At 52.3% G+C, this 57,671-nt stretch carries 57 protein-coding genes; 34 read left to right on the top strand and 23 right to left on the bottom strand.

Annotated elements, in window-relative coordinates; genetic code table 11:
* The 11 genes from B2R48_RS02745 to B2R48_RS02795 form a co-directional block, all read right to left on the bottom strand.
* A partial coding sequence (locus B2R48_RS02745) for a branched-chain amino acid ABC transporter permease (RefSeq protein ID WP_296997531.1) occupies positions 1-797 on the bottom strand: 797 nt, incomplete at its 3' end.
* Positions 797-1,714: a branched-chain amino acid ABC transporter permease gene (locus B2R48_RS02750; protein ID WP_062958055.1), complete on the bottom strand. Its 918-nt coding sequence runs from the start codon at positions 1,712-1,714 to the stop codon at positions 797-799. The genes B2R48_RS02750 and B2R48_RS02745, both read right to left, overlap by 1 nt.
* Positions 1,715-2,055: 341 nt before the next feature.
* Positions 2,056-3,195, bottom strand: a complete 1,140-nt coding sequence (locus B2R48_RS02755) for an ABC transporter substrate-binding protein (protein ID WP_213475611.1) — start codon at positions 3,193-3,195, stop codon at positions 2,056-2,058.
* Positions 3,196-3,332: 137 nt separating this feature from the next.
* Positions 3,333-4,178 (bottom strand): tryptophan 2,3-dioxygenase, encoded by an 846-nt coding sequence (kynA, locus tag B2R48_RS02760; RefSeq protein WP_213475610.1) that lies wholly within the window; start codon positions 4,176-4,178, stop codon positions 3,333-3,335.
* Positions 4,179-4,180: 2 nt separating this feature from the next.
* Positions 4,181-5,374, bottom strand: coding sequence for a kynureninase (kynU, locus tag B2R48_RS02765; RefSeq protein ID WP_296997542.1), 1,194 nt, complete (start codon positions 5,372-5,374; stop codon positions 4,181-4,183).
* On the bottom strand, positions 5,371-6,996 hold the full coding sequence (locus B2R48_RS02770; protein WP_213475608.1) for an AMP-binding protein: 1,626 nt from the start codon (positions 6,994-6,996) through the stop codon (positions 5,371-5,373). The genes kynU and B2R48_RS02770 overlap by 4 nt, the downstream gene beginning before the upstream one ends.
* Positions 6,997-7,021: 25 nt before the next feature.
* Positions 7,022-8,173 (bottom strand): acyl-CoA dehydrogenase family protein, encoded by a 1,152-nt coding sequence (locus tag B2R48_RS02775; RefSeq protein ID WP_296997550.1) that lies wholly within the window; start codon positions 8,171-8,173, stop codon positions 7,022-7,024.
* Entirely contained in the window at positions 8,173-8,985 is an 813-nt protein-coding gene (locus tag B2R48_RS02780; RefSeq protein WP_296997553.1) for an enoyl-CoA hydratase family protein, read from the bottom strand. Before B2R48_RS02780 ends, B2R48_RS02775 begins: the two co-directional genes overlap by 1 nt.
* Complete coding sequence (locus tag B2R48_RS02785; RefSeq protein ID WP_232310760.1) at positions 8,978-9,472, bottom strand: MarR family winged helix-turn-helix transcriptional regulator; 495 nt, start codon at positions 9,470-9,472, stop codon at positions 8,978-8,980. Before B2R48_RS02785 ends, B2R48_RS02780 begins: the two co-directional genes overlap by 8 nt.
* Before the next feature lie 2 nt (positions 9,473-9,474).
* The gene (locus B2R48_RS02790) at positions 9,475-10,233 is read right to left on the bottom strand and encodes an SDR family NAD(P)-dependent oxidoreductase (RefSeq protein ID WP_296997557.1); all 759 of its coding nucleotides are present in this window, start codon (positions 10,231-10,233) and stop codon (positions 9,475-9,477) included.
* 6 nt (positions 10,234-10,239) lie between these two features.
* Positions 10,240-12,534 (bottom strand): bifunctional salicylyl-CoA 5-hydroxylase/oxidoreductase, encoded by a 2,295-nt coding sequence (locus B2R48_RS02795; protein ID WP_296997560.1) that lies wholly within the window; start codon positions 12,532-12,534, stop codon positions 10,240-10,242.
* Between the two features lie 192 nt (positions 12,535-12,726).
* Here B2R48_RS02795 and B2R48_RS02800 point away from each other — a divergent pair, with 192 nt between their 5' ends.
* The 11 genes from B2R48_RS02800 to B2R48_RS02850 all read left to right on the top strand — a co-directional run bounded on the left by B2R48_RS02800 (position 12,727) and on the right by B2R48_RS02850 (position 22,548).
* Complete coding sequence (locus B2R48_RS02800) at positions 12,727-13,563, top strand: alpha/beta hydrolase (RefSeq protein ID WP_296997564.1); 837 nt, start codon at positions 12,727-12,729, stop codon at positions 13,561-13,563.
* A 1-nt stretch (position 13,564) separates the two neighbouring features.
* On the top strand, positions 13,565-15,526 hold the full coding sequence (locus tag B2R48_RS02805) for a 3-hydroxyacyl-CoA dehydrogenase NAD-binding domain-containing protein (protein ID WP_296997565.1): 1,962 nt from the start codon (positions 13,565-13,567) through the stop codon (positions 15,524-15,526).
* Between the two features lie 332 nt (positions 15,527-15,858).
* Positions 15,859-16,224 carry a hypothetical protein gene (locus B2R48_RS02810; protein WP_143588750.1) on the top strand — a complete coding sequence of 122 codons (366 nt, stop codon included), beginning with the start codon at positions 15,859-15,861 and terminating at the stop codon, positions 16,222-16,224.
* Between the two features lie 212 nt (positions 16,225-16,436).
* Complete coding sequence (locus B2R48_RS02815) at positions 16,437-17,150, top strand: hypothetical protein (RefSeq protein ID WP_063089295.1); 714 nt, start codon at positions 16,437-16,439, stop codon at positions 17,148-17,150.
* Entirely contained in the window at positions 17,134-17,367 is a 234-nt protein-coding gene (locus tag B2R48_RS02820) for a helix-turn-helix domain-containing protein (protein ID WP_063089296.1), read from the top strand. The genes B2R48_RS02815 and B2R48_RS02820 overlap by 17 nt, the downstream gene beginning before the upstream one ends.
* The gene (locus tag B2R48_RS02825; RefSeq protein WP_063089297.1) at positions 17,354-18,097 is read left to right on the top strand and encodes a conjugal transfer protein TraL; all 744 of its coding nucleotides are present in this window, start codon (positions 17,354-17,356) and stop codon (positions 18,095-18,097) included. The genes B2R48_RS02820 and B2R48_RS02825 overlap by 14 nt, the downstream gene beginning before the upstream one ends.
* Positions 18,097-18,534 (top strand): hypothetical protein, encoded by a 438-nt coding sequence (locus tag B2R48_RS02830; protein ID WP_063089298.1) that lies wholly within the window; start codon positions 18,097-18,099, stop codon positions 18,532-18,534. Before B2R48_RS02825 ends, B2R48_RS02830 begins: the two co-directional genes overlap by 1 nt.
* Positions 18,535-18,562: 28 nt before the next feature.
* Positions 18,563-18,901 carry a hypothetical protein gene (locus B2R48_RS02835; RefSeq protein ID WP_063089299.1) on the top strand — a complete coding sequence of 113 codons (339 nt, stop codon included), beginning with the start codon at positions 18,563-18,565 and terminating at the stop codon, positions 18,899-18,901.
* Positions 18,902-18,914: 13 nt separating this feature from the next.
* Positions 18,915-19,220 (top strand): hypothetical protein, encoded by a 306-nt coding sequence (locus B2R48_RS02840; RefSeq protein ID WP_063089300.1) that lies wholly within the window; start codon positions 18,915-18,917, stop codon positions 19,218-19,220.
* Complete coding sequence (locus tag B2R48_RS02845; protein WP_083952854.1) at positions 19,217-21,631, top strand: VirB4 family type IV secretion system protein; 2,415 nt, start codon at positions 19,217-19,219, stop codon at positions 21,629-21,631. Before B2R48_RS02840 ends, B2R48_RS02845 begins: the two co-directional genes overlap by 4 nt.
* Positions 21,613-22,548, top strand: a complete 936-nt coding sequence (locus tag B2R48_RS02850; protein WP_143588749.1) for a hypothetical protein — start codon at positions 21,613-21,615, stop codon at positions 22,546-22,548. Before B2R48_RS02845 ends, B2R48_RS02850 begins: the two co-directional genes overlap by 19 nt.
* A 17-nt stretch (positions 22,549-22,565) precedes the next feature.
* Here B2R48_RS02850 and B2R48_RS02855 read toward each other — a convergent pair whose 3' ends face one another.
* Positions 22,566-23,405 carry a hypothetical protein gene (locus tag B2R48_RS02855; RefSeq protein ID WP_063089303.1) on the bottom strand — a complete coding sequence of 280 codons (840 nt, stop codon included), beginning with the start codon at positions 23,403-23,405 and terminating at the stop codon, positions 22,566-22,568.
* Here B2R48_RS02855 and B2R48_RS02860 point away from each other — a divergent pair.
* Genes B2R48_RS02860 through B2R48_RS02890 form a run of 7 tightly spaced genes read left to right on the top strand, consistent with a single transcriptional unit; the run spans position 23,404 to position 28,070 of the window.
* Complete coding sequence (locus B2R48_RS02860; RefSeq protein WP_063089304.1) at positions 23,404-24,582, top strand: hypothetical protein; 1,179 nt, start codon at positions 23,404-23,406, stop codon at positions 24,580-24,582. The genes B2R48_RS02855 and B2R48_RS02860 overlap by 2 nt on opposite strands.
* A 19-nt stretch (positions 24,583-24,601) precedes the next feature.
* A complete protein-coding gene (locus B2R48_RS02865; protein WP_063089305.1) occupies positions 24,602-24,913 on the top strand; it encodes a hypothetical protein in 312 nt (103 codons plus the stop codon).
* The gene (locus B2R48_RS02870; RefSeq protein ID WP_063089306.1) at positions 24,910-25,620 is read left to right on the top strand and encodes a hypothetical protein; all 711 of its coding nucleotides are present in this window, start codon (positions 24,910-24,912) and stop codon (positions 25,618-25,620) included. Before B2R48_RS02865 ends, B2R48_RS02870 begins: the two co-directional genes overlap by 4 nt.
* Positions 25,617-26,009 (top strand): hypothetical protein, encoded by a 393-nt coding sequence (locus B2R48_RS02875; RefSeq protein WP_063089307.1) that lies wholly within the window; start codon positions 25,617-25,619, stop codon positions 26,007-26,009. Before B2R48_RS02870 ends, B2R48_RS02875 begins: the two co-directional genes overlap by 4 nt.
* On the top strand, positions 26,006-26,179 hold the full coding sequence (locus B2R48_RS02880; protein ID WP_168173425.1) for a hypothetical protein: 174 nt from the start codon (positions 26,006-26,008) through the stop codon (positions 26,177-26,179). The genes B2R48_RS02875 and B2R48_RS02880 overlap by 4 nt, the downstream gene beginning before the upstream one ends.
* A complete protein-coding gene (locus B2R48_RS02885; RefSeq protein WP_063089308.1) occupies positions 26,167-26,961 on the top strand; it encodes a type IV secretion system protein in 795 nt (264 codons plus the stop codon). The genes B2R48_RS02880 and B2R48_RS02885 overlap by 13 nt, the downstream gene beginning before the upstream one ends.
* A complete protein-coding gene (locus B2R48_RS02890; protein ID WP_232308418.1) occupies positions 26,958-28,070 on the top strand; it encodes a TrbG/VirB9 family P-type conjugative transfer protein in 1,113 nt (370 codons plus the stop codon). The genes B2R48_RS02885 and B2R48_RS02890 overlap by 4 nt, the downstream gene beginning before the upstream one ends.
* A gap of 83 nt (positions 28,071-28,153) precedes the next feature.
* Here the strand turns inward: B2R48_RS02890 and B2R48_RS02895 are convergent, their stop codons facing one another.
* Positions 28,154-28,354: a hypothetical protein gene (locus B2R48_RS02895; RefSeq protein WP_232308419.1), complete on the bottom strand. Its 201-nt coding sequence runs from the start codon at positions 28,352-28,354 to the stop codon at positions 28,154-28,156.
* Between B2R48_RS02895 and B2R48_RS02900 the strand changes: the two genes are divergently transcribed.
* The 8 genes from B2R48_RS02900 (at position 28,353) to traI (ending at position 40,986) form a co-directional block, all read left to right on the top strand.
* On the top strand, positions 28,353-29,210 hold the full coding sequence (locus tag B2R48_RS02900) for a TrbI/VirB10 family protein (RefSeq protein WP_232308420.1): 858 nt from the start codon (positions 28,353-28,355) through the stop codon (positions 29,208-29,210). The two genes, B2R48_RS02895 and B2R48_RS02900, sit on opposite strands and share 2 nt — an antisense overlap.
* A gap of 3 nt (positions 29,211-29,213) precedes the next feature.
* Positions 29,214-31,448, top strand: coding sequence for a hypothetical protein (locus B2R48_RS02905; protein ID WP_063089310.1), 2,235 nt, complete (start codon positions 29,214-29,216; stop codon positions 31,446-31,448).
* Positions 31,448-32,467 carry an ATPase, T2SS/T4P/T4SS family gene (locus B2R48_RS02910; protein WP_063089311.1) on the top strand — a complete coding sequence of 340 codons (1,020 nt, stop codon included), beginning with the start codon at positions 31,448-31,450 and terminating at the stop codon, positions 32,465-32,467. The genes B2R48_RS02905 and B2R48_RS02910 overlap by 1 nt, the downstream gene beginning before the upstream one ends.
* Positions 32,467-34,356, top strand: coding sequence for a type IV secretory system conjugative DNA transfer family protein (locus B2R48_RS02915; RefSeq protein ID WP_083952850.1), 1,890 nt, complete (start codon positions 32,467-32,469; stop codon positions 34,354-34,356). Before B2R48_RS02910 ends, B2R48_RS02915 begins: the two co-directional genes overlap by 1 nt.
* Positions 34,343-34,582, top strand: coding sequence for a hypothetical protein (locus tag B2R48_RS02920; RefSeq protein WP_063089312.1), 240 nt, complete (start codon positions 34,343-34,345; stop codon positions 34,580-34,582). Before B2R48_RS02915 ends, B2R48_RS02920 begins: the two co-directional genes overlap by 14 nt.
* Positions 34,575-37,400: a zincin-like metallopeptidase domain-containing protein gene (locus B2R48_RS02925; protein ID WP_168173424.1), complete on the top strand. Its 2,826-nt coding sequence runs from the start codon at positions 34,575-34,577 to the stop codon at positions 37,398-37,400. Before B2R48_RS02920 ends, B2R48_RS02925 begins: the two co-directional genes overlap by 8 nt.
* 68 nt (positions 37,401-37,468) lie before the next feature.
* The gene (locus tag B2R48_RS02930; RefSeq protein ID WP_063089314.1) at positions 37,469-37,828 is read left to right on the top strand and encodes a hypothetical protein; all 360 of its coding nucleotides are present in this window, start codon (positions 37,469-37,471) and stop codon (positions 37,826-37,828) included.
* Positions 37,825-40,986, top strand: a complete 3,162-nt coding sequence (gene traI / locus B2R48_RS02935) for a TraI/MobA(P) family conjugative relaxase (RefSeq protein WP_063089315.1) — start codon at positions 37,825-37,827, stop codon at positions 40,984-40,986. The genes B2R48_RS02930 and traI overlap by 4 nt, the downstream gene beginning before the upstream one ends.
* Before the next feature lie 23 nt (positions 40,987-41,009).
* Here the strand turns inward: traI and B2R48_RS02940 are convergent, their stop codons facing one another.
* The 3 genes from B2R48_RS02940 to B2R48_RS02950 all read right to left on the bottom strand — a co-directional run bounded on the left by B2R48_RS02940 (position 41,010) and on the right by B2R48_RS02950 (position 44,014).
* Positions 41,010-41,564 (bottom strand): hypothetical protein, encoded by a 555-nt coding sequence (locus tag B2R48_RS02940; protein WP_063089316.1) that lies wholly within the window; start codon positions 41,562-41,564, stop codon positions 41,010-41,012.
* 166 nt (positions 41,565-41,730) lie between these two features.
* The gene (locus B2R48_RS02945; RefSeq protein ID WP_063089317.1) at positions 41,731-42,816 is read right to left on the bottom strand and encodes a phosphoribosyltransferase; all 1,086 of its coding nucleotides are present in this window, start codon (positions 42,814-42,816) and stop codon (positions 41,731-41,733) included.
* 40 nt (positions 42,817-42,856) lie between these two features.
* Positions 42,857-44,014 carry a hypothetical protein gene (locus B2R48_RS02950; RefSeq protein ID WP_063089318.1) on the bottom strand — a complete coding sequence of 386 codons (1,158 nt, stop codon included), beginning with the start codon at positions 44,012-44,014 and terminating at the stop codon, positions 42,857-42,859.
* A gap of 350 nt (positions 44,015-44,364) precedes the next feature.
* On the opposite strand from B2R48_RS02950, the gene B2R48_RS02955 reads away from it, so the two are divergent.
* Positions 44,365-45,987, top strand: coding sequence for a recombinase family protein (locus B2R48_RS02955; RefSeq protein ID WP_063089319.1), 1,623 nt, complete (start codon positions 44,365-44,367; stop codon positions 45,985-45,987).
* Positions 45,988-46,017: 30 nt separating this feature from the next.
* Here B2R48_RS02955 and B2R48_RS02960 read toward each other — a convergent pair whose 3' ends face one another.
* The gene (locus tag B2R48_RS02960) at positions 46,018-46,254 is read right to left on the bottom strand and encodes a hypothetical protein (RefSeq protein WP_063089320.1); all 237 of its coding nucleotides are present in this window, start codon (positions 46,252-46,254) and stop codon (positions 46,018-46,020) included.
* Between the two features lie 32 nt (positions 46,255-46,286).
* A complete protein-coding gene (locus B2R48_RS02965; protein ID WP_063089321.1) occupies positions 46,287-46,880 on the bottom strand; it encodes a hypothetical protein in 594 nt (197 codons plus the stop codon).
* 841 nt (positions 46,881-47,721) lie between these two features.
* Here B2R48_RS02965 and B2R48_RS02970 point away from each other — a divergent pair.
* From B2R48_RS02970 to B2R48_RS02995, 6 genes are all read left to right on the top strand, one after another.
* Positions 47,722-48,141 carry a LexA family protein gene (locus B2R48_RS02970; RefSeq protein WP_063089322.1) on the top strand — a complete coding sequence of 140 codons (420 nt, stop codon included), beginning with the start codon at positions 47,722-47,724 and terminating at the stop codon, positions 48,139-48,141.
* A complete protein-coding gene (locus B2R48_RS02975; protein WP_083952847.1) occupies positions 48,138-48,245 on the top strand; it encodes a hypothetical protein in 108 nt (35 codons plus the stop codon). Before B2R48_RS02970 ends, B2R48_RS02975 begins: the two co-directional genes overlap by 4 nt.
* A gap of 176 nt (positions 48,246-48,421) precedes the next feature.
* Positions 48,422-49,717, top strand: coding sequence for a tyrosine-type recombinase/integrase (locus tag B2R48_RS02980; protein WP_296997598.1), 1,296 nt, complete (start codon positions 48,422-48,424; stop codon positions 49,715-49,717).
* Entirely contained in the window at positions 49,710-51,566 is a 1,857-nt protein-coding gene (locus B2R48_RS02985) for a hypothetical protein (RefSeq protein ID WP_296997601.1), read from the top strand. Before B2R48_RS02980 ends, B2R48_RS02985 begins: the two co-directional genes overlap by 8 nt.
* Before the next feature lie 37 nt (positions 51,567-51,603).
* Positions 51,604-53,469, top strand: coding sequence for a site-specific integrase (locus tag B2R48_RS02990; RefSeq protein WP_147251922.1), 1,866 nt, complete (start codon positions 51,604-51,606; stop codon positions 53,467-53,469).
* Between the two features lie 7 nt (positions 53,470-53,476).
* Positions 53,477-53,860 carry a hypothetical protein gene (locus B2R48_RS02995; protein WP_143588746.1) on the top strand — a complete coding sequence of 128 codons (384 nt, stop codon included), beginning with the start codon at positions 53,477-53,479 and terminating at the stop codon, positions 53,858-53,860.
* Between the two features lie 160 nt (positions 53,861-54,020).
* On the opposite strand, the gene B2R48_RS03000 is transcribed toward B2R48_RS02995, so the two are convergent.
* From B2R48_RS03000 to B2R48_RS03020, 5 genes are read right to left on the bottom strand one after another with little or no spacing between them, the layout of a single operon-like run.
* Positions 54,021-54,692: a cytochrome c biogenesis protein CcdA gene (locus tag B2R48_RS03000; RefSeq protein ID WP_231886908.1), complete on the bottom strand. Its 672-nt coding sequence runs from the start codon at positions 54,690-54,692 to the stop codon at positions 54,021-54,023.
* Positions 54,693-54,724: 32 nt separating this feature from the next.
* The gene (gene merA, locus B2R48_RS03005) at positions 54,725-56,152 is read right to left on the bottom strand and encodes a mercury(II) reductase (protein WP_062959154.1); all 1,428 of its coding nucleotides are present in this window, start codon (positions 56,150-56,152) and stop codon (positions 54,725-54,727) included.
* Positions 56,145-56,420, bottom strand: a complete 276-nt coding sequence (gene merF, locus B2R48_RS03010) for a mercury resistance system transport protein MerF (protein WP_101270210.1) — start codon at positions 56,418-56,420, stop codon at positions 56,145-56,147. Before merF ends, merA begins: the two co-directional genes overlap by 8 nt.
* 3 nt (positions 56,421-56,423) lie before the next feature.
* Entirely contained in the window at positions 56,424-56,753 is a 330-nt protein-coding gene (locus B2R48_RS03015; RefSeq protein WP_062959155.1) for a heavy-metal-associated domain-containing protein, read from the bottom strand.
* A gap of 11 nt (positions 56,754-56,764) precedes the next feature.
* Entirely contained in the window at positions 56,765-57,154 is a 390-nt protein-coding gene (locus B2R48_RS03020) for a mercuric transporter MerT family protein (protein ID WP_062959156.1), read from the bottom strand.
* A 75-nt stretch (positions 57,155-57,229) separates the two neighbouring features.
* Between B2R48_RS03020 and B2R48_RS03025 the strand changes: the two genes are divergently transcribed.
* Positions 57,230-57,646: a MerR family transcriptional regulator gene (locus tag B2R48_RS03025; RefSeq protein ID WP_062959157.1), complete on the top strand. Its 417-nt coding sequence runs from the start codon at positions 57,230-57,232 to the stop codon at positions 57,644-57,646.
* Positions 57,647-57,671 lie beyond the last annotated feature (25 nt).

Below are 57,671 nucleotides of genomic sequence, written 5' to 3' on the forward strand. Positions count from 1 at the left end.
ACAAACACCATGATTTCCCCTGACATATGCCAGGACAGCATTGTCGGGCTGACAAAGCGGTTGAGGTCGGCATAAAGCGCACCGGCAAGGGCGGTGATCATGGCCGAAATCACAAAGGCCACCAGTCGAATGCGAAACGGCGCAATACCAACGGCAGTCATGCGTTGCGGGTTCTGACGCGCCCCCTGGAGGGCAAGGCCGAACCGCGACCGGATCAGAACAGCCGAAAATACCATTGCAATCGCCAGCATCGCGGCACAAAGGGCAAAGAAGCTGATCGGATCAAGGGTGTTAATCCCCGGGAAGCCGTTGCGCACATAAATCGACAACCCGTCTTCACCGCCATAGGCTGGCCATGAAATCGCGAAGTAATAGATCATCTGCGCGAAGGCCAGCGTGATCATGATGAAATAGACACCGCTGGTGCGCAGCGTGATCACCCCGATCACAAGCGCGACCAATGCCGAAAAGATCAGGGCGACAATCCAGATAACAATCATCTGGGTCGTGCCTTCGATCAGAAACGGGCTTTCCATGATCGGTTCATAGTTCAGCGCATGACTTGCAAGAATACCTGCTGCATAACCGCCGATGCCAAAGAACGCCGCATGGCCAAATGACACAAGCCCGCCATAACCAAGCACAAGGTTGAGCCCCACCCCCGCCATGGCAAAAATCGCAACCTTTGTGGCAAGGGTGATGATGAATGGTTCATCCATGCCAAGCGCGATCAACGGTACGGCGACCAGTGCAATGGCAAGAATGGAATTGATAAGAAACTCGCGGTTCATGGCCATCAGGAAGTCGCCCCGAACAGACCGCTTGGCCGCAGGAACAGAACCAGCGCCATCACGATATAAATCAACATGGATGCCAGTGCGGAGCCAATGGCCGTCGCACTTGACGGATCAAGGAAGGTCGCAAAAGCATGCGGCAACAGGAAACGCCCCATCGTATCGGTAAACCCGACCAGCAAAGAGCCAACAAGCGCCCCCTTGATCGAGCCGATGCCGCCAATGACGATCACAACAAAGGCCAAAATCAGAACCGGTTCGCCCATGCCAACCTGTACCGATTGTGTCGTGCCGACAAAGGCACCGGCCAACCCGGCCAGGGCCGCACCAAGGGCAAACACGATGGTGTAAAGACGATCAATATCGACACCAAGGGCTGCGATCATGCCACGATCGGCTTCGCCCGCACGGATACGGATGCCCAGACGGGTTTTGCCGATCAACAGGAACAAACCGACCGCAACAGCAAGCCCGGCAACAATAATAGCCAAACGGAAAAGCGGGTATTGCGAACCGCCCGGCAGGATAACAGTGCCGGTCAGGAAATCAGGCACGCTTAAAAACAGCGGGAAGGATCCGAAAATCCAGCGTGTGCCTTCGGAAAAAATCAAAATAAGCGCAAAAGTCGCCAGAACCTGATCAAGGTGATCACGGTTATAAAGACGGCGAATAATCAACATCTCGACCAGTGCACCGGCAATAGCAGCCGCCATCAGACTGGCCACAAGTCCCAGCCAGAAAGAACCGGTCCATGCAGCCACCGCCGCACAGGCAAATGCACCGACCATATAGAGCGAGCCATGGGCAAGGTTAATCAGCCCCATCACACCGAAAACCAGCGTCAGCCCCGATGCCATCAAGAACAGCATCACCCCGGACTGAAGGCCGTTTAACAGCTGCTCCAGAAAAAGAGAAAACATTATTGGAAACTCCGTCACAAGGTATAGGGCCCAAACTCATTCACATAATCGTCCCGGTCACCCGGATTTGTGCGGATATGCGAAGCGAAATCGCCGGAAGATCTATATCTTTCAAGATTTTGCGACAAAATAGCCCGTGCAAATCCGGGTGATCCGAAGGACAACTGATATGAGAGAAAGCCTCTGCGTCAAATCCCTTGACCGGGGATCATCCCGCTCTGCGGGCTTTCCCTTGCTTTTTCTCTCATATCAGTTGCCGGATCGGTCATGTGAATGAGTTTGGACCCTAGGGGACCGATTACAAAATCGAAACCGGTCCCCGGCCTCTTGTCAGCTCTTTATTACATCGAGCATTCCGACGCATAGGCGTCAGAGTGATCCGTCAGTGCGGTGCCAACGATCTTGTTGGTCAGGATATCGCCTTCTTTGACGACTTCACGAACATACAGATCCTGGATCGGGTGCTGGTTCGGACCGAAAGTGAACTTGCCACGCACGGAATTGAAATCAGCCGCACGCAGGGCTTCACGGAACGCATCCTTGTCGGAAATGCTTGCCTTATCCATTGCCGACAACAGCAGGTTGGCGGTATCGAAGCCGAACGATGCATAAAGCGACGGCAGACGATCATATTCTGCCTTGAAGCTTTCAACGAAGGCCGCATTGGTCGGGTTGTCGATGTCTTTGGACCAGTTCGAGGTGTTTTTCACCCCGAGTGCTGCGTCACCAACGGCACCAAGGATACCCTGATCCATCGAGAAAGCCGGACCAATCAGCGGCTTGTCGACGCCAGACTGGGCGTACTGTTTCATGAACGCGATGCCCATGCCACCCGGCAGGAAGAAGAAGACGTGATCCGCATCCGATGCACGAATTTGCGCGATTTCGGCTGCATAGTCCGTCTGACCAAGCTTGGTGTAAACTTCGTCGGTGATATCGCCAAAGAAGTAACGCTTGAACCCGGTCAGGGAGTCTTTACCGGCCGGATAGTTCGGCGCAAGGATGAACGCCTTTTCATAACCGGCACTTGATGCGTATCCACCGGCTGCTTCGTGCAGGTTGTCGTTCTGATAGGAAACGCTGAAATAGTTCTTGTTGCAGCCACGGCCAGCCAGTTGCGACGGTGCTGCGTTAACCGACATGTAGATCTTGTCCTGAGCCACTGCAGACGGCACCACCGCCATCGCAAGGTTCGACCAGATGATACCGGTCAGGACATCAACCTTTTCCTGCTGGATCATTTTATCAGCAAGCTGAACAGCAACATCGGGTTTGCGCTGGTCATCCTCGATAACAACTTCGAGATCCGGATTGTTTGCCTGTTTGACAGCAAGCATGAAGCCATCACGTGCATCAATCCCAAGCCCGGCACCACCACCAGAAAGCGTGGTGATCATGCCAACCTTGACCGGCTCTGCCTGCGCAGCACCGGCAGCAAGCAATGCTGCAGCTGCTGCAATGGTTGTCTTAATACCCTTCATTAAAGCCTCCGTGTTTATACAATTTTTCATTTAGCAACACGTTGATCCCACGACATTTATGTCTTTGTGCGTCGCGGTTTTTGTGAACCTGATGCCTGCCCCTGATTTTGCAGTATTTGCATCCGGTCCGTCCATCCTCAAAGCGATGTTCTTACCCGCCAGAGTTCCGGAAACAGTTCTATTTCCAACATTTTTTTAAGGTAGCTCACACCACCAGTTCCCCCGGTACCGCGTTTGAAACCAATAACGCGTTCAACCGTGGTCACGTGGTTAAAGCGCCAACGACGGAAATAGTCTTCAAAATCGACCAGCTTTTCAGCCAGCTCATACAACGACCAGTGTTTGGCCGGATCGCTGTAAACCTTGTGCCATGCCTCGATGACTGCGTCATCGGGCGCATAGGGTGCCGAAACATCCCGGTTCAGGACATTGGCGGGCACCTCAATTCCCTCGGCATGTAACAAACGCAATGCTTCGTCATACAGGCTGGGTGTTGCCAGTTCCGCCTTGAGCATTGCGGTAATGTCTTCGCGGTGCGCGTGGGGGCGCAACATGGCGTGATTGCGATTGCCCAGCATGAACTCGATCAAGCGGTACTGAAAGGACTGAAACCCCGATGACGGTCCAAGTGCATCACGAAACGTCGTGTAGTCGCTTGGCGTCATGGTGCGCAGAACGTCCCAGGCATTGTTCAGCTGTTCGAAGATACGCGACACGCGTGCCAGCATCTTGAACGCCGGGCGCAGATCACCACCGTGGATCGCTTGCCGCGCGGCACTGATTTCGCGAATGGCAAGTTTCATCCAGAGTTCGGACGTCTGGTGCTGGATGATAAACAGCATCTCGTCATGGGCATCAGATTTGGGATGCTGCGCGGTCAGGATCGCATCAAGGGACAGATAGTCCCCATAAGACATCTGATCGGAGAAATCGGTGCGCGCGCCCTCGGTGCTTGGATCATACGGTTTGGTGTGTTTTGCCATGATCAGGTCACCGCATTGCGTTTATGAAATTCCGGCTTGTCCCAGGCACGGCTTTCCATGATTTCAGCAAGGATTTTGATCGCACCATCTACATCGCCATTGTCGATATAAAGCGGGGTAAATCCAAAGCGGATGACGTCAGGTGCGCGGAAATCACCAATGACACCGCGCGCGATCAAGGCCTGCATAACCGCATAGCCCTGATCAAACTTGAACGATACCTGTGACCCACGTTCTTCGGGGTTGCGCGGACTTGCCAGCTCCAGCATCGGACAGCTCGCCTCGACCCCGGCGATGAATTGTTCACAAAGTTCGATACTGCGTTTGCGGATATCGGCCATCTCGATGCCATCCCATGCCTTCATGGCTTCTTCCAACACCGTCATCTGAATGACAGGCGGCGTCCCCACGCGCATACGCGATACATCCGCAGCCGGGGTATAATCGGGATCAAAGGCAAAGGGTGCCGCATGACCAAGCCAACCCGAAAGCGCCGGACGGGCGACCTTGGCATGATCAGGCCGGACATAGATAAAGGCCGGCGCACCCGGCCCGCCGTTGAGATACTTATAGGTACAACCCACCGCAAAATCGGCATTGCACCCGGCCAAATCAACCGGCACAGCCCCGGCTGAATGCGCCAGATCCCAAATCACCAGCGCACCGGCGGCATGGGCCAGTTCAGTGATGCGTTTCATGTCATGCATCCGACCCGTGCGGTAATCCACCTGGGTCAACATCAATACAGCCAGATCCTCGTTGATCAGGCTTTCGACATCTTCCGGGTTCGGTGTTTTCAATACATGACCACGATCAAGCGACTTGATCAGGCCATCTGCCATATAAAGATCGGTAGGGAAGTTCCCGTTATCAGAAACAATCACCTTGCGATCCGGGCGCATTTCAAGCGCACTTGCAAGCGCCTGATAGACCTTGATCGACAGGGTATCCCCCATCACCACAGTACCGGGTGCCGCCCCGATCAAACGCGCGACAAGATTGCCGACACGTTCGGGTTGTTCCATCCATTTGGCATCGTTCCAGCCACGGATAAGCATTTCCCCCCATTCCTGTTCGATCATCTCCTTGGCACGGTTTGCAGCCGTTTTCGGCAGCATGCCAAGCGAGTTTCCATCAAGGTAAATCACACCTTCGGGAATATGGAACAGGGATTTGGTGGCGGCGAAGTCGGTCATGCAGACGGTTCCTGTTTCAGTCTGAAGCGCTGGATTTTTCCAGTCGCGGTTTTTGGTAACGCCTCGATAAAGACTACGGAGCGCGGGTATTTAAACGGCGCAATGGTTGCTTTTACATGATCCTGAAGCGCCTTGGCCATCTCTGGTGTCGGATGGAAACCGTCTGCCAGAACGATATGGGCTTGAACGATCGTACCGCGTTCCTCATCGGGTGCGCCAACTACCGCACATTCCGCGACCGAAGCATGTGCTAACAACGCCGCCTCGACCTCTGGCCCGGCAATATTATAGCCCGATGACACGATCATATCGTCGTTGCGTGCGGCAAAGTGATAATAGCCGTCTTCATCCACAAAGAACGCGTCCCCGGTCAGGTTCCAGCCATCGCGCACATAAACGCTTTGCCGCACATCATCTAGATAACGGCAACCTGTGGGTCCCCGCACAGCAAGTCGTCCAACGGTTCCAACCGGAACTTCGTTCATGTCGTTATCAACGATTTTGGCCTCATATCCCTTAACCGGGCGGCCGGTACAGGCCGGATGGCTGTCGCCAAAGCGGTTGGAGATAAAGATATGGAGCATCTCCGTCGCACCAATACCATCAAGCATCGGCTTGCCGGTTTTTTCCATCCACGCTTCATAGACCGGGGCGGGCAGGGTTTCCCCCGCCGAAACGGCCGCACGCAGGGATGAAAGGTCCGCACCATCTTCCATGGCCGACAACATCACGCGATATGCGGTCGGTGCGGTAAAGCAAACAGTCGCCTTATAGGTTTCGATGATTTCGATCATGTTGGGCGGGGACGCCTTTTCAAGCAGCGTCGCCGTCGCCCCGAAACGCAACGGAAAGATCGCAAGCCCACCAAGGCCAAAGGTAAAGGCCAGCGGCGGGGACCCGACGAACACGTCATCGGGCGTGACATTCAGCACTTCCTTGGCATAACCATCAGCAATGATCAGAAGATCCCGGTGGAAATGCATGGTGGCCTTCGGACTGCCCGTGGTGCCCGATGTAAAGCCAAGCAACGCAACATCATCGCGCCCGGTCTTGACCGCCTCGAATTTGACCGATTTGGTCAGGGCAATGCGATCAAGCTCCGCATCATGATTGGCCGTACCATCAAACCCGATGACCTTTTTAAGGAACTTGCTGTCCTTGGCGCACGCCACCAGTTCATCCATCAGGCGGGTATCGCACAGGGCAAACTCGATCTCGGCCTTGTCAACGATCTGGCCCAACTCGCCAGCACGCAGCATCGGCATGGTATTGACCACAACCGCCCCGGCCTTGGTCGCCGCCAGCCAGCAGGCCACCATTGCAGGGTTGTTGGCCGAACGGATCAGGATGCGGTTGCCGGGCTTAACACCGTAATCCTCGGCAAGTGCATGGGCGATCCGGTTCGTCCAGTCTGCCAGTTCCTTATAGGTGCGCTGGCGTCCGTTGCCGATCAGGGCTGTGTTATCGCCAAATCCCTGTTCGACCATTTTGTCGGTCAGTTCGACCCCGGCGTTCAGATATTCGGGATAATCAAACCCATCCAGATTGATTTCCGGCCATTCTGCAAACGGGGGCAATTTATCCCGTGTGAAGCTATCGGTATGTGCGGTTGGTCCGAGCATTGTGAAGTCCCTGATACAGCCATTATTACGCCAGCGTTTGCCGTGCGATGATTATTTTCTGGACGTCGGATGCGCCTTCATAAATGCGAAGAGCGCGGATTTCCCGATAAAGCGATTCAACGATGTGCCCGCTGCGCACACCATCGCCACCATGAATTTGCACCGCCTTATCAATGACGGTTTGTGCATGATCGGTTGAATAAAGTTTGGCCATCGCCGCTTCGCGACTGACGCGTGGGGCACCACTGTCCTTAAGCCAGGCGGCGCGATAAACCAGAAGGGCCGAGGCATCTATATCAAGCGCCATGTCCGCGACATGCCCCTGGACCATCTGCAGATCAAAAAGTGGCGCGCCAAACAGTTCGCGTTCCTGAACGCGGGTGATGGTTTCATCAAGCGCCCGTCTGGCAAAGCCAAGAGCGGCCGCGGCAACGGTTGACCGGAAAACATCCAGAACCGACATCGCGATCTTGAACCCATCCCCACCCTTGCCCATCAGGGCGGAAGCCGGAATACGGCAATCGGTAAATTTCAAACGTGCCAACGGATGCGGCGCGATGGTGTGCAGACGTTCCGCGATTTCAAAGCCGGGCAGGTCCGCCGGAACGATGAAGGCCGAAAGACCCTTGGCACCGGGGGCTTCACCGGTGCGGGCAAAGACACAATAGAAATCAGCGATACCGCCATTGGAAATCCATGTCTTTTCGCCATTCAGGACGAAGTCATCACCATCACGATTGGCTTCAAGCGCAATATTGGCAACATCCGAACCTGATTGCGGTTCGGTCAGAGCAAAGGCGGCAATCGCCTTGCCGGAACGTACTTTTGGCAACCAGTTATCTTTCTGGTCGGTTGTTCCAAACAAGGAGATTGCGCCACTCCCCAACCCTTGCATCGCAAATGAAAAATCCGCAAGCCCGTCATGGCGCGCCAGTGTTTCGCGGATCAGGCAAAGCGACCTGACATCAAGCTTTGACCCCGCATCATCCGGATCAACCGCCGCATGGCGCAACCAATCGCCACTGGCAAGACGTGCCACAAGGTCGCGGCAGGCCGCATCGACATCCTCGTGATCAATGCCCTTGATATTGGCCGCGGCCCACTCATCAAGCTTGGCCGCCAGTTCACGATGGCGATCTTCAAAGAATGGCCAATCAAGATAGGTCTTATCTGCCATCAGTCGCCCTCGAAAACCGGTTTTTCCTTGGCAACGAATGCCTTGTAGGCACGATTGAAATCCTCGGTCTGCATGCAGATTGCCTGCGCCTGTGCTTCGGATTCAATCGCCTGCTCGATGGACATATTCCATTCCTGGGCCAGCATGGTTTTGGTCATCATGTGACCGAAATTCGGCCCCTTGGAAATGCGCGTTGCCAGTTCAATGGCTTCTGCTTCAAGAACATCTGCCTCGACAAGGCGGTTATAGAATCCCCACCGCTCGCCTTCCTCTGCCGACATGGATCGGCCGGTATAAAGAAGCTCTGCCGCGCGGCCCTGTCCAACGATGCGTGGCAGGATGGCACATGCCCCCATGTCACATCCGGCCAGCCCGACCCGGGTAAACAGGAACGCGGTTTTGGATGCTTCGGTCGCCAGTCGCAAATCAGATGCCATGGCAATGATCGCCCCGGCCCCGACACAAACACCATCCACGGCCGCAATCACAGGTTTGCCACAGCCGATGATCGCCTTGACCAGATCACCGGTCATGCGGGTGAATTCCAAAAGGCCCTTCATGTCCTTGTCGATCAGCGGACCGATAATGTCATGCACATCCCCGCCAGAACAGAAATTGCCCCCGTTCGATCCAAACACGACCGCCTTGACGTCATCGGCATAGACCAGATCGCGGAATGTATCGCGAAGCTCGGCATAGCTGTCAAACGTCAACGGGTTCTTGCGATCCGGGCGATCAAGCGAGATGACCGCAACGTCGCCTTCCATGCGCCAGTTGAAATGTTTGGGCGTGATGTTTGCCATCTTAGTCATGGTGGGGCGCCTCGTTATGATGGGAAATGTTGCGCAGAATGCGGATCAGGGCATCGGCATCGCCAGATGACAAATCATCAAACAGCTCGGACACCCAGCCTTCGTGCACCAGCGCGCGCTCTGCGAAATCTTTTTCTCCGGCCGCAGTCAGACGGACAATCGATGCCCGGCGATCATTTTCGACCGGCACGCGGACAATCAGCCCCTCTGCCACCAGACGATCAACAATACCGGTTACATTGCCGTTCGATACCATCAGCGACTTTGAAAGCTCGCTCATGCGCATGCCATCGCGTTCACGATACAGCGCGGCGAGCACGTCAAAGCGCGGCAGGGTCGTGTTGAATTCCGTGCGCATTTTCTCGCGCAATTCACCTTCGATCTTGCGCGAGACTTTCAGGATTTGAAGCCATGCCCGCAGGCGCGCCTTGGAAAGATCGGATGTCTCATTGCCTGTCGTTTCGGAAAGTCGCTCAGACTTGTTCATGTTCATACTTCTCCTCCCGAAACGGAAATCGCCTGTCCCGTTATCGATGCCGCGTTCGGGCTGCAAAGCCACATGACCGTCTCTGCCACCTCTTCGGGCTGAATGAAGCGATTTTGCGGATTGATCTTGGCAAGGCTGGCCCGTGCGGCTTCATCGCTCATACCGGTTTTGGCAACGATGTTTTCCACGGACTTCGCCAGCATCGGTGTTTCCATGAAGCCGGGGCAAACCGCATTGATCGTAACCGGGCTATTGGCCAATTCTGCCGCCATGCCCTTGACCATGCCGACAACGCCATGCTTCGCCGCACAATACGCCGTAACATAGGCATAGCCCTTAAGCCCGGCTGTCGAGGCAATGGAAATCAGTCGACCCGGCTTGGTCTTGTCCATTGCGTTCAATCCTTCGCGGAACGTCAAAAACGTACCGGTCAGATTGACATCCATGGTCCGTTGCCACAGATCGACCGATGTCTTGCCAAGCGGCGCACTTTCAGCCATCCCGGCATTCGCGATCACCAGATCAGGCGTGCCAACCATATCAACCATTGTCGTGAACATGTCTCGAACCGACGTTTCATCGGTCACATCGGCGACAATGGCGGTGATGTTTTCATGTTCGGCGATCTCGGCCAGCACATCTGGTCGCCGCCCGGAAACAGCCACCTTCACACCATTATCGGCCAGCATCCGGGCCATCACGGCCCCGACACCGGAACCACCACCGGTGATCAATGCGTTATGAACGGCAACATCGGCCATCGGTGCTTATACCTTTCCGGTCATGGTTTCGGCCCGCTCGGCAAGCCGGCACATCTGATCGCGCCCGGCATAGTATGGCGCTGGCCAGTTTTCGGTGCGATTGCCAAGGGTTGCTGCCTGATGCAGCGTCCAATACGGATTGGCCAGATGTGGCCGCGCCAGACACACAAGATCGGCACGCCCGGCCATCAGGATCGAATTGACGTGGTCAGGCTCATAGATATTGCCAACCGCCATGGTCGGGATATCGGCCTCGTTGCGGATACGATCAGAGAATGGCGTTTGGAACATACGGCCATAGACCGGCTTGGCATCCGTTGTCGTCTGCCCCGCCGAAACGTCACAGATGTCAACCTCATTGGCCTTGAGCATTCTGGCAATCTCGACCGCTTCTTCGGGCGTAATACCCGCATCACCGACCCAGTCATTGGCTGAAATACGAACCGACATCGGCTTGTTTTCGGGCCATGCGGCACGGACGGCAGTGATGACTTCAAGCGGATAACGCATCCGGTTTTCAAGTGACCCGCCATATTCATCATCGCGGATATTGCTGACCGGACTGATGAAGGATGACAGAAGATAACCATGCGCGGCATGAACCTCGATCATGTCAAAGCCTGCGTGATCGGCCATCTGGGCCGATGCAACAAACTGATCACGAACCATATCCATGTCTTCACGCGTCATGGCCTTGGGCACCGCATTGCGGTCCGACCATGCGATGGCAGATGCTGACATCAGTGGCCAGTTATCATCCTTTAACGGTGCATCCATTTCTTCCCAACCGAGCTGGGTCGAACCCTTGCGCCCGGAATGACCGATCTGCATGCAGACCTTGGCCTCAGACTCGCTATGGATGAAATCAGTAATCCGCGCCCAGGCCCTCTCGTGGCTGGCATCATAGGCACCCGGACAGCCCGGCGTAATGCGCCCCTCTGGCGAGACACAGGTCATTTCGGTATACACCAGTCCTGCCCCGCCCTTTGCGCGTTCGGCATAATGCACCAGATGCCAGTCGGTCGGGCAGCCATCAACCGCCTTGTACTGTGCCATCGGCGAGACAACGATACGGTTCTTAAGCGACATGTCGCGCAACTGATAAGGCACGAACATCGGATGGCGAACCGGTGCACTGTCCGGAAGGCCCGCCTGTGTCTGGAACCATTTTTCCGCACCTTCAAGCCATTTGGCATCGCGCAGGCGCAGGTTTTCGTGACTGATGCGCTGTGATCTGGTCAGAAGAGAATAGGTAAACTGGGTCGGATCAAAATCGAAATAGCGTTCGATTTCCTCGAACCACTCCATCGAGTTACGCGCAGCCGACTGCAGACGCAGAACCTCAAGACGTCGTTCGTCTTCGTATTTGCCAAAGGCGGACTTGAGGTCACCTTCGGAATGCAGATAGTTGGCCAGCGCAATCGCGCTTTCAAGCGCAAGCTTGGTCCCCGACCCGATGGAAAAATGCGCCGTCGCCGCCGCATCGCCCATCAAAACGATGTTCTCATAAGACCAGCTTTTGCAAAGAACTCGCGGGAAGCTCAGCCAGGCCGAACCGCGAATATGGTGTGCATTACTGATCAGATCATGACCGCCCAGATGATCCTTGAAGATGTCCTCGCAGGTTGCAATCGACTCTTCCTTGGACATCTCGCCAAAACCATATGCATCCCAGGTTTCCTGGGTGCATTCGACGATAAAGGTCGCCGTTTCGTCATCAAACTGATAGGCGTGCGCCCAAACCCAACCCTTGTCGGTTTCCTCAAAGATAAAGGTAAAGGCGTCATCAAATTTCTGATGCGTTCCCAGCCAGACAAACTTGCATTTGCGGGTATCGATGTCAGGCTGGAAATGCTCGGCAAATTCGGTGCGGGTCTTGGAATTCAGGCCATCACTGGCAACAACCAGATCGAATTCCCTGGCATAATAGGCAGCACTTTCGGCTTCGGTTTCAAAGCGCAGCTCAACACCCAGTTCACGCGCACGTTCTTGCAACAGGATCAAAAGCTTTTTGCGGCCGATGCCGCAGAACCCGTGGCCGGTGGAGATCGTCTTTTCGCCGCGATACTGAACCGCGACATCATCCCAATAGGAAAAGTTGGCGCGAATGGCCTCGGCACTTTTGCCATCATTCTCGGCCAGATTGTCCAGCGTCTCGTCAGACAGCACCACGCCCCAGCCAAATGTGTCATCTGGCTTGTTGCGCTCAATCACAACAACCTCGTGCGCGGGGTCGCGCAATTTCATCGAGATTCCAAAGTAAAGCCCCGCAGGACCTCCACCCAGACAAGCTACTCTCACCAGCTTTTCCCTTCCTGATTTGTTTGGTTGTTTCGGGAAACTGACAAAACGGTACGCCTCGAATTCATTTATTTCAAGCACAAATATTTTAGGTTTGAAATATTTTCAGATTTGCCTAGACTCCCTCCCATGATCAGAATGCGCCCGGTGATATCACCAAGCGCCACAACACAGAATTTCAGGGACCTGACCATGATTACCGACTGGGATGATGCTTATGCCAATGGCGATCACATCGCCGATGCCGCAACCTATCCGGAGCTATGGGCGACCCAATCGGCACAATTTCGCGATGAACTCTCAAGCGATGATCGCGCCCGGCTCGACATTGCCTATGGCGACGCACCGCGCGAGAAATATGATCTTTTCCTCCCCTCCGGCACGCCCAAGGGCTTGGTCGTCTTTGTACATGGCGGCTATTGGAAGGCGTTTGACAAATCCAGCTGGTCGCATCTGGCCAAGGGTACGGTAACCAGGGGCTGGGCTGTTTGTATGCCAAGCTACACGCTTGCCCCTGATGCACGGCTTTCTGAAATCATCCTGCAAATCGGCGCGGCCATAACGCACGCAGCCACCAAGATCGCAGGCCCGATCCATATCACCGGTCACTCCGCAGGCGGGCACCTTGTCAGCCGCATGGTATCTGACACATCCCCGCTGGCTCCATCAGTTCTGACGCGGATTGAAAACACTGTTTCGATCAGCGGTCTGCATGATCTGCGCCCGCTGCTCAAAACGACCATGAATGATGTTCTGCAGCTTGATGAGGACGAAGCAACGCGTGAAAGTGCCGCCCTGCTAAAGCCCGCCTTGCCATGTTCGATCACCTGCTGGGTCGGGGCCGATGAACGTCCGGAATTCGTGCGTCAGAATGATTTGCTTGCCAATATCTGGACCGGCCTTGGCGCCTGCACACGAAGCGTGCACGCCCCGGACAAACATCATTTCAATGTGATTGCCGATCTCGCAGACCCTGACTCTGATCTTGTCGCCTGCCTGCTCACCCCGATCCGTGCAGAGGACGCATAAAATGTCGACCGTCACGCTTACAATTGAAAACGCCATTGCCTTCATCACGATCAACAATCCACCAATCAACGCCACCAGTCATTCAGTGCGTGATGGCCTTGTTGATGCACTTGATCAGATTGATGGCAATGATGACATCCGGGCTGCGATCCTGATCTGCGAAGGCAAAACCTTTATTGCCGGTGCCGATGTTAGTGAGTTCGGACAACCGCCAAAACCCCCGATCCTGCCCGACGTAATCAAACGCCTTGAGGCCGCAACCAAGCCGGTCATTGCCGCCATTCATGGCCACGCGCTTGGCGGCGGACTAGAAGTCGCACTGGGCTGCCATTACCGCATTGCTGACAGCAAAGCCAAACTCGGCCTGCCGGAAGTCAATCTTGGTCTGATCCCGGGTGCGGGCGGCACCATCCGACTGCCCCGTCTGGTTCCGGTCACAGAGGCCGTCAGCATGATCACCAGCGGCAAACCGGTTTCGGCGACCAAGGCAAATGAAATCGGCCTGCTCGACGCGATTGCTCACGGTGTACTCATTGATGCCGCCTGCGACTTTGCCCAGACCATTCTGGACCGCGAAATGCCAAAACCGCTTCTGCTGCGCGATCCCGTTAGCGTTCCGAGTACCGAAGAATGGGATGACATCACCGCCGCAACCAAGAAGAAAGCACGTGGACAGACTGCACCCCTTGCCGCGATCTCCGCTATTCGAACCGGGATAGAAGAGGGCCCGGATGCAGGCCTTGCCTTTGAACGTGAAAAATTCATCGAATTGCGCGACAGCGATCAATCAAAGGCACTTCGGCACATCTTCTTTGCCGAGCGTTCAGTCGCCAAACTGCCCGAACTCAAGGGCGTAGAACCCAACCCGCTCCATCAGATCGGCGTCATTGGCGGGGGCATCATGGGGGCCGGCATTGCCACGGCATCTCTGCTCGCGGGCTATGACGTCACAATCATTGAACGCGATGACGCTGCCTGCGCCAATGGCCGCGCCACGGTCGAAAAGCATCTGTCGGGCAGCCTCAAGCGTGGCCTGATCAGCCAGGATCGCTTTGATGCCTTGATGGCATCGCTTAAGACAAGCACCGACTATGCTGCTCTGGCCGATGCCGATCTGGTGGTCGAGGCCGTGTTTGAAGATATGGCGGTCAAGCATGACGTGTTTGGCAAGCTTTCGCTTCATTGCAAGGCGGATGCAGTCCTTGCATCAAACACGTCCTATCTTGATATCAACGAAATCGCCTCACGGTGCATCAACCCAAAACGCGTGATAGGACTGCATTTCTTCTCACCTGCCCATATCATGAAGCTGCTTGAGGTTGTCCGAACCGACAAGGCCGACGCCAAAAGCCTCGCGACCGCATTCGACTTCGCCCGTGCCCTTGGCAAGATCGCAGTACCGTGCGGGGTGTGCGATGGCTTTATCGGCAACCGGATCATGTCGGCATATCGCAAGCATTGCGAATATATGCTCGAAGATGGCGCACTTCCCCATCAGATTGATGCCGCCATGGTGGAATTCGGCTTCCCGATGGGCCTGTTTGCCATGCAGGATATGGCAGGCCTTGAGATTTCCTGGGCCACCCGCAAACGCCTCGCCCCGTTCCGCGATCCATCCGAACGCTATGTCGCCTTGGGTGATTACCTCTGCGAGATGGGCCGTTTTGGCAAAAAGAACGGTCTTGGCTGGTATCGTTATGATGAAAACGGCAAGGCGCAACCCGATCCGGAGGTCGACGCACTGGTGATTGCCGAATCAGAGAAAAAGGGCATCACACGCCGCGACTTCACCAGCGCGGAAATCATGGATGAGATCCTGACCGCCATGCGCAATGAAGGCGACAAGATCCTGTCAGAAGGGATCGCCAACAGCGCCGATGCCATCGATGTCGTCATGGTCAATGGCTATGGCTTCCCGCGGCATAAGGGCGGGCCGATGTTTATGACTGCCAACGTTGATTAGAAGAGGGTTGCGGGGGCAGGATTAGCGCTCGCTTTGCTCGCTCAGCTTCGGCCAAAGGCCTTCGCAAAGAACCTGCAAACAGGCATTGGCCTGTTTGCGATCTTCCAATCCATATGCGCCCGTCAATCGAACACAAAAAAAGCCCGCCACAAGGGCGAGCTTTTTTGATGTTGGTTGCGGGGGCAATCGCCGATGTTTGATTCACTTCCACGGGATTTGCATATTTTAGCTCATTAGAGCCAGAAGATCGCATACCCGTGATAGATTGGGATCATATCTTTCTCTTCCTTGTCAAGTCGTTAATGACCGAACGATGTATGATGGGGAAGTCTATGCAAGCCGCTTGGGGACAGGCAAGAATACAGGTTCTGGCGTTAAAACCAGAGATAACAGCCGCTCTGGAAGCAGGCCAATCGGTTGGTGCCATCTATGATGATCTGAGCACCAGTCAGCGCATTTCCATGTCACGCATAACTTTTTACCGATGGTGCCGCCGATTGCGAACACCCGCCATCTCGAATGCGTCATCCTCATCAATTCCTTCGACACAAAAATCACCCCAGGCACCTTCTGTTGCAGATGATCAGCAACGGCGACCTTCACCCGATACGAAAGCATCGCCTCGTGACGGCTTGAGCAATGAAGAACGCATTGCCGGAAAAATCGCCGAAGGAAGGGAAGCAGGTGAACTTATTTGAGGCCGAGCAATGACCAGAAAGGTTACCTCCTGCGGCAACGATCCGCCCACGCGTCATATCGATCACCGCCGGATTTTGGTTCCGGTCTGGTGGATGTAAATGCCCCAACACCTACGCCCGTTACCCGATTTTTTTGAAGATTATCGGGTCGGGCTTTTCGGGTAGGGGCCGGTGTTGCTGGCCAAGTCAGTGTCAGTTTGTGGGGATACAGTATGGATTGCGAAAAGCCGTCAGAAATTGACATCACGGCACCTGCGACAACAGCTTTCATCTTTAAGGAGGTGAACCGTCGCGACTGGTACCTACGCTTGTCAGCTCTGGCCAAGGAACTTCCATATATCGACTTTAAATTTGCCCAAGTTTCGAAAGGTTATCCGCTTGATACCCGTTCGAAGCTTCGCCTGGCGCGTGTGATTGCTAAAGCAGAGGTCGTATCAAAATATCCGGCCTGCCCTAATAAATGGGACGATATTACCGAAAATTTCGTATCTGATGGTTACGCTGTTGCAGTTTTGGATCTGGTTCTGGACGTTCTCGCCCAAGAGAACATTCACCTTGTTCCCCGTCGCATTGAAACTGGCCCGGTCGATGATATTCACTTGCTAGAGTTATCGTCTGGCAAGACTGAGAAATCCGGTTCAGTAAATAACATTCCGAGCTTGCTTGCGGGCAAAGAAACTCTGGCTACACTTCTGGCAATATGTCTCGGCGGCATTCTTGGAAGTTTTCTTGGTGTGCTATTCGGCCATTTGTTGGTCGTGCTATTCCTTGCTGAGGAACCTCCCCAGATATATTGGGAGCCCCCCGGATTTTCGCTCCGGCATTGGGAGAGATTGAAGAGTTTGATCTCCCGCTACCGCTTGATCAGCCCGACACCCTCAGTAAGCCGGTTCGACCAATGGAGGTCGAATGAACTGGCAATCTGATTATCTCGTTTTTCACCGTCGTATGCACGAACAGCGCAAAGCGCTTGGCCTGTCTCAATTAAAGACCGCCAGCCTTATTGGTGTGTCTGAAAGAACTTATCGCAATTTCGAAAACGGTACCGGGGATCTTGAAGGTGCAAAGCTTTTCAAACTCGCCAGTTCGCTCGGTATCAAAATCATCATTTCAGACGGAGTTATCGCTGATGGCGTTAATTAACATCACTCTGCAAGGCAAAGGCGGCGTCGGTAAGTCCTTCGTCAATACGCTGCTATTGCAATATTACCTTCAGCGCGGTGTGCCGGTTCAGGGGTTTGACACCGACCCGGTTAACCAGACCCTTGCCGGTTTTGAGAAACTGCCAGTCAAGATCACGAAGCTTGCGGATCGCGATGATGAAGTCAATCCGCGTTATTTCGATACATTGATCGAAGATCTGGTTGCTCTGCCCAAAGATGGCGTTGCCGTCATCGATAACGGTTCGAGTTCGTTTCTGCCACTTTTGTCCTATCTCGTCGAATCTCAGGTGCTGGAAATGCTGACGGATGCCGGTCATTCAGTCCGTCTACAGTCGGTCATCACGGGCGGTCAGCCGATGATGGACACTATCACGGGACTTGATCGGGTATTACGCTCGATCCCAGACATTCCTGCCATTGTCTGGCTTAATCCGTATTCTGGCCAGATTGAACATCGCGATCCCGGTTCTGCGCCCAAAGGGTTTGAAGATTTCAAAATCTACAAAAACCATAAAGATCGAATATACAGCCTGATCCAGATCCCGCCTGTGCGCCAATCAACTTTTGGCGAGGATATCAAGGCGATGATGGCAGCCCGCCTGACTTTTGATGAAGCGATCGCATCCGAAACCTTCAACATTATGGCCCGTCAGCGTCTCAAGACAACTTGGGGCACCCTTTTCAACATCATGGAAGAGGCGATGCTCTGATGTCTGCACTTGATGAAACCCCGCCATTTCCAAACAGCATTGAGACAATCGATGAACTGCGCACATTTTTATGGAAGCAGCATGGAGTAACTGTCGGAGAAGACGATCCGATACTTTTAGTCTTTACAATGCACCGGGTCGCTCTTGCTCAACAAGAACGCCACTATGACAGGCAGCGAAAGCACTTCATCGAGGCCATCAACCAGTCGATCAGTCATTTCACATGTGATGTCAAAGGTGCGATTGAAACCTTCAAAAATGAAGCAATCGGCGATGTCGTACGCGAACGCATAGAGGCGATGAATGAGGCCTCCCGACAGGCTGACAGAGCCTCGGCAAACATTCGCAAATATATGTTTTACCTAGGAATCTTAACGGCCGTGAACTTGCTGGCTGTGTTCTTCAGTATCGGCCTCCTGTTCTCAGTAACCAGATAGCTTTCACCTTTATCCCATAGAGGAAAACATGAAGAAAATTGACCTCAACACTCTGACCTTATCTGCATTTATTTCAATGACCATGATCGCTCATCCGGTCATGGCCCAAGTTGATCTTGGGGACACATCAGGCGACGGCGATACATCCTGGTCCGGCTACCTCGTAGATGGCCTGACCGGGATTCTGGATGGTTTGGTAACGATTGGCGCTGTCGTGCTTGGGATCGGTCTTTGCGCATGGGGGATTGTCGGCGCGATCAACGGCAAACTTGATCCTATGCAGGCATTAACCCGAGTGGTCGGTGGTGTTGTCGCTGTGGCTGCACCGTTTATCGGCCCCGCGCTCCTGAACTTTATCAACAGTTGATAAGGAAGAGCGAATGAAGGCGGCAAGTGTCGTGCAGGTTCATGTCCAGCATCAGATGACCCTGGCAGGTCTTCCTATGAACCTCATTGCGTTTTCGGCAATAGGGGCTCTGGTTGCTCTGATTATTCCACTTGCCTTGCAAACAGTGGTTTTGCTGATCCCGGCACCCTTGGCCGGACTGATCATCACATGGGTTTTCCTCATGCGCAGATTTCGGGCTAACCCCTTCTTCGACAAAGAATTGATCCTTGCGCCGAAGTTCTGGTTCAAGCGACGACACAAAGTATCTGTGCTAAGCGCAGGTGGAGGTCATCAATGATCTGGCCAGAAGTGATTTCTACTCTAGGTGTCTCTGCGATGGCAGGTGGTCTAGCTCTACCAGCCACCCGCAAACTGTTACTCGGTGATCTTAACAACGACTGGCTCCAGGACGAGCTGGAATTTGACAGCATTGATCATAATGATGGTGTTACAGGTCGTAATAAAGACGGTTCATTATTCCGTGTCTGGTCACTACCTGGAACGAGCTATGATGCTCGCGTTGAGACCGAACAGAACAATCTCCTTCTGGGGCGCGGTAATCTTCTGCAGGATCTGGCAAAGCTGGGGGTCGCTGTTCGTTTCAGCGGTGTCAAACGTCAGCGTTCAATTGGAAGTCATGGAGAATGGCCCAATTCGGTTCTTCAGGAGATCGGCGACGCCGAAGCTGAGCGACACAAATCGAGTTACTTCATTGATTGGTATCTGATGCTGTCGGCAACGGACATGCAAGCCCTGTCCGAGGCCGACGACAAGATTCAGGCATTGTTGGCAACATATAATGTTACTCCAGTCCGGATTGCAGAATATCCAGATGAACCATGCTACCTCACAGGATTCCTGAATGGTCTGGTATGTGGTGAATATCGCCGCGACCTGTCCGTTGCCAGCCACAACATTTCCGGACGCTTGCCAGCGTCAGATATCAGTTTTGATAAACTGACAGGCCAGATCGGCACACATGTCCCTGATCGTAAACTGCAGAAAATCATCACTATCACGCACTGGCCAGAAATTTTGAATGCCTTGTTCCTTGGCGAGATTCTTGCACTGGAAGGCGACATTGAAGTCAGTCAGGTATGTGAACCGTGGGGCCGCGATCAGGCAACACTATTCTTCGAACGGCGTCTGATATCAGAGAATGGACGGATCTTTGGCAACCCGGCCGGCGCAAAAGAAACATCTGCACTACTGTCGCTTTTAAAAGAAAATGCCACGGCACTGTTTGCAACTCAGTTTTGCATTATTCCGCGTGCAGCATCTGAAGAAGCACTTAACGAACTTATCCGCGAAATCACAGTTATTCTTGCTGACAGGAGGATCGGTTACTCAATCCAGACAAAAGGTGCGCCTGCCTGTTGGTTCAACCGGATGCCCAAGCCGCTCAAAGGCGGGATGATGCCCCCCGGAAGCCGGATGATGGCCAGCCTTGACCTGCGCGATCAGAATATTGCAGCCATCTGGGCTTTGCCCCACACACCTAACGGTATGCCAGAGAGCCCGCTCGGCCCGGCACCTGTGCGACTTTTCTCGACACCTTCAGGGCAGAGCTATTCATTTCAGTTTCATGTCGTAAACAAACCTCTGACGCTGGCAAACTTCCTCGTATTTGCTCCGGCCGGAAGTGGCAAGTCCACCCTGATCATGCATCTTCTCAGTGGCTTGGCCAAATTTCCCAAAGTGCGTTCATATCTGTTTGATTCCCAAGAAGGGTCACGCTTCATGGTGGAAGCCATGGGAGGTCTCTATCAAGGTTTTGACAGCCTGGCACTCAATGCCCTGGATGTCGGTGAGGACACCCCTGAAAACCGCGAACGCATTAGGCACATCCTGTATTCCCTCGCCGGAGGGATAGAAGATCGCGAAGACAGGAAGGCGATTGATCTCGCTGTCGAGACCGCCTTTCTTATTGATCCGCCGGAGCGGACATTGAACGCCATCTATCCTTATGCCTTTGCGCGTCGATCATCTCTACGAGATGCATTTGCGCAATGGGTTGTCGATGAGAAAGGCAACAAAGGCATCCGCAGCCACATCTTCAATGCTCCGCACGATAGCCTTTCTGGGATGCTTGATCAGTCTTTCAATGTCGGGATCAATATGAATCAAGCATTGAAAGACCCGACACTGGGCGCACCGATTGTCGCTCACATTTCCGAGGCGATTTATCACTCTGCTGTGCAGATGGCTGCAACCAATGGGGAAGTAGATGGCGGGTTTGCCATCGTTCTCGAAGAAGCGGCAAGACTGCGCCAGAACAAAGGCTTCCGGGATCTCAGCGACGTCATGTATCGCGAGTATCGAAAGCTTGGCGGCATTGTCGGGATGATCTTCCAGGATCCAGCCGCCCTCACGGACAGCGAAGGGTATGAGGCGATCATTGAGAATACTGCGACCTTCATTTTCTTCCCAAACTCCAAAGTCACCGAGAAAAGTCTCATTCCGTTCAATTTGAACGAAGAACAAAAGCTGTTCATTCAAGGCAAAACACGCAGTCGCAAGAAAAAGGACCGCCGTGTCCTGATCGTCAAACGTGATGAGACCACAGGTTATGAAGAAAGTCTGATTCTGGACGTGGACCTGACTCCTCTTGGTGAACCCGCACGCTTCTATCGCAGCGGCCCGGCCGCCAATGCGGTCCTTGAAAGTCTCAAACAAAAATGGGGGGCGACATGGCAAAGCCACCTGTAACGCGAGCGCGGCTTAAGGGCATGATCATCGCTGGCATGTTGATCATGACGCCTTCATTTGCATACGCCACTTATCCAGTCTTTGACGCGACCTCTTTTGTAAAGCTCACAGAGCAATTTAACAGTCTGCAAAAGCAGCTCGATCAATTGATGGAGCAAACCCAAATCCTTGGGAAAATCAGCAAGGCTGCGCAAGATCAGATCAACGCCATTGGGAAAATGGGTAAAATTACCATGCCCATCGTCAATATGGCGAAGATGGTCCAGGCGATTAACAAAGACGCTCGTTGCCTTTTACCCGATCTCTCGCGACTTCTGCCGAGCATCGATCTCGATGATCTGGACTGGGAAAGCATTTGTGCTCGTCGTGCCTTCTATCAGGAAATGTTGTGGTTCGATCCCAACGACCCGGAAAGCTGGAAGTTCAATGAAGGAACAGCACCTGAAGACTGGTCGAACCCTGATGGTGGCAGTTGGGGAGGTGCGGGCAACGGTCCAGATTGGCAAAATCCTGACAGCTCCCCTGAAGCAGATTTTGCGTTCCGAAAGGCAAGAGACCTTGCCCGGCAGCAGGTTCTTGCCAGGCAAAATGCAGTGGTTAAGGACGCGATCAATACAGGGTTGTCTCAGTCGGATCAGATTATTGATCAGGTGGACGAAAACCAGCAAACAGCGGATGAACTCGAAGCAGAGGCAGATGCCGCCGAAGATCTGAAAGCCCTAATGCTCGTCTTGATCAAAGCTATTCTTCATCAGGACAGGCAGGAGATTCAATCCCAACAACAAAGAGCACAGTTGATCCGTATTCAGGCGGCAACCCTGCTCAAACTTATGCCGCCTGAAGCAACAATTGAGGAAGCTCTGGGTGGAGTGGATTTAGGAGAAGAAGAGACAGCAGAAAATGGGGGCAACCAATGATCGCCCTCACCACACCTTCAGTTCAGTTGTTTGAGCATCGTCTCCAGGGCCTTACGGTCTGCATCACTAAGCGTATCCCCGTGATCGCTCAGATAGGCCTCGATCACCTGACGGCTTTGAGTGCGGGATTTGGCGTTCTTCTTCGCTTCATTTTGCTGACGGATCACGTTGTTCAACAGTGCCGTGTCGTAATTCGCCACTTCTTCCGGAGATCGCCAATCAGGAAGTTCACAAGTGTTGGAGAGAAGAACCACATCGTCACGCCCAACTTTTTTCTGAAGGCTTTCACATATAGCGTTGTCCCATTCGTTGTAAGGAACGCGAATCCAGTCAGTCCTGGGCATCATAGAGAACTGTCCACCCATTGCCGTGGATGCATATTCAAAGCGCCATTTTTCGTAAGCCCTCGACAAATCATGGCAGTATTTGATGGTGTCAAGGTCGGAATTGACCAATTCCATTCCCTCAGTGCCATATCTGCCAAGAATATAGTCAAGAGTGAATTGGGCACGGTTTGCTTCATACTCAGCTTCATATTGACTGCGAAGTTTTCGGTCACCGGCTCCATTAATTGGATTCCAAACACGGCGAATAAAGTCGCGCGTTTTATTTCCGTATCCGCCATCCCCTCCTCCTCTTTCTGTATCAAGCCAGACACGGTTCCAGTAATCGAACGCTTGGTTATCTACACATCGTTCATACGCCTTCTCCAGCTGGAGAAACGTGCGGTCCTCCTCCCAGAAGTTTCTCGCCCTATCAACATCGAAGAAGGCCGTCCGAACAGGTTCTTTGGCAATTTCATACAGCCCAGGGGTTTCACCCAAAGCGGGCAAGCTCACCAAAAGGATCAGCATCATGGAAAACGCTGAAACAATAGACTGTGCGACCTGTACTGTCGCGCAAACCTTCATCGGTCTTTCCGAGAAATTCTTTGGTTCGCTGTCCACCGTACTTTTGGACGGCATGATCGATGTTTTCATCGCTGTAACCTGCCTCTGGCTGTGTGTTTCAGGTCTAAAGATTCTACTAGGTCAAACAGATCTTGCAAGCATAGGTAGAGAACTTTTCTTCGTAATTCTGGCAGGAGCACTACTTGCTGGAAACAAAGCCGGTCTTGTCATGGGTTTTTATATGATTGCGACCGAAACCATGAATGCAGCGGCAAAAACAGTGCTAGTTGCCGCTCAAAATATAAACGACAAATCTTCTCTCATTGATGTGCCGGGCAAGTACACAAAAGCGGCCGCGTTAATATATGTGGCAGAACAAGGGTTCTTCAAAGTCCTTGATGTAGCTTGGGAACTCTGGAAATCGTTTTCGGTTGGCAACATGACCGGCCCACTCACGGCTGTCCTGATCGTCATTCCGTGGATGCTTCTGGTCGTCGTGTATTTTGCTCAAGTTACAGTCACGCTTTTCCGTGTTGGCGTAATTGCCGGGCTTGCCCCCTGGATACTGTTGGGAGTGGGATTCCAATGGAGCAAAGGGATGGTCTGGCAGGGAATCAAATCACTGATTGCAGCGGCTATGGTCCTTTATGGAGCAACCATGGCAGTAGGTATCTGTCTATGTGCAGTTGCCTTGCTCTCCTCAGGAGATACCTTCTCCGCCGCCAAAATGAGTGGTGGAACCTTCTTCACCAGCTCGGGCTTCCTTGCAGTTGTTCTTGGCGTGATGGGAACTGTCTTTGTCACCGAAGCGACTGCTGTCGCCAATTCTATAGCTGAATCGCAATTCACCAACACTGCAGCCGCAACTATGGCCGGTGCCGCGCTCGGTGCTGCCGCCACATTGGGCAAGAAGTTTGCGCCTCCCGGAGCAAAAGCTGCGCTGGCGTTTGCGGATAAGGCAACCGGTGCAATCCAGTCTGGCATCGGCTCAGCCCAAGACGCTTATGCGAACAACTCCGACATTCTTGGCTCAGCCAAAAGCAGTCTTGGCGGAGATATCCGCGACCTAAGCCGGGGCAACCATACCAAAAACTTTGATGACTATCTCGACAGCCTCCGTCGTGGCGGCATTTCACGCAACTGACACAGATTAGGTGAGGATAATGAAAATCCTGATTGAAATTTACAGCCTGCTGTTTCCGGTCGCCGGTTTTATCGCCACGATGATCAGGCAAGCAAGTCTTCTAACCATTTCTGCACTCGTCTTGGCGCTTGTTTTCGAACCGGACAATCTGGTGATGATTATTCGTGCGTTTCTCTCACTGGAAATTCGGGATCAAGCCCAGATTTTGCGGCAAGTCACGCTCATGGTCTTGGGTGTTTCATTCATCGTCCAGCTCGCGCTTGACCTCGCAAGTCTCAAATCAAGCCGTGAAACCAGCAGCTCTGTTGACGGTGAGAAAGGTGCATCATGACCGGCCCCGGCAAGCTCTCATCCGATGGACAGCATGATAGCTCCCACCATCCAGAAAATAATCGGGATGAACAACGGAAGTGCGACAGCGGAAAGTGTGAGTACGGCAGTTTTCCGCATGGATTGCTTAAGCGGGACATTGTTCAGAAAACCCCAAACAACCAGGACCAGTCCAACAATCAGAAAAGTGAGGATACCGCTGAGCGCAGCCGGTTCACCACATTCCTGTACCATATGGGCAAAGAAGTCGGGATCAGGGGCAAAGTCATTAGGGGAAAGTGCTCCTTGCAGGAATTCCGTGCCGACAAGGGTGTGATGATCAAGACAGGTTGCAATGCTCACCCTGATTTCCTTCCGTCCTTTATGGTGTCACTTGCAAGCTTTTCCCTCTGTGCTGCTATCACAGAAGGTGCAGGTGGTGTGTATTACATCTTCTACGCCACGCTGGCCTTTTTTTCGAGCTTGGTCTGCATCCTGTTTTACAGGATGTTTTCAGGGCGGCCGGTCTTCAATCTGATTGAAAAATGCCTGCCAATGCGCGGCATATGCCTTGTGTTTCTCATGGCATTCGCAGTCCTTCCCGACAAAGAACCCTACTGGGGGATCCTTTCAGTCGCGATCCTGCCCTGCGCTGCGATCAGCGCCTTCCGGGACGTTTCCATTCTTTCCATGAAGCTTGTCTCCCTCCGCAAGAAAGGTTCGTCATGAACAATTTTGATAAGAAAGCGCAGCTCAAAAATGTGCGTCATTACATCCTTCCGGAAATCGCAAATTGGCTTGGTTTTGTTTTGAGGATGGGTGCCTCCTTTCTGGCATGCGTCTCTGGCTACATCGGTGGCAGTTTTCTGCTTCTGATCTGTTTCGTTCCGAATGAAGCTATCTATGCATTTGAGATTTTGGCAACGACCACGCCAGAGACCTTGCAGAGTGGAGCTCTCGAATTGGCTCCCATTCTGACCGGCTTGTGGTTCATGCATATGGGCTTATTTGCTGCCATCTCCGGCAAATTCCCGTTTTCAGCTAAAGCTTCGAAGCACCCTGAAAAGATAGGCGCAGCACGATCTGCCTTCCCCTCTATCGAAGGAGAAAGCAAGTGAAACATCTGATCATTGTTATCTCCACTGTCGTTCTTCTTACCGGTTGTGCGGTCACCAAAAAAGATGTGGAATTGCCCAAAGAGGGCACAGGCACAGACGAAATGAAAAAGAGCCCGTGTGCCTGTCAACCGATTGAATTCAACAGCGGAGGCTTTGAATGGGTCGGTTGAAAACATTCCTTGAAAACCGTCGCTTTCGCCGCGCTGCCAAACTCGCGAAGAAGAACCGTGTCAAGGCAGAACGCGAGGACAAACGAGCTGCAGCTGCAGCACTCGCCCCTACCGGTCGGCACGCTGCAGTTGCCACGGCAGATCCGTTTGCCTTCGAGGCGTCTCATAAACGGCTTGCATGGATGTTCCGCCTTTCGGCCGGCGGAAACATCGCGCAACTATTCGCCATTGTTGTGCTGGTCAATGTGATCGCCGGCATGGTGCCCTTGAAAGAGAAAATTCCCCTTCTGATCCGACCGGTAACAGACGATCAGCTGCGCTTTCGCATTGAGCCTGCAACAGAGGATGTCAAGGGCTTTGATGTCGAACTTGAAGGCACCGCAAGACGCTATGTCAAAATGCTTCTTGAGATCGATGCGGTTTCACAAGAGGCCCGCCAACGCGAAGTCTCGAAGATGAGCGAAAGAAAGCTCTGGAACACGTTTCATTCCGAGTGGATTGAAAGCGGAAAGATCAGCGATGCGATTAAAGAGGGTCGTGATCGCGAAATCAAAATCGAAAGCGCAAACCGCATTTATAGCAGCGACAACAAATACCGGTTCGCTGTCGATTTCACGCGCATTGACAAGATCAAAGGAAAGCTTGTCGGAGATCCTGTCAAATTGCGTGCCTACCTGTCGATGGTCTCGGTTCCGACCGTCGTTTCCCTTGAAGACAAATACACCAATCCGTTCGGCATCGTCGTGACGGACCTGTCTCTGCGTTCCCGAGGTGGATCATGATCATCCCTAAAATCCTTCGCATATTTATTCATCTTGTTGCGGTCCTGTGCCTTATCGGATTTATCGTGCTGATGGGACTTGACGCGATGGCACAAACCCCAGCACGGCCTCCAATGCCAGGGCAAAGTGCGCCATTCGTCGGCTCGCAGGGTTCCCCCACCACGCCGAACGCCGCACCCCAAGCGGCGATGCCGGTTCCTGACAGTATCGTCGAACAGGCAAAACAACAGGCAGAAGGCGAGTTTGGCGTTCTTGAACGTCCTCGCACGTCTGGACAGATTCAAGAGGTGTGGGACTACGCCACAAAAGACGATGGCGTTTATATCACCGATCTTTGCAAGGACTGCACCTACCGTATCCGGACCCGCGAGTATGCCATCACAGTCATTGAACTTCCGCAAGGCGAAGTCATCAGCAGAATTGACATTGGCGATCTAGACAATTGGACAGTCCAGGAACGAGGGGAACGGCGTATTGCTGTTCGCCCAAAAGGATATGGATATGACACCAGCATGGCTGTCTATGGCGCGTCTGGCCACGTGTATCCGATCTATCTACGGGCAGAAGGTGTTAATTCGACAAATATCCCCGACTTAATGGTGCGGATCGCTGGCGTCGTCCAGATAGATCGGAATATTGCGGTTCCGGACGTCGGGAAAACGTCATCTGAAACGACTGTTACCTCTCCGACCGATGAATCCACCAAGACATCTGCCAAGCTTCCGAAACTGGCAGTGTCGGGAAATGACAACGTTTCCGATGCTGTGACAGGTCTTACGGAAACCGCTCCTGGAACAGCTGATGATGATTTCGTGGCAGAAGCCAAATTTGATCCCAACTCACTGCGCGGTTGGGGAAAATACAAGTTGTGGGGTGATGAGGAACTGGAACCCGAAACCGTCTTCAGGGATGACGAATTCACTTACATTCGCTTTGGCGACAAGTGGAAGGATGTGGAACTTCCCACGGCTTATGTCGTCGTCGATGAATTTGACGAACTGGTTAATACCAGAGTGCAAGGACAGACGTTCATCGTCGAAAGCACTCAGAAGCTGATCACGCTCAAGAGCGGTTTCAAGTTCATGTGTATTGAGTACACAGGGGCATAGCAAATGAACGGCTTTTGCGATATCGCCCTGGTACTGGGGATGACTTTCAGCGGGATGTGCAGTGACGCTGGACAAGGGGCACATCAGCCAACCTTGCCCGAAGATGATCGATCTGTCTGGGAGTTGCCAGCTGCACCGCCACCACCCCCGCCAGCTCCGCCCCCGGCCGCGCCGAATTTCCCGCCAATCATCATCAAACGGGAAGCTCCGCCACCTGCCCCTGCACCGGAACCGGAACCAGAACCAATGCCAGAGCCAGCACTCGAACCGGCGCCACAAGTCATGCCGAAACCAGATCCCTATCGGTTGGCATTGCAAGCAGCCTGGTCACGGGCGCAACAAAGCACTGCGCGGAACGTTGCGCTTGCTGCCTACAGCAACCCTACCGTTCCGATGGGACCAGATGAACCGCCATTGATCGGTACCGATCTACCCAAAATCGGTCGCAGAATTTCGCCCGATCCGCTGGACCTGAAGCAGATCGGTAAAGAGCCAGAAGACTATTCCGGCCCGAGAAAGGTTTCATCTCTGCCCGTCGATAACTCACGCAAGATCGCGCAAGACAGATACATCTCGGTCCAGCTTGAAACCGGGATAAACACGCAGGTCGGCGCAGATGAGCCAGGATCCGTCATTCTGCAAACCACTCGTGATGTCTATGGCTACCATGGACGGTTGGTGTTGGTGCCGAAAGGCTCCCGCCTTGTATGCACCTTCATGGCCCCAAGTGACATGGGGAGCAGCCAGATCGGGATCAATTGTGAGCGCATTCTCATGGCTGGTCATCGAGCTGAAATTGTCGATATCGGATCAAATGTGACCAATCAGCAGGGTTGGCTCGGTGTTTCTGGCGAAGTCGATAACCGGTTCTGGCAGCGATATGGAAATGCCTTCTTGCTGACCGGCATTTCCACAGCCGTTCGATATGCCGCAGCCAGCACAAAAAGCGAAAACGATGATGGCGAGGTCGCAACGGCCGCTGCCGAGAAAGCATCAGAAGAACTTTCCAACAAGTTCGGCGAGATAACGGCTGACATGCTTGAGAAGACCATCGATCTCAAACCGATCATCCAGATACCACAAGGTACCCGTCTTCAGATCCGTCCTGCAACGGACTGGTATATCAAGGAAATGGAGTAAACCATGAAGAGCAAACTGCTAGCGTTGCTTTTGCTGTTGTCCTGTCTTGACCTGTCGGCATCAGCGCAGGATATCAGCAATGACACAAACACCAATGCGCCTATATCGACTGCCGCTCCCGAAGATACGGCCGACATCGATGCGATGGTCGAAAAGGTAAACATCATCACCCGTGCGAACAGCACAACGGAACTGCCCGAGAACGATCCGATCCCGCTTGATCTCGGACTTGTCGAAGTTCCGGGAGTCTCCACGGATCTGACAAAGGGTGTTACGGCCAAAGCATATGCACGATACGTTTCTGTTGACGGCATGAAGATCGGTCAGCTGGTGCTGTCCAGTGTCGAGAAAGGTGATCGTGTTGAAGCCCTGAACTCCGACAACTTTGTTGCACAGTTCGATCTCAATCAACCGGCTCTGGATCCTTCTTCACCAATTTCGGTTGAAGGTAACAAGGAAGAACTAACTGCAGCTCTCGAACGTCTTGCAGCAGATGAAGAAACATCAGAACAAGTCAAAGAAGAAGAAGTGGCTGATTCCGGTGTTGGCGCAACAGGTGGAGATCCGGGTTCAAACGCAAGCTCCAATCCCGACGCATCAGGCTATAGCACTCCGGCCTCTCTTGACGTAGGTGACGCACCCAAAATTTCGTCAAACATCACTACAGAAGGGTGTGAGATCCGTGTCGATCTAGATCAACTTCAAGCGATTCAACAAACCCGGGTGGTCACAACGACAGACGGCACCCCGGAATATGGCGAATGTGCTGATGGTGCGGAGCGTTTCAAGATTGATATGTCGTTCGCTGTATGCCCCTACGATGAAAATATCGAAACGATGAAGGCAACCGCCCAGTTCATGTATTACTACACGGATGGCGGCGGAAACCGAGAAGAGATTGGCGATTGTCAGCCAGACTCTGAGAAAGTCTATGACATCGTTGAAGACCGTAACGCATGTCGTGTCTATCTCGATTACATCAACCTTCAGGCCATCCCGCAAGGCAAGCTGGTTTACACCAATCATAATGGCAAAGTTGTTCCTGTAGCCGATTGTGCTGCATCAATTGAAATCGATCCGGTGCCGATGATCGAAACCACCGAAGGCTGCGATATTCGCGATGACTTTATCGCCGGAATGTCATTTGGTCGTTCGAAATATATCTACAATCTTGAAGGTCAGGATTGGGATACGTCCTGTCAGGATAACGATGAAGAGTATTCACACACCACGATCTATAAGACAGCCAACGGCGATCAGGTGTGCGAACCGATTATCAACAGGGAGAGCGGGAAAGTTACTCTTCAAAGCCGGGTGATGATTAATGTGAACGGCTTCGAGCTTTATCGCTCGCCATGCACGCCGGACACCTCTGCCAAGGATATCCAGTCAACGACGGCCGGCTGCGAAGATCCATCAAAATGGACCCACAATCTCAGCACCAGTCAAAGTATCGGGCAGGAACGGTTTTATTATCTTCTCGATGGGAAACAGGAACCCGTTACTGAATGCCAGGACAACGGTGTCATTTATTCTCATCAACAGGAGTTGACCGGCTGGCAACCTCACGATGTGCAGCTTTTCGCTTATAGGCTCGTAACGGTCTATATCGAGGGCGTTCCAACCGTTACTGGTCGATACAACGTACTGACATCCCAGGTGCTACCTGGAGACCCCCAAATTCCCTACACATATGTCGGCGTCGGGCCTGCAACAAATGGGGAAACCTTTTATGAGGGATGCACCCGGTTTGACGAACGGGACGAAGTGGAGACCTACAAGCGTCCTGATGGGTCATCGCATAAAGTCATAGTTGGTGATGCGCTACCATTAAATCTTGGCAACAAGTGCATCGCGAACTTTGACTGGGCCACCCCGACCAACTCGAGCTGGACAGCCCCCCAAAACCATACTGGGGGTCCTTGCGGTAATGGCTCTGGAACCACCACAGTCAAAGTGGGCGGATCCGACGGCTACTACGAGAACCGAACGGTCTACAACTCCAACCATTGCAACTATACCTCGTCAGTAGGAACAAGAACGACTGTGCGCGAAGACGGGGAACTCATAGGAGAACCGCAAAGTAATACCTGCACAACACTCGCGGCACAAAGCTCAGTCCACCAAAAACAATCAGGCTGGGAATATTGGACCCAATACGAACCAAATAAATACAATTACCCCACACATTCCGACAGCGTGAAGAGCGGTTGCATGGGCAACTGGGGGTGGTGGTGATGAACGCCATAACCCCACCAATTAACCCTGTTTACAGGCAGATTGTCCTACCTCTTGCCCAATATTATGACGATCCAAACACTGTGGAGGTCCGGCTGAACAAGCCGGGCCAGATCATCGTGGATCGCCGAGGAGAAGGCAAACAGCTCATCGTTGATGAGAACCTTACACAGGCAGCTATTGAGCAGCTTTGCAAAAGCCTGTCGAATGTCCGTGGTCTTAATTTCGATCCGGACAACAATCCAATCCTCTCAACGGCATTGGATGAAGGGCATCGCTTTGAATGTCTGGTCGGACCATCCGTCCGGTCGGGTCTGAGTCTTGCAATTCGCTGCAAGCATCCTTTCGTTCCGACATGGGATCAGCTCATCAAGGCAACTCGAAAAGGCAATCGGGATGCACTGGATGAAGCTCTTGAGCGCCGAAAAATCCGGTGCGAAACCGAAATCCGCGATGTTCTGATTGAGGCGATGGTAAATGGCTGGAACATCATCATCTCGGGCGGCACCAATACCGGTAAAACGACCCTCCTAAATCTACTGCTTGCTTCTCTTGATGACGATATCCGTGTGATCGGTGCGGAAGACACGATGGAGTTGGCGCTTGAACGGTTCTGGGACGGCAACGGATTGCTCGCAGCCCGTGAGAGTGCAGCAGGAACCGGCATGGTGGATTGGCGTGTTCTGTTCGATCACACCAACCGCATCACTCCGGACAGAGTTTTGTTTGGTGAAATCAGCACCAGAAATGCCTTTGCCGCTCTGGGCACGCTCAATGCCGGCGTAGAAGGTGTGACCTTCACGATCCACTCTGAAAACCCGAGACACGCCATCCATCGCAAGTTCGATCAGAATATTGCCTGGGCGGGGATGAAAATGGACAGGGTTCCAGAATTTTTGACCGAACTCGTTGATGTTGTCGTTCAAATCAAGCGGGACCGTGACGGTTTCCGACGGATCACAGATATCTGGCAGCCCAAGAACGACAATTTCATCCTCAAAGACGGGAGGGCAGCGTGATGAGCCAGCGTTTCGGTCACTTTCTTCTTGTCGTCATTTTGCTAGGGACCATTGCTGGCATCCTGCTTGAATGGCATCTGTCGGTCGGCTTCGATCCCAGAAACCCGGATTGGTGGAAATGGCTGGGTGCGACTTTGGTTCACCCGGCCGGCCTTCCTAAGGAAATGCTTTTTCCAGCCTTTGGGATCATCCTTGGCGGTATCGCGCTTATGGGCGTTGTTGGTTTTGTTATGAACCGCGCTCGCAACGATACGATGGCTGGGGGGCGTAGCAGCAAAGATATCCATGGCTCAGCTCGCTGGGCAACCATCAAGGATATCCGGAAAGCACGTCTTTTTCGCAAAAACGGTGTGGTCATTGGCAGTGTCAAAACCGGACTTGGGAAAGTTCGGGAACTCCGGCATAACGGGCCTGAACATGTGCTGGCATTTGCTCCAACTCGTACAGGTAAAGGTGTCAGTATCATTCTTCCAACACTTTTGAGTTGGACGGAAAGTGTTCTCATCCTTGATATCAAAGGTGAGAACTTTGCCAAAACAGCGGGTTGGCGAGCAAGCCTCGGACATCGTGTATGTCGTTTTGATCCCACCAATCCCGAGCCAAGCGAGACAATCCGTTTTAACCCGCTTGCCGAAGTCCGCATTACATCGCGGCGGGATATTGCCGACTGCCAGAATATCGCAAACATGGTCATTGATCCGGATGGCAAGGGAATTGCTGGCAATTACTGGCGTGAAGAAGGTTGGGGATGGTTATCAGTTGTCCTTTTGCATGTGCTTTACAAGGTCATGAAAGAGGAAAATCGCATCGCCTGCTTTGATGATGTGAATATCTTTCTTTCCGGCATATCGACAGTGAAGCCGCCCGCAGAAGCCTTGGAAGCTGCAAGGGAAGGAGCATCCAGGGAAGTTTCAGATGATCAGATGTCAGCACAAGACAACTTTGTAAAGATCCTCGAAGCGATGGCCGAATATGACCATGGTTATGCACATGTAAATAAAGAGGTGCGTCGTGGAGCGAACAGTCTTGCCATTAAAGCTCCACAAGAAAGATCTGGCGTACATTCGAACGCGAAAACCCAGCTAACACTCTACGCTGACCCGATCATTGCTGAAAACACCGCTGTCAGTGATTTCCGGCTTGATGATCTGATGAACGGTAAAACACCAATGTCGCTTTATCTGGCCTTCTCGCCGGCGGACAAAGACCGCCTGGTGCCATTGATCCGAATTATGATGAACTTGTTCTTGCGCCGCCTCACCGAGAAAATGGAGTTCGAAGACGGCAAGACGAAGCGTGGTTACAAGCATCGCCTCCTGCTCATGCTTGATGAGTTTCCGGCAATTGGCAAATTAGAGATATTTGAAGACGCTCTCGCCTTCATGGCCGGCTACGGCATCAAAGCCTACATCATTATCCAGAACATCGAACAGCTCTGGAAAAAGTATGGCAAAGATGAATCGATCTTTGCGAACTGCCATGTTCGAAGCGCGTTCACTCCGAATCAATTTAGCACTGCCGAGCTCCTGTCCAAATTGGCCGGCAAGCAGACGATTGTTCAACGAAAACAATCACAGTCAGGGAAAGCCGGCTCAATTACCGGTTCAAATTCGGCAAACATTCAAGAAACTTCACGGGACTTGCTGACGCCTGACGAAATCATGCGCTTGCCTATGCTCGATGTCGATGAAGACGGGAATAGACCACCCGTGCCGGGTGACAGCTTGATTTTCGTGGCTGGTCGCCCCCCGATTTATGGGCGTCAGCGTCTTTATTTCCTCGACAAGAAACTGTCCGAAAGATCGAAACTCGCACCTCCACGGATGAAACAATCGGGTGTCGCCAATCTAACGACCGTAACTATGGAGAAACAGCATGACGCAGCCTGAAAACATCAAGGGCGCAAACGCCCGGTTAAATGAAACAGAGTATCTCAAGCTCGCTTCCTCCGTTGTTGTGGCTGCGAGTGTCGGCGGGCCAGTTCCAGTTGATCCGGATGTTGCAGACGCGATGGGAGCCTTTGACGAAGAGGCGTTGTCTCTTGATGACGCCTTGGACAGTCACCTCGATGGCGAAGATCCAACCGCATTCGAGGAGATTCTGGGCAATGGCTAAAATGAATTTCCGCGAGAACGTTGTTAAAACGCTGCTTGATCAAATGGAGGCTGGCACCGCCCCCTGGCAAAAACCTTGGGAACCCGGCCGCTTCCGTCAACCATCGTTCAACCCTGCAACTGGAAAAGCCTATCGCGGCTTGAACCAGGTGTGGCTCGAAGCACAAGGCTATGCAGATCCGCGCTGGGTAACTTACCGCCAAGCCCAGTCGAACGGATATCAGGTCCGAAAAGGCGAAAAAGGAACACAAATCGAATATTGGCAATGGTCTGAGCGCAGCCCAATGCGAAATGAGCAAGGGCAACCAATGCTCGATGCAAACGGCAAACAACGGTATCTGGAAACCCGGCTGGATCGCCCAAAGGTATTTCACGCTGTCGTCTTCAATGGCTCTCAGATTGACGGTCTTGAGGCGTATGTCGGCCGCGAACCAGAGTTTAACCCGGTTGAACGCGCTGAACAGGTGCTTTCAGGGTTGAATGTCCCGATCCATCATGATCAGCGAGACCGTGCCTTTTACCATCCACTCAGCGATGAAATCCATATGCCCCCGAAAGGCTGGTTCAAAGGACAATACGAATATTATGCAACGGCCTTGCATGAAGGTGGCCATGCCACTGGCCACCCTTCCCGTCTTGCCCGAGACGGTGGACCATTCGGGTCTGAGGATTACGCTCGCGAAGAGCTGCGAGCCGAAATCGCAAGCTACATGATGACGACTGAGCTCGGCCTCGGTCACTATCCGGAACGTCATGCGCCCTATCTAAAGAGCTGGATGGCTGCGATCCGTGAGGATCGCAATGCTTTGTTCCAGGCAACGCGAGACGCAGAAGTCATTCGAACGTGGGTTATGGAGCCTGAAAAGCGCTTGGAACTTGCCCAGGGCAAGGAACAAACAAAGGAAATGTCCCAAGTGCAATCGATGTCGCCAGGAATGTCCGTTGATCAACGGATGGACCAGAGACGACGAGAAGCCATAGACAACATGTTTGAAAAACATCCCGAAGCCCATCCGACCCTGTGGGCTATGCATCTGCAAGATTCTCTGGTTTTGACCGGTTCTCGCGAAGATACACAATTGTTGCCTGTAAACGTGTTGAAAGAACGGTTGTACGCAACAGACCTGTCCACAGACAACCTTGTGCGATTTATGGGGCAGTCCGCCGAAATGGCGAACTGGGCAAATGTCGCCTTAGGAGATTTACCAAATCAGGACGGTGGCACGCCCAGCGCCCTCCACCAACATTACAGCCGGTTGGCGGAGAGGTTTAACAAGGTCGATTGGCTCTCTGATATAGCCGCCTCATCAGAACGCAAAACCATGGGTGCGGCCTATCGAGCCGAGATTTTAGCTGAACTTGAAAAAGAATCCGGCAAATCTGCTGCCCATCAGGAGTTTCTGTCAGCCATGTGGGATCTGGACGGCCCCAAAGAGACAAGCCGTATCGAGAAGCCTTCCTGGTATATCGAAGCGGAGGAACGCAAGACCGGCTTTCTGATGCGCTTGTCTCTGCCGATAGCGACAGAAAATACCAAGATCTCTGAACAGTCCATGTCCCCGCAGCAGAATTCGAGCCGGGAGGAATTGCAGATGTCTGAAGCTGACAAAAGCCAAATTTCTAATGATCAAGCATTCGATCATTCAGAAAACAAACGCATTTATCTGAATGTCCCATTCCGGGAAAAGAATGAGGCCAAGGAAGCTGGCGCAAAATGGGATCGTCGGCATAAATCCTGGTATGTCAATGATGGCGAGGATTTGAAGGCCTTTACCAAATGGCAGCAAAAGATCGAGGTCAACGAACAGGAAATCGATCCGATGCAGGAGTTTGCAGCTGCCTGCAGGTCAGAAGGTTTGTTGATCGACGAACCTGTCATGGATGGTAAATGGCATCGTGTTGCCGTCATCGGAGATGCAAAAGGCAAAACCAGCGGCTCTTATCGCGGTTTCATTGAAGGGATACCAGCTGGCCAAATCATGAACTTCAAAAAGGCGTCGGAACCCGTCAAATGGGTCTCAACCGGTTCCAAGGTTGATCCTGCAGATCTCGAACGCCTCAAGGCGCAGGCTGCGGCCCGGAAAGCAGAGCAACAGCAGGAACTGCAGTTCCAGTACAAGCAGGTGGCCAAACGCGCGTATGGCATCTTTGCAAATGCGATTGATGCCTCAAATGACCACGGATATCTGAAGAAAAAGCAGGTAACTGGTGAAACGCTTCGTGTGGATCGATCTGGAAACCTTCTTGTGCCGATGAGCAATGAAAAAGGCTTCATCGAGAACGTCCAGAACATCTCTTCCGATGGTACAAAAATTTATCTGAAGGACGGACGAAAACGCGGCCTGATGCATGTCATTCCTGGCAAAAAGAATAGCCCGCTTATCATTGCCGAAGGCTATGCGACGGCAAAAAGCCTCAACATGGCCACCGGCTTTAGTACCGTAGTAGCCTTCGATGGTGGAAACCTCCCGGTTATCGCGGAAGCCATGCGGCAACAGAACCCCGACCGGCAGATCCTCATCGCCGCTGATGATGATCACAAGCTAGTTGAAAAACTGGGTTTCAACCCGGGCCTGAAAGCAGCAGAACGGGCTGCAGATAGGTCACAGGCCCAGATCCTCAAACCCATCTTTACGAATGAGGAAAAGCTGCAAGGTCTATCTGATCACAATGATCTGCATGTTGCGCGAGGCTTTGATGTGTTCCGGCGCGAGATCCGCGAACAACTTTCGGAACTGGGTATTTCGACCAGCCGTGGCAGATCAACGCAGATCTTGTCCAAGAAACAAAAGACCCAATCAAGCCAGATGTCGGTTTGATTTCTTAAACGTGCCGACGGTCCCCGGATCGTCGGCACCCTCTCATCGATTTGCGACAGGATTGGGCATTGGCAACAAACAAGAGAAGACTTCTGGTCACACTTCCAGACGAAGAAAGCAAGTATCTTGATGATCTGTCTTCGCAATTGCGTCTTTCCAGATCAGAAGTTCTGCGACGTTTGCTTATGAACTCGCCGTTCCCGAATGCTCGTGATTTTGAAGCAGCCCAAGCGGTCCTTGATTTACTGCAAGTCAATGCAGATCTCGCTAGGCTCGGAAACCTTCTGAAACTCGCGCTTGATGAGCCACTGAGCGCCGATCTCTTACGTAAATTCGATGAATTGACGGTCTCCATCAGTTCCACCCGTGATGAACTGAAAGATGTCGTACGAAAGATTGATCGAACTATCGGCCGCGGTGCGAAATGATCGCCAAGAAAATCCCTAAACGACCGGATATACCTGACAATTACAAAGAACTTGCAGAATACATTGCAGCGGCTAAGGAGCCGGGTGAAAAGCTGGATAAATTCTGGATCGAAAACTGTGGTGCCGGCGAAACACTCGATGATCTCGAACTGGCCTTGCGAGAGGTCTACGCTGTCCGTCTGATGAAACCCGAGGTCACAGACAAATCATATCACATGGTAGTGTCATTCCGGCCGGGTGAGAAAGATCGACTTGCAGAACAAGATTTGAAGGATATCGCTTCAGCTTATGCGGAAGGCCTCGGCTTTGCCGAACATCAATATGTGGCTGGTACGCATATTAATACTGACAATTTTCATATGCATATCGCCTTTAACAAGATTCATCCCCGAACGCTTCAAGTCGTCAATCCTTTTCGGGATTTCAAACTGCTTGATCGCGTCTCGCGAAAACTTGAAAAACAATTCGGCCTGTTTATCGACCGGGGCATGGCACAGCGAGAAAAGCACGGGCCTAAATTGTCGCCTTCAGCTCGTGATTATGAGGCGCAAACCTGGCAAGAAAGTTTCCAGAATCACGTTCTTCAACATCGCAAAGATCTGCTCGAAAAAATCAATGGGGCGGAGGCATGGCAGGATGTGCACAAAATTCTTGACGAACATGACATCGAGCTTAAAAAACGCGGCAACGGTTTTGTTCTGGTCGGCCCTGACGGTCAGGGCATGAAGGCCTCAGCACTTGATCGTAACATGAGCAAATCCGCCCTTGAAAAGAAGCTCGGCGATTTTGTGCCACCGATTAGAGAAACAGTCGACAAACCCTCCCTTCCGAAGCCAACTAAACGACGCTACAAGCGTCGGCCAACAATGCGTCATCCACGCATGTCCCCACTTTGGCGTCGGTATCTGAACAGTCAGAAACCCGTGCATCGACGCAGCTCACTCCTGTCACGCACGATTTCAAACTGGAAACTGTTTCTGCTCAGTGAGGCGTATCGAGATCCTTTGGCCATGGTGTTTCTACTCGCCCAACAGGAATTCTTTCACTTGGTGTTTGGTGATGATCGTCCCACACCTGTATCCAAACTTACCGCTCCTGCACTTGCCGCCTGGCGTGAAGCCGGAAAGTGGGCGGACGCCAAAACACTAAACTGGCTCGCAGATACTCGTTCCACTGGACGCGGTTGCCGACTGGATGATGCCGGCAATCTTCTTGTGCCCTTTAAAGACGAGAACGGCTTTATGCAGGCTGTCCGCATATATGCGCCTGACCAAAAATCGATGTCAATCGGCAATACCAGTGCAAAAGGCTTGGTTCATGTCATCGATTCAAGAAAACAGATCAGTTCCGGGCCGGTGATCTTCACAACCGACTATGCCGAAGGGGTTAAGATTCATGATGCAACCCGCCGTCCAGTCGTAATTATCGCAGATCCACGTGAACTGCAGCTGGTAATCAACCGCTATCGGAAAACCAATCCTATGATTAAACCGGTTGTCTCAGGAACGGTCGATGCCAAGTTACCTGGTATCGGGTATGTTCAAATGCCGAACCAAGACGATCTTACCGAGATCCGACGCGCATTTTCCCGTGCGACAGGGGACGAGGTGTTTCTCGTCTGGGATGCCTGCCAGGAATGGGCAACCCCCGGCAACTCATCGTGGCTCAGATCCGCCGGCATTCGCGGCTATGGCGTAAAACTAACAGCAGATGGTAAGATCGCCGTTCCTCTCAAAGATCGTTCAGGCCGCTTGGAAAATCTCATTGTGATCGATCAAAAAGGGAACCAGAGAACCGTCAACGATCCGGTTGACGATATGCCCCTCTCCCATGTGATTGATCCCGCATGGCGGAACGAAAAAGATACCATCATCGTTGCGCGTGATTATGCCGATGCAGCAGCCATCCATCGGGCAACAAGGTGTCCCGTTGTTGTTCCAGAAACTCCGGACGACTGGCAGGCCACCCTTGAACAAACCCGCCTGCGATACAGTGACGCAACGATCATACTTGCTCTGGATAAACAGGAAGGTCCGTGGGAAAAGATTGCGACCGAAAAACTCTCCGCTCAGATCGTTCGGCCAGCACGCGCTAATACGTTCAAGGAATATGCCTTGCATGAGCCCTCCCGATCAGCTGCCCGTCTGATTGATCTGGGCCATGATCATTTCAATTTCGATCCCGATAAATCGAAATCCGAATTTGTAAAGCTTCAAGGGCAGGATGGCTCGGAACGTTTCGTCTGGGGTGTTGATATCACCAGCGCTGTCTATGAATCTGGTGCAAAAGCGGGCGACTGGATCACACTTGATATTTCGGAAAAGAAGAAAGTTCAGGTCTTGGAAAAACATCGTGATGATCAAGGCGTCCTTCATAGCCGCATGGTCACTACACACCGCAACGTCTGGAAAGCGGAAATCCAGCCTGATCCGGATCGATCTCCATCAATGACTGCGTTGCGCAATGAAATGGCCCTTCCAATTGGCGATGACGGGTGGCTCGCGTGGCAGGAAGCTGTTGCCCCGGACAAAAATGTAATGTCCGCACGGGTCGAAATGGGCTCTGAGAAGGCTTGGGCCGGTTTCCGTGTGGATGGTGCAGGAAATGTCCTTATCCCTCTCAAAGACGCTGGAAATCGCCTCTCTGCCGTCCAACGTGTTAACAATAGCGGATATGTTGAAACGCTGGTCGGTGTGGGCAGCGTTCAAGGGCTACATCACGTTATTGGGGGAGCTTTGTCAAAGGATCCGGACGATCCCATTCTTATGACTGATGACCTGATTAGTGCCATAGAACTCAATCGTCTTACAAAAAAGTCCGTTGTCTGGGCTGTTAAATCGGAAAATCTGGAAATTGTTGGAAAAAACCTGCGCAGACATAATCCAGATCGGAAGATTGTCATCGCTGCAACCGATGCGCATATGGCCATCGAGAACAGGCCGCTCGATCAAGCCAGGAAAGCAGTTATGGTCTCTGGTGCTGATTTGCTTTATCCGCCTCTATCTGATCCAGACAAGAAGCAAAATAAGATGTCATTCGGAGATCTTATTAAATCGGGACAGACCAAGGCTGTCAAAGCCGCCCTTAAGAAAGCGGGCATTGATGTCGAAAACAAGAAAAAAAGGCGGTCAAGAAGTCAGGGACAGGCTATCGATTAAGAAATGGCGATAGCCCATATTCCCTACTGGCCGGCCCTTCCGAAAGTTATCCTCATTCTTTCAGATATCTCTCGAAGGTGCCTTAAGGCTGGCGGGTTCATAATGTCGTTAAGACGACGGATTTGTTCGACCTGTTGACGGAATGCCTTTGCCCCCGAAGCTTCGAAAATTTCATCATGCACTCTGGTAACATTTTTGGCTTGTTCCAAGGCCTGTTGAAGACCGGCAGGCCTTAAGCTGTCGTTGATATGCTTCGCATACGAATGAAGACCTGATATCTGGTCAAGAACATTGACAGGCTCCTGATATCGTACCGGAGTAAGCTCCAGCAAACGTTCCCGAGCGGCTTCCATGCGCTCCGAACAGGTCACGCGCCATTTTCGCTGCAAACGTCGTCTGATGCTGGCTTCCTGCTCTGTCGTAATAGAGCGACCGTACTCAGAACCGATAACTCTATTGATTGCCGAAGTTGCACTTTGGCTAGGATTCTTCACCATTATGTCTGCGACACGCTCCAGACGTGCGGCATCGTCTATTCCAGTACCCTTTGGTCTTCCGCGAGCACGCTTCTTAGTCATTCAGACCTCCTGTATTCAACTGGGGTGGTTCAATTCCCAAAGGCTACCAAGGAGACGGGCCGCAATTCTATCGACAATAATTCCGGATGCAAAATTTCTTGCGACAAAAAATGATCTGGCCACGACAATAAATGCGCCCTGTAGCGACAATAATTCCTGATTGAAGCTAGATGTCCAGCTTTGGCCCCGGATTCTTCTTCACAGGATGCTTGATCGCTTTTTCTTTTGCTGGTGCCGCCTCACGCGCTATCGCTGTCGTTGAGGCGCTCATGATTTTGCGTGCCTCTTCATGGGCGGCTTCGCGGATCTTGCCGGCATAAGCACCAGGGACATCAAGATCACCTGCTTCATGAAGATTTCTTGCTATAGCAAGCTTGCAACGCGCTACGATTATCTCATGCTCTGGTGCAACTATGCTCTCAAGCTTCTCTAATGCCTGATAATAGGGCAGCAATGGCCGGGCAATTTCAGGTGTTACGCGCTCTGTCTGTTCGGGGTCGTGCTGTCTTTCTGCAACGCCCGTTCTTGCATGCGCTTGAGAGAAGATTGCATGTCTTGCTTCAATGATTCGAGCTCGGATGGCGTCAACCGAAGGGGACTTTCGGAGGTGTCCGGCTTCGCCTTGAGTGAGCTGATCGATACCATAACCGAAAGTCTCCTTCCAAAAGTCATCCATGGCAGGGCCATGCTTCTGATTGATTGCCTCCAACATACCGGGTTTAACGGAAATGTTCAATGCACCTGGATGCGCGGTCATCACAGCAGCAGCCATAACATTCCCACCTCTGTTTTCGAGAAATCCACGCAAAGAGGCGATGGTGCCACCCATTGTAAGTGTATCGTCGAAAATCAGATACTGCCCGCCTTGCGTTACAGGGCCGTCGAAGGATGGGTTGAATGCGAGGCGATAATCCGCACCCTCGCCTGTTCTGGCAACACGCTCGGCTTGGTATATTGACACATCGACTTCCAGCCCCAACCTGTTGCCCACCTCAAAAGCCATTGCCAGAGGTATTTTGTTATGTCCGGAAGCTTCTTCGGCGAGTACTGGAACGATACGAGGCCTGTTGTTGCCTATCACGCTTTGTATCTGCTCAAGCGTGCTGTCCCGTACCAGTCTAATGGCCATATCTTGCGCGGCCTCTGTATCCCCACCTTTCGCTAAGGAATATTCAGGTTGCTTCTGCAGCTCCCCCAGCTCTCCATTGCGGATTACTGGCGGGAAGTCTTTCCATGGTGCTCTTTCTGCCAAGCCTGTACCTCAAGCGCTATTTGATCTTGGATAGTTGCATTCATCTACCAACCAAGACTTGTCTACTTTGCCATCGATCATAAATTGGTGTTTCAGGCTTGCGAAGTTGCCATTTCATTTTTTCGGAAGTTTTTACCTTTCGAGCCCCGTGATGCCCGCCGTAAAGACTCCTGATGGTCAAGTTCTTCCACGCCCAATATGCACCCTCATTGTTGAGATATTCTTTGGTCTCGTCTTTATTCAGGAAAATCACTCCCTGCTTTTTCAGCTTGCGGACGATCACCTCCTGGACATCGCTAAGAGTGCCTGCAGGTAATGCAGCTACCCCTTGCAGGTCGGTATTGTTCCCCGGCGTCCAACCCTCTTCATCGCAATAGCTGCTGTCCCAGATATTTACGCGCTTGTTCCAATAACAATCCGTCCAGCTTGGTAAGAAAATTATATCCGTACTCAAACGACAGTTTGATGGGAGCTTTCTTCTTTCGGCTGCTTCAATAGCTTTCTTGTATATATCTGCCTGTTCTTTCGATGACAGAGTTTCAAATCTTTCTTTTGCGCGATTAAGCATTTGAAGACTGGGCCTGTCCTCACTGTTATCGCTGATATCGGTTCGAAGTAAATCTACCAGATCGAGCATGAGCTCCCAATGTGGTGAATTATAACTGAAGCGAGCCTGACGGTTCATCAAACCTCTCGCTATCCACTGGAATTCCTCAACGAACTGAGGTCTCTTCTCGTCCGGATCTATATCCAGCAGCGTGCAGATCCGTCGATAACGCGGATCATCCCAATCATATCGGGTTTCTCTAAGGTCGAGTATGGCGTCCAACAAATCAGAATCACCATAAAGATCCTCATACCTTGGATAGCCGACTGTTTCAGTCAATTCCGGATCAAGCAGCAATATACAGCATCTGTTCCGGAATGGAGCGACGTAGAAATGAAGCACCCGCCCGTTCTTCATTCGGATTTCAGTCGTTGGTCCATATTTGCCCTGGGCAACCCTGAAAACAGTGCTTGAGCGTGGTTCATGTGATGCCATGCGTGGCTCGGCGACCTCTCGCTGTATCAGCATTCGGATTGTTTGGTTTCGCGTCGCAAATAGCCGCGAACTCAATTCATCAAGCTTCGCCACATCGTCGTCATCCAGTTGCAGCGGTATCCTGTTTGTGTTCGTTGGCCCGTGACCGTCAGACATAATCCACCTCCATTATGAGAGTATGATCAGAATAGAGGTGCATATAAATGTCAACCCTTTTAACCGTTGAGTACGACTTGTCGTGCGAATAAGGCAGGATGATCGCGAAGTGATCGTTTGGTGATATCACCAAACCTATCCTGCCCAAGAAACGACAAGGTAAAGTTGTGTCAAAGTTGGATACAGATTGGCAACTCATGTCAATCTCGGACAAACTCCTGTAAAGAGACAGAAATCCTTCAAACTGTTGCAGTCCATCATTTTTTAGGCGAAAAACCTCCGCTTATATATTGCTTGCACACCTGTTTCTGCGCCGTGTAATCAAAAAAGAGAAAAGCAGGGGACCTCACGTGAGAGTAGCGATCTACGCACGTCATTCGACAGACCGCCAGACCACCAGCAGCCAGGATCAGATACTCAGGTGCGAGGGCTATTGCGAAGCCAAACAATATACAATCGAAGATGTGTATTTCGATGAAGCGTTCTCTGGTGCCCAGATGGAAAATCGTCCTGGCATAAGCAATCTTCTCATGGGTGCCTTTGATGGTCGCTTTGACAGGATCATTGCAGAAGACCTGTCACGCATCAGCCGCGACCAAGCAGATACGGCGAACTTCTTTAAAAAAATGGCCTTCCTTGGCATCGATGTCGAGACCATTACCGAGGGTGTGATCGGGGAGCTGCATATCGGCCTGAAAAGCACGATGAATGCTCTTTATCTGAAGGATCTGTCAGATAAGACGCATCGCGGCATGATTGCTTCAGTGTTACGCGGCGGCGTTCCCGGTGGCCGGACTTTCGGATACGAGATCGTTCGGGCGTTTGACGGGAATGGTGAATTGATCCGGGGTAAGCGTCGCATTGTCGAGGAGGAAGCCCAAGTTATCCGGGAGATTTTCGGACTGTATTCGACTGGCAGTAAGCTTCAGCATATTTGCACTATTCTTGACCGAAAGGGGATCGCGGCTCCTTCGGGCGGCAAGTGGGCACCAACGACATTGGTAGGCTCGCGCATTCGCAAAACCGGCCTGCTCCGTAACACGCTTTACAAGGGCGTAGTGACGTTCAACAGGATGCAATATCGCAAGCACCCAGACACGGGCAAGAAGCTCGCAGTGCTTCGTCCGGAAAGCGAATGGATACAGGTCCCTGTTCCCGAACTGCAAATAATCGATGAAAAGGAATTTGACGCAATTCAGGCGCAACTGGATGAAAGATCATCCAAGGTGGCGGAATATCGGAAAACCGCCAACCTGCGATCAGCTGAAGAAACTAACCAGATTTCGAAAACACGGATCAAGCACTGGCGACAGAGACAAATCAAATCGAGTGGAAAAGTTGTTGCTGTGTTCGCTGGCCGTCTTCGATGTGCCGAACATACAACCACGATCACAGCATCTTGGGCGGATCGATATTCCTGTAAGCAAAAGGGATGCCCGAACCGGGCGATCCGCTATGAAGAGCTATGCGATATCATCATTCGTGAGGCCATGCGCCTGACTTGTGCGGACATCGAAGCACATTATGGCCATGAAGCCATCACGAAAAGACGGAACGACCTGGATAAGCAGATCCGCAATGCGGAACAAAGACTGCAGGGAAAGCGTGATCGAGCAGCCCATGCCCTGAACACCTTCAAGGTGAACAGCGACAGTGCCGAGTTAAAGACGTGGTTTGAGGACAACACTGAACAAATGCGCCTTGTAAAGCTGGAGATCGCGCGGCTTAAGAGGTCACTTGAAGAGATAAAGGCCCCCGCAAATATCGCCGACATACATAAACGATTTCTCGCCCTGATTTCCAGATTACAGGTCTGGTCGCGTGAGCCTGAAACTGTTTCACAGCTCCGGCACGTGATGAAGAAATACACCATCACCGCGAAGTGGGATGATTCAGACCTGCGCTGGCATCGTACCTGCGAAATTGAATATGACTTTGAGGCCATGGCCCGTGTGCTTGGTAAAAAGAAATAGAACCGGCAAGATTTTGCCGGTTCTATTTCTTCACTCTGACTGACCGTGTGGAAATGTACTCGCAAGCGAATGAAACCAGCGATCTGGTTCATGAAGAAATGCGTCATATTCCGCAAGCTGTTCTCGCATGGTGCTGCGGTCGTCATCGGAATAAAAATGCCGCTCGATCTTGGAAGCCCGTTCAAAGTCTTCACTTACCTTCTCGCGAGCTTCCAGCATTCCCCCGATAATAAGCTCACGCAGATTGCAATCCTTCAGAATGGTCATGTCTTTTTCTCCTGTCGTCTTTAACCGGTCGATCAAAACTGAAAGCCGATTTGGCCTTTGTTGTCGGTCTGCGTTGGAACGCCTTGAAATGACGTACAGGAAGACCTTGCAAAATCAGGCATAGAGTTGCTCCTGCGTTGCCGATATTCGATCTCTATATTTGTCATTTTTTCGGCTTCGGCATATTGACAGAAGATTGCGGCAGCTGCTTCTTTGACGCTGAGTGGTGGCCATTCCGTGTAGAAATGCGAGCGATATCCTGTCTCGGAAATAAAGGGCAGACCGAGATCGATAGCGGTAAATCCAAAGCTGCTGCAGACATCCAGTGGGCAAGTAAAATCAACCAATGCCCGGCCATGTCTGGTTTCCAGAACAAACAACCCGTTCTGCCCCCAATGCGGAACTAGTCCTGCTTCTGCCATAAGTGCAGCTGTGATGGCAGTTCCAGCCCCATCCTCGGCAAAACTGCCAAAGCTGCCATTTTCCCCATTGGTCGCCGCAATGAGAGAGCGGAAAGACCGTGCCGCCGTACTTGCGGCATCCCCATCATTTGTCCGAACTGCATTATCAAATTCAAGAGCAATGCGCTTGGCTTCCTTGATATCTCTGTCTGTTACGTGGTGCATTATTCTACCTTTCCCGGTGACAACTGACTGACCGATCTGGCCAGTTCAACTTCTTCCCGTCGTCTAAAAAGGGTGAATGCCGTCAAGCTGAATATGGGATGTTCGCGCCCTTCCAGGGGCGAACAGGGACCCTGATTCTGCTTGACGGCAGAGGGCAAAGCCCTGATGCAGCAGCGCCACATTTACGGTGTTTCTATTATTGAGCTGTGTGGATCTGTGATCTGGTGGGCATCGCTCTATGCCGGCATTGCGTGAACCGTTACCCGAAAGGGCGGAAACCGCTTGCGGGTTCCGTGGAGGTTGGCCGGGGTCTGCTCCTGGGCGATAGCCCAAGAGCGGGCGGCGACCTACCGGAATAGAGTGAACCTCAACCCGTACCCGTTACCCGCCGCACTGACCTGCCCTGACTGGATTGCACAATCCAGAAGAAAATAAGCCATTGAAATTGTTGCGAATGTTGATTGCGCAAACATTCGCCAGAACAGTTCACGATATTTGCCTCTGGCAAAAGTGGCTAACCTGCACACCACAGATACCGGCAATCAACTAAATAAGTATCAAAAAAGTATTATATTGATATATTGCTAGTTCTGATTTGTGGAATGCACAATCCACAAATCATGCAGGCAGATCTTGCGGACGGTGTGTGATTCGTCCTTGTTCATGATCACAGAACAAAGCTTTATGCCCCTGGAACTGACGTTTGCCGAAGTCGGCATAGGATCTCACCAAGAAAATTCGCATGTAAGCTGAATGACTTGCACGCTATGTTGTTCATTGCCGCCTTCGTCTCATCATGCTCCATATTGACAATGAGAACACTTAGGACAATGTTCCTGTTATGTTCTCATTCATCGCCAGATATACACCGCTCAGATTCTTGCCCCGGCCGCTTGCCCTCGCCCGCGTGCCGGCAGGCTTCCCGTCTCCGGCCGAAGATTATATTGACCGGCAACTGGATCTGAACGAGTTCATCGAGCACCCGGCTGCAACCTTCTTTTTCAGGCTCGAAGGTGACAGCATGGAGCCCGTCATGCGCGAAGGCGATCTTCTGGTTGTTGATCGCGCAAAGACGGCCCGGAACGGCCATGTTGTTGTCGCTGTACATAATGGCGACCTGACAGTGAAACGTCTGCGTCGATCAGGCAACAACGCCTGGCTTGAACCTGACAATCCGAACTATCCCCGCCTGCCCTGCGCCGATGACACGGAAATATGGGGCGTTGTCCTGATCAACCTTCATTGGCCATCTCTATCATGATCGGTCTTGTCGATTGCGACTGTTTTTATGTGAGCTGCGAGCGCCTGTTTGACCCCAGTCTGCGTAGCCGCCCCGTCATTTGCCTTTCGAATAATGTTATATGACATTACTAACATTGTTCACATACACAAACTTCCTTGCTAACATGGCTGTTTAGCTGCCACAGTGCCCACAGACCTTACCTGCACCGCCAGCATGCTGGCGGTGCAGGTAAGGTCTGATATCACAGCCTCAAGATGACAAACAAAACCCGGTGCCCGACATTTGGAATGAGGGAAGCATGCGGACAGTTCCCTACTACACGGTTGCCAAAGCAGCGGATGTCGTTCGACCTGCAACGATCATCCGCGATACCGAGTGGGATCAAGTGAAGAGCCACAGTCTCCCTACCGGTTTCCACTATCTTGTCTATGACGAATGCAGAATTGTTGAGCCGGTCTTATTCTATCTCCATGACAAATGCGTCCGGTCCGCGAGAATTCCCTCGGTAGGAAACACACAAACAGCTTTAACCTATGACCTGTATGAGTGGTTCACATATCTAGGCTTGATTCATAGGGATTGGGACGCGGCTTGTTTCGATGACATCGAACTATATCGCGACAAGCTTTTATGCAGCAAATCACCTAAAACCGGTAAACGATATGCTGTTGCAACAGTACGCCGCAGGCTCGGCACCATCGTTGACTTCTATGAATGGGCGACCAGGCAAGGCTTGATTGAACTTGATGCGAAAGAGTTTTACGAAGAACGTATCAAACCCCGAAATTATGCAATTACCCGGATGGCGCATGTCCAATCCGGCGACAATACGGTCAAAACGAGTAAACTGCTTCCGAGAACCTATAACAGTGAAACGGCTGAGGCATTTTCTCCCGAAGCTCTTCAACGAGTGCTCGCCGAACTTGGTTCGATCCCCGGAGACAAAGCTGATCGTCGTCCATGCAGAGACCGGCTCATTGCCAGCCTTGCTGTCGCCACAGGAATGCGACTTGACGAATGCGCCAACCTCACTCTGTCGCAATACAAGAATCTCAAGAAAGATGGTAGCTACAGCAACGTCGCATTGCCTCTGTATAAAACCAAAGGCCTGAAGCCGCGCACTGTTGTCGTACCGGGCATAATCCATGATGATCTGCGACATTACGTAAAAACAGAACGGGCCCGTGCGGTTCGACGCGCGAAAACATCTGTCGAGGCTCTTTTTGTCAATCACGCCCATGCCAAAAGAAATCCGGGTGAAGCAATGACAGCTCATTCCATCTGGCGCCACTTTCAGCGCGCGGTTCTGAAAGCCGGTCTTGTGTGCCCTTCCCATAAAAACGGCACAACCAGCCCCTCAGACAGACCTGAAGCCCTGCACAGCTTTCATCACCTCCGTCATACCTTTGCGGTTACCATGTATTTTGAACTGGTTCGCGCGGGCAAAGCAGAACCCTGGCTCAGCCTGCGAACATTGCTTGGCCATAGTCACATAACGACAACAATCAATACATATTTGCGGAGTGTACAAATTCGGGAAGCACTCATGACAGATACCCTGAATACGTATCTCAAGGCCCTACGCGATGGCTAGAAAGCGCATGGACAGATCTTTTCTCACGTATCGCCCGGGTGCGGCACCTGCCTTCGACAGGAACAACCAGGCCAGTCCGGAAAAAGAAGAGAGAGAATACGGGGTTATTCAAAAGCTGTCACCTGACGGAACACTGAATCAACTCACGCTGAACTGTCCTCGCTCTGGAAAATCCAACCGCGGAAGTGCCGAGATCAAGGTCGGTGACGATTGGCTCAAAGCCGAACATCTGTCTGTCCCGTTTGCTACGGCCATTTTCTCGCATATTCGCAAATTTGGTCCCTCAACCCAGGCCAACAAGGTTCAAGCTATCAATCGCTTCTTTGCTTTTATTTGCGAACAGGGAAAAGTACATTTTGAACTGTCGGATCTGACCACAACTCTTTTCAACGAATATATTTCCTGGCTTGATACCCATCATCTTACGGTCAAAACGAAGGCCGGGTTAGTCTCCCCGCTTCGTATTGTGTTGCGCTACCTTAAACAAAATCCACAATATACAAGCAAAGTCCCCGGGGATGCTTATATCAAGCCAAACCCCTGGCCGGGCGTAAACGAGAAAATTGCTCATCGACCAATTTTGGCTATCACCGATCTTGTAACGATTGAGCGCGTCTGCATCAAAGAAATGCAGACATGGATGAGCAAGTGGGAAGAAGGAAACCATCTCATCCAATCTGGCAGGGAACGATTGCTGGCTGGCGCGTCGCCCACCGAATACAAGCTTGAGACATTGCTGGCAGTTATTGAAGATCAGTATGATGGCTATGTCACGAACAGCATACAATTCTTTGCTGACTGCAAGGGCCGGAGACGGCAAATCGAGTTTTTCGGAGGAATCAAGGGTATTGCCCCGTGGCTGTATGCAACGAAGCGCGCTCTGGTCCCGTTTGTCGTGATGATGGCAATCAGGACGGCCTTCAATCCGGAAACCATACTGGCTTTACGAAAATCCGCCCTGCGGGAGAGCTCTTTACTTAAAGGAAGTGCCGAACTGGCTCCGAGATATCGGGTGGTCGGCGGGAAGAAACGTGCGAGAGGAGACCAGGTCCGAACCTATCCTCAAGACAGCACAGAGATTGATAGCCCGATTTCCATTTTCAACAATGTCAAAAAGCTGACCCGACGACTACCAAATGCCGAGCACGATCCCGACCATGATATGCTCTTCATATTTCAGGGCAGAAATTACGGAAGGGTTCATCATTATCTCAATGCAACCTGCACCTTCCCTAACGCACTTTCTGCTTTCAGGAAAGATAATCAACTCCCTGATTTCAGCTTGTCGAACATTCGCCCCACCATCTCGGAGATCGTCAATCAACTCAGTAACGGGGATATCAAGGCACAGCAGGCAATTCTCAATCATTGGCGTACAGAGACAACGGAAACGCATTATGTGTCGGAAGCGGCCCGGCACCGCAGACGGGAAACATTGGGCAATCTTTTGAACCGACGGGAACGATATATCCGGACATCCGGAAAGTCCGATGACCGTATCAATATTCCAGACAATACAGGTCGCGCCGCAACGCCGGGGTTTGAATGCACCGACCCCTATGATTCTCCTCTCGCATCCCAGTCCACAGGACAACTCTGCACCGCCTGGGGAGAGTGTCCGCTATGTCCTCGCGCCGCCGTGATCCCCGACAATTCACACGCTTTGGCACAACTGCTTCATCTCCACAATGCCATTGAGAAAGCACGTCACGATTTACCGCCAGGTCGCTGGCTATATTGGTCAACGGTACAAAAGGCCCTGAACAATTGGCTCAGCAAGTTCCCGGCCAAGAGTGTTTGGCATGGGGCCAAAAACATTCAAAGAACCCACGCCATTCTGATCGAATGACATGAACCCTATACAAACCGCTACAGCATATCATCTCATGGCAGCGGAAGATCTGCGGGAAACGAGGATCAACCGCCATTCCCGCTGGTCTGATGACAGATGGTTCTTCGACAATCTGACGCCAGGTCACGACGCTGCAGCCAGCACCATACGCTGGGATTTCATCATGCCGGACGGCAGTAAATTCGTTGATCCTAAATGGGCGATATTGCTCGACGCGCATCGTCGACTGGTCTGGTCATTGATTGTCGACCCAAGACAGCGACATAGATACAAGCCGGGCTCAATGGGCAAGCTCTCCCGGCGGGTTCATTATCTTGCCCGCTGGATGGGCAAATCCGGCTACGCTCATTTCGGCGCGCTTGATACCTGTGCTTTTGACCAGTATCTCGACAACCTGCTCATCGACAAGCAGAATAAAGCCAATCTCAACGCCGTGTATCTTATGGAACATCTCGCATTGCCTGTTTCTCTGGGATATCAGGCCCCTGTTCTGGCAAAGGCGGGAATTCCTGTACCGGGCAGCGCCCCCTGGCATGGCATGACAGCGTTCGAGGTCGCGAAACAGCTGGCAGGCCGGGAACAGGGATCCGTCCCGCCAGTCCCCGACCCCATATTTTTGCACATAATGACCAGCGCCTTGTGCATGCTTGACGCGGCAGAGGATATTATTTTACAGGCTCGGCATTTCGCGGACACCAAAGACCTGCAGGTTGCCGAAAAACATGCACCAGACAGGAAGCATTTACGCGATCGCATGAACTCTCTGACTGACGCGTGCCTGATCCTCATCCAGGGATTGTCGGGTATCAGAGTGAGTGAATTGCTGGGACTGCAAGCCTCTGATACGCCACTGGCGCAAAATGCCTTGCCCGATTGCATAAAAATTGAACCGTCGGCCAGCGGTCTTCATGAGATATTTTACCTTTCCGGTCATCTCTACAAGGCAACGAAGTCTCCCCGCCCCGTTACCTGGGTCACCGGACTGCGCCCGGTCGGGAGTGACCACCTTCCAGTTCCGGTCAAGGCAATATCTGTCATCGAAAGGTTGTACGCCCCCTGGCGCACTCGAAGAAACATCAACGAACTGATTATTGGTTTTAGCCGAGCAAAAAGCCTGACCAAAGATGTGAAAGCCCATACTTTAAGTTGGGTCAATCGCTGCCAGAGAAGGTTCTTTGTCAGAAGCGGTGTAAAGGATTGGACTGTGACCTCTCATCAATGGCGCAAATCCTTCGCCCAATATGTCATCCGAAGCGACAGTCGCATGCTCCCGGTGCTTCAGGAGCATTTCAAACACATCAGTATGGCGATGACGGAACAGGGATATATAAATGCGGATCCAGAACTGAAACAGATCCTTGATGATGCTGCGGTTCAGTCAACGGTCTCTCTCATTGGCGAAATGATTGCCGGCAGAAAAACCGTCTCGGGGGCCCTCAGTGGAAAACTGAAAGAGACTGCGAATCAACTCGGAAAATCTCTGGACAACCGTCCGGAAAATGACCGCCCACGCGATATTGAAGAACTCGTTCGTACCTCGGGTATACGGGCACATGATATTCGCTGGGGAAAGACATCCCTCGGAACCTGCCTGTTTCGACAGGGAACCGGGAATTGTACCATCGGTTGCTCTGCCCGATGGGTGATCAGTGCCCCTCTATGGTCGGCCGCACGCCCGGATTTATGTTGGGAATGTCAAAATCTTGTCCTTGACGAGACTCATTTGCCCTTCTGGAAAGACCGCCGGGCCAAATTGCAAGATGATCTGAAAACGGCAACAACCAATGATGACTTTGCTCTCGCGCAACTCTGCAAACAACGCCTCGAACAATGTATTATGGTGCTAAACAAGCTTGAAAATACTGAAACGACAGCTACAGAAAACAGCAATCCTGGGTAATCGAACCATGTCCTCTACATCTGTTGAAACAGCATTCATGATGGCGATTGATCGGCTACTCGCCCGCAATGTTCTCAAAGCGAATTCCAGCGATGTATCCAAAATCAGTAAAAGTGTGGTTGCGCGCGAAGCCGGGCACAGTAGGACAACGCTGTACAAATATCCAAACGTGCTTGCACGATTGAAATCACTTGAAGCCACAACGAAACCGTCAAAGCAGAGTAAAATAGTGAGGCTGCGCCAGGAAAATGCCCGACTGGAGCAAGAAAGCAGAATGGCCAGAGACCTGATGGCAACAATGCTGCTTCAAATGCGCGAGATGGAACGACAAACAGATTCAGGAATTCGTCAGGCAGTACGTATGACACAAGCAGAAGGTTCTGATAAGTAATGGCTTTCCACGACACAGGAAGGCCCTTAACAAGCCTTTTACATTAATCATGGTGGCTACGCCAAGCCTCTGCTAAGGCACATGTCTCCCATCTTCCATAAATCATCCCCACGTACGACAGATCACTTCCTCAGATCAGTAGAGAGACGCCTCCCCAAATTTATGCCTCTGCCCAGTCTGCCAGATTGACAAACAGCCCGAACCAGATTGACCATAGGCCAAGGGCGATGAAAACAAAGCCGGTCAACCAGCGGCGCGCGCGCATCCAGTCGGTAAGCCCGACCAGAAACGAGGCAAATCGCGGCACGACAGAAAACGGCACCAATGGAAGTGATAGCGACAGAGCAAAGACGGTCATCAGGACGAACCCCATCGCGGCGGAACCTGTTGCAGTTGCCGCTCCCATCAGGCCAAACAAGATCGGTGCGGCACAGGCTGGAATGTTCAGGCCGAACGCAATGCCCTGAACCCACGGGTTGCGCGTAACCCGCCAACCATCCGGTGCTATGCGGATACGCTGAAGCAACCGTCTGCCTGCACCGGACAGGAAGACAATCCCGATGACCATATAGATCCCCCCGAACACCAGCCATACGTTGGTCTGAACTCCGATCATGCGTTGTCCCAACATCACGGTCACACCACCGAAACCGCCCATGACCAACAGGCGTGCGAGCATGAATGCTGACAAGGCTCCGATCCGCCTACGCATTGGACGGTCGCACTGGCTGTTCAGAAACAGCATGTGTGCGCCAATCGTGCAGGGTTCGATAAACCCCAGCAAACCCAGCCCAAAAGCAAGACCGGTCAGATTGAACAGGTCCGGTGTCACGATTGCAAATTCCTCATTATCGCCACATGGCATCACCCGGCACAGCAAGACAGTTTGGCAACATCCTTGCCAAAACCCTGGGCGGCAAGTTTCAGTCCCTCGACGGTCGTCAGATACGGAAAGATCGTGTCACCAAGTTCTTTTGCAGTCATGCCGAAACGTAAGGCGATGACCATTGTCTGAATGCTGTCACAGCCCTCGGGTGCCAGTATCTGAGCGCCCAGCAAGCGGTCAGTTGCTTCATCTGCAATGAGTTTTATCAAACCGCGTGTATCATGGGCGGCAAGTGATCTGGGCACCTGATCAAGCGGTACGACAGATGTCTTGACCACAAAGCCCCGTTTCTGTGCCTGAACCTCGGAGAGACCTACTCCTGCAACTTGTGGATCGGTGAAGACAATCCAAGGCATCGTTGTGTTGTCATATGTCCGTTCGTCATGGTTATAGGCATTTAGTGCCGCAAGTTTGGCTCCGTAAGCTGCCATATAAACGAACTGGTCGCGTCCGGTCACATCGCCCGCGGCATATACATCAGGACGCGTTGTCCGCATATAAGCGTCCACAACAATTCCGCCATTCGAATTTACTTCAATTCCGGCCGTTTCGAGTCCTAATCCGTTTGTATTCGGCTTACGGCCCGTCGTTACCAGGATATGTTCAGCAGAAAGAACCTCAGCCTGGCCATCAACGTTAATGGTCAGTTCCGTTTTATCATTCTTCCGTTCAACCCGCTCATAGGTGAGGCCCGTGCGAACGGATACCCCTTCATTCCTTAACTCCTGAGTGAGCGATGCAGTAATTTCCGGTTCTGCTTCGGGAAGAAGCCGTGACCGTGTCACCAGCGTAACCGAGCTGCCGAGCCGTGCAAACATCTGAGCCAGTTCACAACCGATATATCCCCCGCCAATCACGAGAAGTGATTGTGGCTGCTGATCAAGTTCAAGTGCCGTTGTGCTGGTCAGACAAGGGACATTCTCAATGCCCGGAATATCGGGAAATGACGGGGATGTGCCGGTTGCAATGATTGTCTTTCTTGCAACAAGCTTTTTGCCGTCAAGCAGAAGACCGCTGTCATTAAATACAACATCCCCTTCGAGATAATTGATGCCATCATATTCGGGCAGCAGATCGATATATTTCTTCTGACGCAAACCGGAAACCAGTTCATCCTTGGCTTTGATCAGCGACCGCCAGTTGGCAACATGGGCGTTGCCGGCAAGGCCGGGAAACCGCGCTGCCGCCCCGGCACCATGCACGGCCTCTGCGGCCCGGATCATGGTTTTAGAGGGCACGCACCCGACATTGACGCATGTGCCGCCAATCATCCCCTTGCCGATAAGTGCGACCCTTGCGCCCTGTTCAGCGGCCGTAATCGCCGCCGAAAAACCGGCCGAGCCCGCGCCGATGACAGCAAGATCATATTCCTGACCCTGTTTGCGGGGCGTGCAGCAATCATTCATGTCGTTCCCCTTTCCGGGAGGCTGGTTTGTGTGGGACTGGTTGCGTATCGGTGCTGCAGCAGATGCGTGCCCGGTTGCGTTGCCGATAGCCGTAAAGCACCAAGGCGATGAACAGGATCAATCCGGGTATGAGGACATAGTCGATCCAGCCCAGCCATGCCGAGAGGCCGAAGGCCCCGAACGTGACAACGAGGATGGGCGTAAAACAGCAGATCGCGGTAACAATTGTTCCGGTGACCCCGGTTTTGAAAATGGTGTTGTGGTGCAATGTCTAATCCCGCGCCCTGGCCGGATAACCGGCATTTGTCGAAGCGGTCCCAATGGTTTCACCACTGGCAACGGATGGATCGAAGATGACCGTTGCGGTTTTGGCATCGAAATTGATCTCGACTGCCGCTACGCCGGTGACAGCTTCCATTGCGGTTTTAACCGTTACCGGACACAGGGCACAGGTCATGTTTTCGATGTCGAAAACGGTTGTTTGTTCAGCCTGCGATGTGGCACTGGCTGCTTGTGCCGCAGTCGGAAGAAGACCTCCCGGATGCATGGCAGCCAGTCCCAGAGCAAATGCCCCAGCCACGATAATGTCTGTTCGTTTCATGTCGATTTCTCCTAATAGAATAGCGATGCCCACCAGTTGATTGTCAGGGCCAGCCCCACCAGCACGGTTGAGAACCACAGGACGGATTTGGTGATCAGGGCGGATTCGGGGCGGGCGCAGTAAGATCCTTCGTCGCACGCCGGTTTTGTCTTGAAATAGACCTGCCAGAACCCCAGCCCGATGAATATCAGTGCCACCGTCGCGAAGAGGGGTTTGTAAGGTTCAAGGGCCGTCAGATTGCCGATCCAGGCCCCGGATACACCCAGCATCAGAAGCAGGAGTGGTGCGACACAGCAGGCCGATGCAAGAATGGCCCCGGTCACACCGCCAGCCGCAAGCAGACCTCTTTTTGCCTGTTTCCCGTCATCGGGCGATAAAGGGTCCGGTTTGATATCGTTCATGTGATTTGCCTCAAGCTCGTTCCTGATCCAAGCTACAGTCTGTAGTTGCTACAGGCTCAAGAGGGTTTTGACCTTATGGACGATCACAATTCCGGGAGGCTATTGAAACGTGCCGAACTGGCGAAGGTGACGGGCTGTCACCCTGAAACCATCCGCTATTATGAAAAGACCGGCATGATGCCCGATCCGCCACGCAGCAAAGCGGGTTACAGGCTGTATGATGAAGCACATGTTTCCCGGTTGCGGTTCATTCTGCGCGCCCGCGAACTGGGGTTTTCGATTGAAGATATCCGGGGATTGCTTGATCTCATGGATGGTGAGCTGCAAACTTGCTCGGAGGTCAAACAGCGTACGGAAAGCCATCTTGCTGACGTGCGCGTAAAAATCGCCGACCTGAAACGGATCGAACAGCTCTTGGCGGAGACGGCTGCACGATGTTCGGGAGAAGACGTACCGGAATGTCCTGTGCTGGAGGCACTGTCATGCACTTAGGACAACAGCATTTGATGTCGGCAAT

Source organism: Thalassospira sp. UBA848, from assembly GCF_002295455.1.
Lineage (GTDB): Bacteria > Pseudomonadota > Alphaproteobacteria > Rhodospirillales > Thalassospiraceae > Thalassospira.

Excerpts from the sequence above, each read along its gene's own strand:
- B2R48_RS02750 (WP_062958055.1), bottom strand. The coding sequence starts at position 1,714 with ATGTTTTCTCTTTTTCTGGAGCAGCTGTTAAACGGCCTTCAGTCCGGG.
- B2R48_RS02755 (WP_213475611.1), bottom strand. The coding sequence starts at position 3,195 with ATGAAGGGTATTAAGACAACCATTGCAGCAGCTGCAGCATTGCTTGCT.
- kynA (WP_213475610.1), bottom strand. The coding sequence starts at position 4,178 with ATGGCAAAACACACCAAACCGTATGATCCAAGCACCGAGGGCGCGCGC.
- kynU (WP_296997542.1), bottom strand. The coding sequence starts at position 5,374 with ATGACCGACTTCGCCGCCACCAAATCCCTGTTCCATATTCCCGAAGGT.
- B2R48_RS02770 (WP_213475608.1), bottom strand. The coding sequence starts at position 6,996 with ATGCTCGGACCAACCGCACATACCGATAGCTTCACACGGGATAAATTG.
- B2R48_RS02775 (WP_296997550.1), bottom strand. The coding sequence starts at position 8,173 with ATGGCAGATAAGACCTATCTTGATTGGCCATTCTTTGAAGATCGCCAT.
- B2R48_RS02780 (WP_296997553.1), bottom strand. The coding sequence starts at position 8,985 with ATGACTAAGATGGCAAACATCACGCCCAAACATTTCAACTGGCGCATG.
- B2R48_RS02785 (WP_232310760.1), bottom strand. The coding sequence starts at position 9,472 with ATGAACAAGTCTGAGCGACTTTCCGAAACGACAGGCAATGAGACATCC.
- B2R48_RS02790 (WP_296997557.1), bottom strand. The coding sequence starts at position 10,233 with ATGGCCGATGTTGCCGTTCATAACGCATTGATCACCGGTGGTGGTTCC.
- B2R48_RS02800 (WP_296997564.1), top strand. The coding sequence starts at position 12,727 with ATGATTACCGACTGGGATGATGCTTATGCCAATGGCGATCACATCGCC.
- B2R48_RS02805 (WP_296997565.1), top strand. The coding sequence starts at position 13,565 with ATGTCGACCGTCACGCTTACAATTGAAAACGCCATTGCCTTCATCACG.
- B2R48_RS02810 (WP_143588750.1), top strand. The coding sequence starts at position 15,859 with ATGCAAGCCGCTTGGGGACAGGCAAGAATACAGGTTCTGGCGTTAAAA.
- B2R48_RS02815 (WP_063089295.1), top strand. The coding sequence starts at position 16,437 with ATGGATTGCGAAAAGCCGTCAGAAATTGACATCACGGCACCTGCGACA.
- B2R48_RS02820 (WP_063089296.1), top strand. The coding sequence starts at position 17,134 with ATGAACTGGCAATCTGATTATCTCGTTTTTCACCGTCGTATGCACGAA.
- B2R48_RS02825 (WP_063089297.1), top strand. The coding sequence starts at position 17,354 with ATGGCGTTAATTAACATCACTCTGCAAGGCAAAGGCGGCGTCGGTAAG.
- B2R48_RS02830 (WP_063089298.1), top strand. The coding sequence starts at position 18,097 with ATGTCTGCACTTGATGAAACCCCGCCATTTCCAAACAGCATTGAGACA.
- B2R48_RS02835 (WP_063089299.1), top strand. The coding sequence starts at position 18,563 with ATGAAGAAAATTGACCTCAACACTCTGACCTTATCTGCATTTATTTCA.
- B2R48_RS02840 (WP_063089300.1), top strand. The coding sequence starts at position 18,915 with ATGAAGGCGGCAAGTGTCGTGCAGGTTCATGTCCAGCATCAGATGACC.
- B2R48_RS02845 (WP_083952854.1), top strand. The coding sequence starts at position 19,217 with ATGATCTGGCCAGAAGTGATTTCTACTCTAGGTGTCTCTGCGATGGCA.
- B2R48_RS02850 (WP_143588749.1), top strand. The coding sequence starts at position 21,613 with ATGGCAAAGCCACCTGTAACGCGAGCGCGGCTTAAGGGCATGATCATC.
- B2R48_RS02860 (WP_063089304.1), top strand. The coding sequence starts at position 23,404 with ATGGAAAACGCTGAAACAATAGACTGTGCGACCTGTACTGTCGCGCAA.
- B2R48_RS02855 (WP_063089303.1), bottom strand. The coding sequence starts at position 23,405 with ATGATGCTGATCCTTTTGGTGAGCTTGCCCGCTTTGGGTGAAACCCCT.
- B2R48_RS02865 (WP_063089305.1), top strand. The coding sequence starts at position 24,602 with ATGAAAATCCTGATTGAAATTTACAGCCTGCTGTTTCCGGTCGCCGGT.
- B2R48_RS02870 (WP_063089306.1), top strand. The coding sequence starts at position 24,910 with ATGACCGGCCCCGGCAAGCTCTCATCCGATGGACAGCATGATAGCTCC.
- B2R48_RS02875 (WP_063089307.1), top strand. The coding sequence starts at position 25,617 with ATGAACAATTTTGATAAGAAAGCGCAGCTCAAAAATGTGCGTCATTAC.
- B2R48_RS02885 (WP_063089308.1), top strand. The coding sequence starts at position 26,167 with ATGGGTCGGTTGAAAACATTCCTTGAAAACCGTCGCTTTCGCCGCGCT.
- B2R48_RS02890 (WP_232308418.1), top strand. The coding sequence starts at position 26,958 with ATGATCATCCCTAAAATCCTTCGCATATTTATTCATCTTGTTGCGGTC.
- B2R48_RS02900 (WP_232308420.1), top strand. The coding sequence starts at position 28,353 with ATGCCGAAACCAGATCCCTATCGGTTGGCATTGCAAGCAGCCTGGTCA.
- B2R48_RS02895 (WP_232308419.1), bottom strand. The coding sequence starts at position 28,354 with ATGACTTGTGGCGCCGGTTCGAGTGCTGGCTCTGGCATTGGTTCTGGT.
- B2R48_RS02905 (WP_063089310.1), top strand. The coding sequence starts at position 29,214 with ATGAAGAGCAAACTGCTAGCGTTGCTTTTGCTGTTGTCCTGTCTTGAC.
- B2R48_RS02910 (WP_063089311.1), top strand. The coding sequence starts at position 31,448 with ATGAACGCCATAACCCCACCAATTAACCCTGTTTACAGGCAGATTGTC.
- B2R48_RS02915 (WP_083952850.1), top strand. The coding sequence starts at position 32,467 with ATGAGCCAGCGTTTCGGTCACTTTCTTCTTGTCGTCATTTTGCTAGGG.
- B2R48_RS02920 (WP_063089312.1), top strand. The coding sequence starts at position 34,343 with ATGACGCAGCCTGAAAACATCAAGGGCGCAAACGCCCGGTTAAATGAA.
- B2R48_RS02925 (WP_168173424.1), top strand. The coding sequence starts at position 34,575 with ATGGCTAAAATGAATTTCCGCGAGAACGTTGTTAAAACGCTGCTTGAT.
- traI (WP_063089315.1), top strand. The coding sequence starts at position 37,825 with ATGATCGCCAAGAAAATCCCTAAACGACCGGATATACCTGACAATTAC.
- B2R48_RS02940 (WP_063089316.1), bottom strand. The coding sequence starts at position 41,564 with ATGACTAAGAAGCGTGCTCGCGGAAGACCAAAGGGTACTGGAATAGAC.
- B2R48_RS02950 (WP_063089318.1), bottom strand. The coding sequence starts at position 44,014 with ATGTCTGACGGTCACGGGCCAACGAACACAAACAGGATACCGCTGCAA.
- B2R48_RS02960 (WP_063089320.1), bottom strand. The coding sequence starts at position 46,254 with ATGACCATTCTGAAGGATTGCAATCTGCGTGAGCTTATTATCGGGGGA.
- B2R48_RS02965 (WP_063089321.1), bottom strand. The coding sequence starts at position 46,880 with ATGCACCACGTAACAGACAGAGATATCAAGGAAGCCAAGCGCATTGCT.
- B2R48_RS02970 (WP_063089322.1), top strand. The coding sequence starts at position 47,722 with ATGTTCTCATTCATCGCCAGATATACACCGCTCAGATTCTTGCCCCGG.
- B2R48_RS02975 (WP_083952847.1), top strand. The coding sequence starts at position 48,138 with ATGATCGGTCTTGTCGATTGCGACTGTTTTTATGTGAGCTGCGAGCGC.
- B2R48_RS02980 (WP_296997598.1), top strand. The coding sequence starts at position 48,422 with ATGCGGACAGTTCCCTACTACACGGTTGCCAAAGCAGCGGATGTCGTT.
- B2R48_RS02985 (WP_296997601.1), top strand. The coding sequence starts at position 49,710 with ATGGCTAGAAAGCGCATGGACAGATCTTTTCTCACGTATCGCCCGGGT.
- B2R48_RS02990 (WP_147251922.1), top strand. The coding sequence starts at position 51,604 with ATGGCAGCGGAAGATCTGCGGGAAACGAGGATCAACCGCCATTCCCGC.
- B2R48_RS02995 (WP_143588746.1), top strand. The coding sequence starts at position 53,477 with ATGTCCTCTACATCTGTTGAAACAGCATTCATGATGGCGATTGATCGG.
- merA (WP_062959154.1), bottom strand. The coding sequence starts at position 56,152 with ATGAATGATTGCTGCACGCCCCGCAAACAGGGTCAGGAATATGATCTT.
- B2R48_RS03015 (WP_062959155.1), bottom strand. The coding sequence starts at position 56,753 with ATGAAACGAACAGACATTATCGTGGCTGGGGCATTTGCTCTGGGACTG.
- B2R48_RS03020 (WP_062959156.1), bottom strand. The coding sequence starts at position 57,154 with ATGAACGATATCAAACCGGACCCTTTATCGCCCGATGACGGGAAACAG.
- B2R48_RS03025 (WP_062959157.1), top strand. The coding sequence starts at position 57,230 with ATGGACGATCACAATTCCGGGAGGCTATTGAAACGTGCCGAACTGGCG.